This window comes from Mitsuokella apri, assembly GCF_051886055.1.
In the GTDB taxonomy this organism is placed as follows: Bacteria; Bacillota; Negativicutes; order Selenomonadales; family Selenomonadaceae; genus Mitsuokella.
In genome coordinates this window covers 44,499-102,169 of sequence record NZ_JBJEXT010000070.1, presented here as the reverse complement: position 1 = coordinate 102,169, position 57,671 = coordinate 44,499, and the positions used below count along the sequence as shown (strand labels likewise).

53 protein-coding genes are annotated in these 57,671 nt (G+C 53.1%); 47 read left to right on the top strand and 6 right to left on the bottom strand.

The features are described from left to right. The first annotated feature begins 9 nt into the window (after positions 1-9). The 15 genes from ACI4OH_RS10540 (at position 10) to ACI4OH_RS10470 (ending at position 16,453) form a co-directional block, all read left to right on the top strand. Positions 10-798, top strand: a complete 789-nt coding sequence (locus ACI4OH_RS10540; RefSeq protein WP_439784723.1) for a basic amino acid ABC transporter substrate-binding protein — start codon at positions 10-12, stop codon at positions 796-798. A 160-nt stretch (positions 799-958) separates the two neighbouring features. Then, positions 959-1,624, top strand: coding sequence for an amino acid ABC transporter permease (locus ACI4OH_RS10535; RefSeq protein ID WP_432646869.1), 666 nt, complete (start codon positions 959-961; stop codon positions 1,622-1,624). Further along, the gene (locus tag ACI4OH_RS10530) at positions 1,611-2,330 is read left to right on the top strand and encodes an amino acid ABC transporter ATP-binding protein (protein ID WP_432646868.1); all 720 of its coding nucleotides are present in this window, start codon (positions 1,611-1,613) and stop codon (positions 2,328-2,330) included. The genes ACI4OH_RS10535 and ACI4OH_RS10530 overlap by 14 nt, the downstream gene beginning before the upstream one ends. A gap of 150 nt (positions 2,331-2,480) precedes the next feature. Next, positions 2,481-2,681, top strand: a complete 201-nt coding sequence (locus ACI4OH_RS10525; protein WP_005841449.1) for a cold shock domain-containing protein — start codon at positions 2,481-2,483, stop codon at positions 2,679-2,681. A 266-nt stretch (positions 2,682-2,947) separates the two neighbouring features. After that, positions 2,948-3,493 carry a ribosome hibernation-promoting factor, HPF/YfiA family gene (gene hpf / locus ACI4OH_RS10520; protein ID WP_432646867.1) on the top strand — a complete coding sequence of 182 codons (546 nt, stop codon included), beginning with the start codon at positions 2,948-2,950 and terminating at the stop codon, positions 3,491-3,493. Positions 3,494-3,671: 178 nt separating this feature from the next. Beyond that, the gene (locus ACI4OH_RS10515) at positions 3,672-4,523 is read left to right on the top strand and encodes a ChbG/HpnK family deacetylase (protein WP_439784722.1); all 852 of its coding nucleotides are present in this window, start codon (positions 3,672-3,674) and stop codon (positions 4,521-4,523) included. Positions 4,524-4,704: 181 nt separating this feature from the next. Next, the gene (gene secA, locus ACI4OH_RS10510; protein ID WP_435720893.1) at positions 4,705-7,344 is read left to right on the top strand and encodes a preprotein translocase subunit SecA; all 2,640 of its coding nucleotides are present in this window, start codon (positions 4,705-4,707) and stop codon (positions 7,342-7,344) included. Between the two features lie 85 nt (positions 7,345-7,429). Further along, on the top strand, positions 7,430-8,536 hold the full coding sequence (gene prfB / locus ACI4OH_RS10505; RefSeq protein ID WP_432646864.1) for a peptide chain release factor 2: 1,107 nt from the start codon (positions 7,430-7,432) through the stop codon (positions 8,534-8,536). Positions 8,537-8,601: 65 nt separating this feature from the next. After that, positions 8,602-9,285, top strand: coding sequence for an LmeA family phospholipid-binding protein (locus ACI4OH_RS10500; protein ID WP_439784721.1), 684 nt, complete (start codon positions 8,602-8,604; stop codon positions 9,283-9,285). 26 nt (positions 9,286-9,311) lie between these two features. Next, positions 9,312-11,375 carry a DUF5693 family protein gene (locus ACI4OH_RS10495; RefSeq protein WP_439784720.1) on the top strand — a complete coding sequence of 688 codons (2,064 nt, stop codon included), beginning with the start codon at positions 9,312-9,314 and terminating at the stop codon, positions 11,373-11,375. Next, positions 11,375-12,469 (top strand): polysaccharide pyruvyl transferase CsaB, encoded by a 1,095-nt coding sequence (gene csaB / locus ACI4OH_RS10490; RefSeq protein WP_435720892.1) that lies wholly within the window; start codon positions 11,375-11,377, stop codon positions 12,467-12,469. Before ACI4OH_RS10495 ends, csaB begins: the two co-directional genes overlap by 1 nt. Before the next feature lie 120 nt (positions 12,470-12,589). Continuing rightward, positions 12,590-13,276 (top strand): cell division ATP-binding protein FtsE, encoded by a 687-nt coding sequence (ftsE, locus tag ACI4OH_RS10485; RefSeq protein WP_435720891.1) that lies wholly within the window; start codon positions 12,590-12,592, stop codon positions 13,274-13,276. Next, positions 13,266-14,153 (top strand): permease-like cell division protein FtsX, encoded by an 888-nt coding sequence (gene ftsX, locus ACI4OH_RS10480; protein ID WP_435720890.1) that lies wholly within the window; start codon positions 13,266-13,268, stop codon positions 14,151-14,153. The genes ftsE and ftsX overlap by 11 nt, the downstream gene beginning before the upstream one ends. A gap of 16 nt (positions 14,154-14,169) precedes the next feature. Further along, positions 14,170-15,291, top strand: a complete 1,122-nt coding sequence (locus tag ACI4OH_RS10475) for a murein hydrolase activator EnvC family protein (RefSeq protein WP_435720889.1) — start codon at positions 14,170-14,172, stop codon at positions 15,289-15,291. A gap of 16 nt (positions 15,292-15,307) precedes the next feature. Next, complete coding sequence (locus ACI4OH_RS10470; RefSeq protein WP_439784719.1) at positions 15,308-16,453, top strand: S41 family peptidase; 1,146 nt, start codon at positions 15,308-15,310, stop codon at positions 16,451-16,453. Between the two features lie 79 nt (positions 16,454-16,532). Here ACI4OH_RS10470 and recQ read toward each other — a convergent pair whose 3' ends face one another. Further along, a complete protein-coding gene (gene recQ / locus ACI4OH_RS10465) occupies positions 16,533-18,311 on the bottom strand; it encodes a DNA helicase RecQ (protein WP_435720888.1) in 1,779 nt (592 codons plus the stop codon). Positions 18,312-18,467: 156 nt separating this feature from the next. On the opposite strand from recQ, the gene ACI4OH_RS10460 reads away from it, so the two are divergent. From ACI4OH_RS10460 to ACI4OH_RS10445, 4 genes are read left to right on the top strand one after another with little or no spacing between them, the layout of a single operon-like run. Then, positions 18,468-20,000 (top strand): TolC family protein, encoded by a 1,533-nt coding sequence (locus ACI4OH_RS10460; RefSeq protein WP_435720887.1) that lies wholly within the window; start codon positions 18,468-18,470, stop codon positions 19,998-20,000. Next, complete coding sequence (locus tag ACI4OH_RS10455; RefSeq protein WP_439784718.1) at positions 19,997-21,148, top strand: efflux RND transporter periplasmic adaptor subunit; 1,152 nt, start codon at positions 19,997-19,999, stop codon at positions 21,146-21,148. The genes ACI4OH_RS10460 and ACI4OH_RS10455 overlap by 4 nt, the downstream gene beginning before the upstream one ends. Before the next feature lie 19 nt (positions 21,149-21,167). Further along, positions 21,168-21,887 (top strand): ABC transporter ATP-binding protein, encoded by a 720-nt coding sequence (locus tag ACI4OH_RS10450; protein ID WP_432646824.1) that lies wholly within the window; start codon positions 21,168-21,170, stop codon positions 21,885-21,887. Continuing rightward, on the top strand, positions 21,877-23,097 hold the full coding sequence (locus ACI4OH_RS10445) for an ABC transporter permease (protein WP_439784717.1): 1,221 nt from the start codon (positions 21,877-21,879) through the stop codon (positions 23,095-23,097). The genes ACI4OH_RS10450 and ACI4OH_RS10445 overlap by 11 nt, the downstream gene beginning before the upstream one ends. Before the next feature lie 80 nt (positions 23,098-23,177). Here the strand turns inward: ACI4OH_RS10445 and ACI4OH_RS10440 are convergent, their stop codons facing one another. Then, entirely contained in the window at positions 23,178-26,603 is a 3,426-nt protein-coding gene (locus ACI4OH_RS10440) for a pyruvate carboxylase (RefSeq protein WP_435720883.1), read from the bottom strand. Between the two features lie 361 nt (positions 26,604-26,964). On the opposite strand from ACI4OH_RS10440, the gene ACI4OH_RS10435 reads away from it, so the two are divergent. From ACI4OH_RS10435 to ACI4OH_RS10405, 7 genes are all read left to right on the top strand, one after another. Next, entirely contained in the window at positions 26,965-27,771 is an 807-nt protein-coding gene (locus ACI4OH_RS10435) for an amino acid ABC transporter substrate-binding protein (RefSeq protein WP_439784716.1), read from the top strand. 141 nt (positions 27,772-27,912) lie between these two features. Next, positions 27,913-28,557 (top strand): amino acid ABC transporter permease, encoded by a 645-nt coding sequence (locus ACI4OH_RS10430; RefSeq protein ID WP_295630997.1) that lies wholly within the window; start codon positions 27,913-27,915, stop codon positions 28,555-28,557. Next, complete coding sequence (locus ACI4OH_RS10425; RefSeq protein ID WP_295713241.1) at positions 28,538-29,323, top strand: amino acid ABC transporter ATP-binding protein; 786 nt, start codon at positions 28,538-28,540, stop codon at positions 29,321-29,323. The genes ACI4OH_RS10430 and ACI4OH_RS10425 overlap by 20 nt, the downstream gene beginning before the upstream one ends. Positions 29,324-29,500: 177 nt before the next feature. Then, entirely contained in the window at positions 29,501-30,874 is a 1,374-nt protein-coding gene (locus ACI4OH_RS10420; RefSeq protein WP_439784715.1) for an N-acetylmuramoyl-L-alanine amidase, read from the top strand. 160 nt (positions 30,875-31,034) lie between these two features. Further along, positions 31,035-32,219, top strand: a complete 1,185-nt coding sequence (locus ACI4OH_RS10415; protein ID WP_432646818.1) for an SEC-C metal-binding domain-containing protein — start codon at positions 31,035-31,037, stop codon at positions 32,217-32,219. A 3-nt stretch (positions 32,220-32,222) separates the two neighbouring features. Then, the gene (locus ACI4OH_RS10410) at positions 32,223-33,575 is read left to right on the top strand and encodes an MATE family efflux transporter (RefSeq protein WP_439784714.1); all 1,353 of its coding nucleotides are present in this window, start codon (positions 32,223-32,225) and stop codon (positions 33,573-33,575) included. 145 nt (positions 33,576-33,720) lie between these two features. Continuing rightward, positions 33,721-34,596 (top strand): hypothetical protein, encoded by an 876-nt coding sequence (locus tag ACI4OH_RS10405; protein ID WP_432646816.1) that lies wholly within the window; start codon positions 33,721-33,723, stop codon positions 34,594-34,596. A 98-nt stretch (positions 34,597-34,694) separates the two neighbouring features. On the opposite strand, the gene iadA is transcribed toward ACI4OH_RS10405, so the two are convergent. From iadA to ACI4OH_RS10390, 3 genes are read right to left on the bottom strand one after another with little or no spacing between them, the layout of a single operon-like run. After that, positions 34,695-35,885 (bottom strand): beta-aspartyl-peptidase, encoded by a 1,191-nt coding sequence (gene iadA, locus ACI4OH_RS10400; RefSeq protein ID WP_439784713.1) that lies wholly within the window; start codon positions 35,883-35,885, stop codon positions 34,695-34,697. Between the two features lie 58 nt (positions 35,886-35,943). Beyond that, positions 35,944-36,432, bottom strand: coding sequence for a YjiG family protein (locus ACI4OH_RS10395; protein WP_295631013.1), 489 nt, complete (start codon positions 36,430-36,432; stop codon positions 35,944-35,946). Further along, positions 36,419-37,093: a nucleoside recognition domain-containing protein gene (locus ACI4OH_RS10390; RefSeq protein WP_295631015.1), complete on the bottom strand. Its 675-nt coding sequence runs from the start codon at positions 37,091-37,093 to the stop codon at positions 36,419-36,421. Before ACI4OH_RS10390 ends, ACI4OH_RS10395 begins: the two co-directional genes overlap by 14 nt. A 291-nt stretch (positions 37,094-37,384) precedes the next feature. Here ACI4OH_RS10390 and ACI4OH_RS10385 point away from each other — a divergent pair, with 291 nt between their 5' ends. Both ACI4OH_RS10385 and trhA read left to right on the top strand, forming a co-directional pair. After that, a complete protein-coding gene (locus ACI4OH_RS10385) occupies positions 37,385-39,118 on the top strand; it encodes a sigma-54 interaction domain-containing protein (protein ID WP_432646813.1) in 1,734 nt (577 codons plus the stop codon). 47 nt (positions 39,119-39,165) lie between these two features. Then, positions 39,166-39,849, top strand: coding sequence for a PAQR family membrane homeostasis protein TrhA (gene trhA / locus ACI4OH_RS10380; protein ID WP_432646812.1), 684 nt, complete (start codon positions 39,166-39,168; stop codon positions 39,847-39,849). Positions 39,850-39,912: 63 nt separating this feature from the next. On the opposite strand, the gene rpsT is transcribed toward trhA, so the two are convergent. Continuing rightward, positions 39,913-40,179, bottom strand: a complete 267-nt coding sequence (gene rpsT, locus ACI4OH_RS10375; RefSeq protein WP_036374005.1) for a 30S ribosomal protein S20 — start codon at positions 40,177-40,179, stop codon at positions 39,913-39,915. A 153-nt stretch (positions 40,180-40,332) separates the two neighbouring features. Between rpsT and lepA the strand changes: the two genes are divergently transcribed. From lepA to tatA, 19 genes are all read left to right on the top strand, one after another. Continuing rightward, positions 40,333-42,129 (top strand): translation elongation factor 4, encoded by a 1,797-nt coding sequence (gene lepA, locus ACI4OH_RS10370; RefSeq protein ID WP_432646811.1) that lies wholly within the window; start codon positions 40,333-40,335, stop codon positions 42,127-42,129. Between the two features lie 9 nt (positions 42,130-42,138). Next, positions 42,139-43,308, top strand: coding sequence for a radical SAM family heme chaperone HemW (hemW, locus tag ACI4OH_RS10365; protein WP_435720879.1), 1,170 nt, complete (start codon positions 42,139-42,141; stop codon positions 43,306-43,308). Between the two features lie 80 nt (positions 43,309-43,388). Further along, positions 43,389-43,772, top strand: coding sequence for a DUF488 domain-containing protein (locus tag ACI4OH_RS10360; RefSeq protein WP_295713268.1), 384 nt, complete (start codon positions 43,389-43,391; stop codon positions 43,770-43,772). 33 nt (positions 43,773-43,805) lie between these two features. Next, positions 43,806-44,087 (top strand): glutaredoxin domain-containing protein, encoded by a 282-nt coding sequence (locus ACI4OH_RS10355; RefSeq protein ID WP_295713270.1) that lies wholly within the window; start codon positions 43,806-43,808, stop codon positions 44,085-44,087. Positions 44,088-44,302: 215 nt separating this feature from the next. Continuing rightward, complete coding sequence (gene hrcA, locus ACI4OH_RS10350; protein ID WP_439784712.1) at positions 44,303-45,337, top strand: heat-inducible transcriptional repressor HrcA; 1,035 nt, start codon at positions 44,303-44,305, stop codon at positions 45,335-45,337. A gap of 65 nt (positions 45,338-45,402) precedes the next feature. Further along, positions 45,403-46,005, top strand: coding sequence for a nucleotide exchange factor GrpE (gene grpE, locus ACI4OH_RS10345; RefSeq protein ID WP_439784745.1), 603 nt, complete (start codon positions 45,403-45,405; stop codon positions 46,003-46,005). An 83-nt stretch (positions 46,006-46,088) separates the two neighbouring features. After that, entirely contained in the window at positions 46,089-47,951 is a 1,863-nt protein-coding gene (gene dnaK, locus ACI4OH_RS10340) for a molecular chaperone DnaK (protein ID WP_295713280.1), read from the top strand. A gap of 86 nt (positions 47,952-48,037) precedes the next feature. Beyond that, positions 48,038-49,216 (top strand): molecular chaperone DnaJ, encoded by a 1,179-nt coding sequence (gene dnaJ, locus ACI4OH_RS10335; RefSeq protein ID WP_439784711.1) that lies wholly within the window; start codon positions 48,038-48,040, stop codon positions 49,214-49,216. A 184-nt stretch (positions 49,217-49,400) separates the two neighbouring features. Continuing rightward, entirely contained in the window at positions 49,401-50,345 is a 945-nt protein-coding gene (gene prmA / locus ACI4OH_RS10330; RefSeq protein WP_439784710.1) for a 50S ribosomal protein L11 methyltransferase, read from the top strand. After that, complete coding sequence (locus ACI4OH_RS10325) at positions 50,342-51,088, top strand: 16S rRNA (uracil(1498)-N(3))-methyltransferase (RefSeq protein ID WP_435720873.1); 747 nt, start codon at positions 50,342-50,344, stop codon at positions 51,086-51,088. The genes prmA and ACI4OH_RS10325 overlap by 4 nt, the downstream gene beginning before the upstream one ends. After that, positions 51,085-52,377: a tRNA (N(6)-L-threonylcarbamoyladenosine(37)-C(2))-methylthiotransferase MtaB gene (mtaB, locus tag ACI4OH_RS10320; RefSeq protein ID WP_439784709.1), complete on the top strand. Its 1,293-nt coding sequence runs from the start codon at positions 51,085-51,087 to the stop codon at positions 52,375-52,377. Before ACI4OH_RS10325 ends, mtaB begins: the two co-directional genes overlap by 4 nt. A gap of 155 nt (positions 52,378-52,532) precedes the next feature. Then, the gene (locus ACI4OH_RS10315; protein ID WP_432648429.1) at positions 52,533-52,880 is read left to right on the top strand and encodes a histidine triad nucleotide-binding protein; all 348 of its coding nucleotides are present in this window, start codon (positions 52,533-52,535) and stop codon (positions 52,878-52,880) included. A gap of 131 nt (positions 52,881-53,011) precedes the next feature. After that, positions 53,012-53,194 (top strand): 30S ribosomal protein S21, encoded by a 183-nt coding sequence (gene rpsU, locus ACI4OH_RS10310; protein ID WP_005841552.1) that lies wholly within the window; start codon positions 53,012-53,014, stop codon positions 53,192-53,194. A 92-nt stretch (positions 53,195-53,286) separates the two neighbouring features. After that, positions 53,287-53,736, top strand: coding sequence for a GatB/YqeY domain-containing protein (locus ACI4OH_RS10305; RefSeq protein WP_435720871.1), 450 nt, complete (start codon positions 53,287-53,289; stop codon positions 53,734-53,736). Between the two features lie 173 nt (positions 53,737-53,909). Continuing rightward, on the top strand, positions 53,910-54,563 hold the full coding sequence (locus ACI4OH_RS10300) for an NfeD family protein (protein WP_435720870.1): 654 nt from the start codon (positions 53,910-53,912) through the stop codon (positions 54,561-54,563). A 50-nt stretch (positions 54,564-54,613) separates the two neighbouring features. Then, positions 54,614-55,612 carry a flotillin-like protein FloA gene (gene floA, locus ACI4OH_RS10295; protein ID WP_295632631.1) on the top strand — a complete coding sequence of 333 codons (999 nt, stop codon included), beginning with the start codon at positions 54,614-54,616 and terminating at the stop codon, positions 55,610-55,612. Positions 55,613-55,640: 28 nt separating this feature from the next. After that, positions 55,641-56,228 (top strand): hypothetical protein, encoded by a 588-nt coding sequence (locus ACI4OH_RS10290; RefSeq protein WP_432647750.1) that lies wholly within the window; start codon positions 55,641-55,643, stop codon positions 56,226-56,228. 169 nt (positions 56,229-56,397) lie between these two features. Continuing rightward, positions 56,398-57,357: a polyprenyl synthetase family protein gene (locus ACI4OH_RS10285; RefSeq protein WP_439784744.1), complete on the top strand. Its 960-nt coding sequence runs from the start codon at positions 56,398-56,400 to the stop codon at positions 57,355-57,357. Between the two features lie 73 nt (positions 57,358-57,430). Beyond that, on the top strand, positions 57,431-57,671 hold a 241-nt coding region (gene tatA / locus ACI4OH_RS10280; protein ID WP_439784708.1), incomplete at its 3' end, for a twin-arginine translocase TatA/TatE family subunit.

The window sequence follows — 57,671 nt, the reverse complement described above, 5'->3', positions numbered from 1 at the left end:
GGATTTTGTATGAAACTCAAGAAATTACTGGTCCTCCTGGCAGCCTGCGTCTTTGCGACGCTGGCACTGGCTGGCTGCGGCGGCAGCAGCTCGTCCTCGTCGGGCAGCAGCTCGAGCGCGAAAGTGCTCAAGGTTGGTTCGTCCATCGACTTTGCGCCGTTCGAATTCCAGGATGAAGGACAGAAAGAATATCAGGGCTTTGATATGGACCTGATTCGTGCCATCGGCAAAGAGATGGGCTACGATGTCGAAATTCAGAACATCGGCTTTGATGGCCTGATTCCGGCTCTGCAGGCTAAGAACATCGATGTCATCATCTCGGGCATGACGATCAATGATGAGCGTAAAGAGAATGTCCTGTTCTCGGATCCGTATTATCAGTCCGGCCTGACGATGGTTGTCCGTGCAGACGAACAGGGCATCAAGACGTTCCAGGACCTCAAGGGCAAGAAAGTCGCGGTTCAGATCGGCACGACGAGTGCTGAGGCTGTCAAGAAGCTCGGCGGCGTTGAAGTCAAAGAGCTCAACACGCCGGCTGACTGCTTCATGGAACTCAAGGGTCACGGTGTAGATGCCGTTGTCAACGACCGTCCGGTCAACGACTATTACATCCAGAAGAGCGGCGAGACGGGTGTCAAAGCTCTCGACGAGAAGCTGACGGCTGAAGACTACGGTATCGCTATGGCTAAGGACAACACGGAGCTGCAGTCCAAGGTCAATGAAGCGCTGAAGAAACTCAAGGAAAATGGCGAATACGACAAGATTTTCCAGAAATGGTTCGGCAGCAGCAGCAAATAATCGCGTAATCACGATTCCTGCATAAAGAAGCATCACGTCCCCGCGGCGTGATGCTTTTTTCTTTTTCCTCGTTGACAGGAGTCAAGGCAGGAAATATAATAAGAATCAGGTTTTTCTATGCAATGAATATTTATAAATCCGAATGGTAAGGTGAAAGCAAATGCATTTTAACTTCGATTTGGTTGTGAATTCCTTCCCGCTGCTCTTAGTCGGTGCAGGCGTCACGATCAAAATCACGGCCCTTTCTGTGGCACTCGGTGTTGTCATCGGTCTTTTTGTCGGCATTGCGCGCATTTCGAGCATCCGCATCCTGCGCATCTTCGCGGCAATTTACGTTGATTTCTTCCGCGGCACGCCGCTGCTCGTGCAGATCTTCCTCGTTTACTTTGCTCTGCCGGTCATTACGGGGCAGCGCGTTGACCCGTTTGTGGCTGCTATCGGCTCCTGCGGCATCAACTCCGGTGCTTATGTCGCTGAGATTTTCCGCGCAGGCATTCAGTCCATCGATAAGGGGCAGATGGAAGCCGGACGTTCTCTTGGCATGACCTGGGGACAGACGATGCGCTACATCATTGTGCCGCAGGCTTTCAAGCGCGTCATACCGCCACTCGGCAATGAGTTCATCGCTTTGCTGAAGGATTCTTCCCTTGTTTCCGTCATCGGTTTTGAAGAACTCACGCGCCGCGGCCAGCTGATCATTGCCAAGACGTATGGTTCTTTGGAAATCTGGCTCAGCGTTGCTGTCATTTACCTGGCCATGACCCTGACGATTTCGCAGTTTGTGGCCTATCTGGAGAGGAGGTACAAGACGGATGATCGACATTGAGAATCTTAAAAAATCGTTCGGTGACGTGGAGGTCCTCAAGGGGATCACGCTGACCATTAAGGAAAAAGAAGTCGTCGTCATCATCGGACCATCCGGTTCCGGCAAGAGCACGCTTTTGCGCTGCATGAATTATCTTGAGCAGCCGACTTCCGGTACCGTCAGCGTCGATGGGATTGTACTCGACGGGGAAGCGAATATCAATAAGGTGCGCGAGGAAGTCGGCATGGTCTTCCAGCGCTTCAATCTGTTCCCGCATATGACCGTGCTGCAGAATATCATGCTTGCCCCTATCAAGGTCCGCCATATATCGAAACAGGAAGCAGAGGATACGGCACGCAAACTTTTGGCACGTGTCGGCCTCGCCGACAAGGCCGAGTCTTATCCGAGTCAGCTGTCAGGCGGCCAGCAGCAGCGCGTGGCCATTGCCCGTGCACTGGCTATGAAGCCGAAAGTCATGCTCTTTGATGAGCCGACGTCGGCCCTTGACCCGGAAATGGTCGGCGAAGTCCTCGACGTCATGCGCAAACTTGCTGAAGAGGGCATGACGATGGTCATTGTCACGCATGAGATGGGCTTTGCCCGCGAAGTCGGCGACCGCCTGCTCTTTGTCGACGATGGCCGCATCATCGAGCAGGGCGACCCGAAGGAAGTTTTCGAGCATCCGCAGGAAGAGCGCACGCGTCTGTTCCTGTCGAAAGTCCTCTGATAGGGAAAAGCCGGAGTTTTGTTCAATTGTATACATGACGCCTGTGTCAAGTATTTCATTGACAATGCAGGGCCTGCTCGGTATAATCAGATTTGAGTCGGGATGTGTCGATATCCTGACGGTTCGCTGTTTGGTTTAGGAGGAATCATTATGGTTGGCAAAGTAAAATGGTTCAGCCCTGAGAAAGGCTATGGCTTCATCGCACGCGAGGGTGGAGACGATGTTTTCGTTCACTTCTCCGCAATCCAGGATGAAGGTTTCAAGACGCTCAATGAAGGTCAGGACGTAGAGTTCGAGATTGTAGAAGGAGCGCGCGGCCCGCAGGCTGCCAACGTCATCAAGACGGCATAAAAGTCAATTGCGAAAGCCAGGTTCTGTAAAGGACCTGGCTTTTCTTGATGTTTGGGGAAATATGGCGCGCGGGCAAGTTTCTGATTTTTTATAAAATAATCGCATGACAAAGAAGGGATTCGCGCGGCTATGGCGAATACTACAAATATAAAACAGAAGCGGTCAGAATACAGTGCATCTGATGTCAAAGTGTAAAGTCTGACGTTCTGCTTTACTCGATAAATTGTGCCGTTCGTCGGCATAGAATAAGAAAGGGGATGTGTCTTATGGCAACATTCACTGTAAGAGGCAAGAATATCGAGATTACTCCGTCCCTGCGCGAATACGTAGAGAAACGCGTCGGCAAAGTCACGAAATACTTTGATACGGTAGGGGATATCAAGGTGCTGCTGACGGTATCGAAGGGACGCCACATCGTAGAGGTAACCGTACCAATCCCAGGCGGTATCCTGCTGCGCGGTGAAGAATCGACGATGGATATGTACACGTCCATTGACCTTGTCGTCGAGAAACTCGAGCGCCAGATTCACAAACAGAAGACGAAACTCGCCCGCCGTCTGCGTTCGGGTCAGTTTAAGACAGAGGAACTCAAAGCAAGTCCGATGCCGGATGCAAAAGATGAGAGCGATACGTATAAAGTCGTCAAGACGAAGAAATTCATCGTAAAACCGATGGATGTTCAGGAAGCCATCATGGAGATGAATCTCCTGAATCATAATTTCTTTGTATTCCGTGATGCTCAGACGGAAGATGTCAATGTCGTTTATCGCCGCAACGATGGCAACTATGGCCTCATTGAATCGGGCAATTGACAGGTGAATGAATAAGACACAAGGGAGCCTCCTGCAGGCTCCTTTTTTATGCGCAATTTGCGCTGTACATTTTCGCAAGGGCACTCTTTTGCAGAGAGATTGTCATACGGCGGTTCCTGCGCTATAATGTGCGCTGTAGCTGTTATGACTTTCCTGCAGTAAAAACGAGGTGCGTAGTTTGAAATACATCATTATCAATGCTGATGATTTTGGCCGTCATGAAGACATCAACGCGGCCGTGGCAAAAGGTCTTGTGGAAGGATGCCTGCGTTCGGCGACCGTTATGCCGGGGGGCAGGGCTTTTGCGGGAGCTGTAGAACTGGCGCGCCATCATAAAGAGCTTGGACTTGGGGTCCATTTTACGCTGGTGGACGGCCGGCCCATCCTGCCGCCCGCAGAGATTCCCTCTCTGGTGACGGAATACGGCCTCTTTTATCCGGACCATAATGCGTTTCTCAAACATTATCTGCAGGGAAAAGTCAATTTTGAGGAAGTTCGGCAGGAACTTGCCGCTCAACTCAGCAAGGTCGAAGGTACGGGGGTACCCATTTCGCATGTCGACAGCCACCAGCACATGCATACACTGCCGGGCATCATCGACATTGTTCTCGATTTGACGAAAGCAGCCGGCATTCGGGCGATGCGCACGCCCTGCACGCCTGTTTTTGCAGGCCATTTTGGCGGTCTTGGGCAGCTGGTCGGCCGGCTCGGACTCAGCACACTGGCACGTCTTTCGGCATATAAGGCAAAAAAGCGCGGCATCCTGACGCCCAATCATTTTGCCGGCATTGTCGCCGGAGAAGCCGTGAGCGAAAAAGAACTCCTGCAGGTGGTAGAACATCTGCAGCCTGGTACGACTGAGGTCATGATGCATCCGGGCATCCATAATGAAATTCTGCAGCAGGACAGCGGCTGGCAGCATGACTTTGAGGAAGAACTGCGCGCGATTACTTCAAAAGAGGTTCGTCAGGCCATGGAAAAGAGAAAAATCTGCCCCGTGAATTTCCGCCATCTCTACGGCGGTGTCTGAACGGTGCGGCATAATATAGAAGCAAAGAGAATTAAGGAAAGCATAACAAAGGGGAAATTGACTTATAAAGGTCAGTCTGATAATATTGTAAGGTAGGCTAACTATAGGGAACATGGCACGTGACTCGTTTTATCGGAAGCATGTTCCCGTCATAAGCATAGAAATAGAAGGAGTGATTTGGTTGCTGGGATTCATCAAGAGATTCTTAGGTGACAATAACGATAAAGAGATTGCCCGTTACCGCAAAGTGGTCGATAAGATCAATGCGCTCGAGCCGCAGATGCAGGCTCTTACGGACGACAAGCTGACGGGTTATACGAATAAATTCCGTGAGCGTCTCGCAAATGGGGAAACGCTTGAAGATATCCTGCCTGAGGCATTTGCTGTCGTGCGCGAAGGTTCGCGCCGCGTACTGGGCATGCGTCATTTTGATGTACAGCTCATCGGCGGCATGTGCCTGCATGAAGGCAAGATTGCCGAGATGCGTACCGGTGAAGGTAAAACCCTCGTGGCGACGCTGCCTGTGTACCTCAATGCGCTGACCGGCGAAGGCGTGCATATGGTCACGGTCAATGACTATCTGGCCAAGCGCGACAGCGAGGATATGGGACGTCTGTATCGCTTCCTCGGCCTGACTGTCGGCCTTGTCGTGCACGATATGGACTTCCCGGAACGAAAATTTGCATACAGCCGCGATGTCACGTTCGGTACGAATAACGAATTCGGTTTTGACTATCTGCGTGACAACATGGTTATCTATCCGGAGCAGATGGTCCAGCGCAAGCTCCACTATGCCATCGTCGATGAGGTGGACTCCATCCTCATCGATGAAGCGCGTACGCCGCTTATTATTTCGGGCCCGGGCTCCAAGTCGACGGATATGTACGCCGTCATGGCCAAGGCGGTTGCCGGACTTAAGGAAGGCGCTGACTATACGGTCGATGAGAAGCAGAAAACGGTAGCTCCTGCCGACAGCACGATTCCGAAGGTCGAAAAGATTCTCGGCATCAACAACCTTTATGCACCGGAAAATATCGAGCTTTCCCACTGCTTTACGGCTGCCCTGCGCGCCAAGGCCCTGATGAAACGCGACCGCGATTACGTCGTGCGCAACGGCGAAATCATCATCGTCGATGAGTTCACGGGCCGCCTGATGGAGGGACGCCGTTATTCGGACGGCCTGCATCAGGCTATCGAGGCCAAGGAGGGTGTCAAAATCCAGCGCGAGAGCCAGACGCTGGCCACCATCACGTTCCAGAATTATTTCCGCATGTACGATAAACTGGCCGGCATGACTGGTACGGCCAAGACGGAGGAGGACGAGTTCCTCAAGATTTACAATCTGCCGGTCATCGTCGTGCCGACGAATAAACCGGTCATCCGCAAGGATTATCCGGACCTCATCTTTAAGACGAAACGCGCGAAGTACAAAGCCGTTGGCAAGGCCGTTACGGAGCTTCATGCTAAAGGACAGCCGGTGCTCATCGGTACGACTTCGATCACGCAGTCGGAAGAACTCAGTGCCATCCTGCGGAAACACGGCATTCCCCACAACGTACTCAATGCGAAGTTCCACGAAAAGGAAGCCGAGATCATCGCCGGTGCCGGTCAGAAGGGCGCCGTGACAATTGCGACGAACATGGCCGGCCGCGGTACGGATATCAAGCTCGGCGAGGGTGTGCCGGAACTCGGCGGCCTCTTCATCATCGGTACGGAGCGTCACGAATCCCGCCGCATCGACAACCAGCTGCGCGGCCGTGCCGGCCGTCAGGGCGATCCGGGTGCTTCGCGTTTCTATCTGTCCCTCGAAGATGACCTGCTGCGCCTCTTTGCCTCGGACCGCATTTCGGGCATCATGGATAAGCTCGGCATGGAAGAGGATGAGCCGATTGAACACAAGCTCATCACGAACTCCATCGAGCATGCGCAGAAGAAAGTCGAGGCCCGCAACTTCGATATCCGCAAACACGTCCTTGAATACGATGACGTCATGAATCAGCAGCGTGAAGTCATGTACGGCGAACGCCGCAAGATTCTCTTTGGTGAGAACCTGCGCGAGAACATCATGGGCATGGTCAAGCACATCATCCGTGCGGAGATGGACCAGTACGCCAATGCTGACCTCTATCCTGAGGAATGGCAGCTCGACGGCCTCATTGAAGATGCTGAGAAGATTTATGCACCGCAGGGACGCCTTAAGAAGGAAGAGCTCGCTGCGATGAGCCGCGATGAACTGCAGGAAACGCTCGAAAAACTCGCGGAAGAGGGCTATCACAACCGTGAACTGCTCTTTGGCGAAGAGAATATGCGCGAACTCGAAAAAGTCGTCATGCTGCGCGTGGTCGACAAGAAGTGGATGGAACACCTCGACCATATGGATATGCTGCGCGACGGCATCAACCTGCGCGCCTATGGCCAGCGCAATCCGCTCGTTGAGTACAAGATTGAGGCTCTCGACATGTTCGAGGAGATGGAAGCAGCCATTCAGGACCAGATTGCTTCGCTCATGTATCATGTCAGCATCATTACGCCGGAGCAGCAGGCCGCACAGCAGGCTGCTGCCGCTCAGGCGAATGCCAATCAGCCTGCAGAGGCTTCGGCACAGGACAAGGCCAAGATGGAAGAGATCATCAAGAATCAGAAATCGCAGCTTGAAGATCACCTGCAGAATGCACAGGCATCGCATGGCGACGAGGTCAGTGCGGCTGAAGCCAAGAAGAAGCCTGTGACAAAGGATGGCAAAAAAATTGGCCGCAACGATCCCTGCCCATGCGGCAGCGGCAAAAAGTACAAGAATTGCTGCGGCAGAAATGAAGTCTGATCAAAGCGCCAAGGCGCTGACAGCAGCGAATCATACATTAAAACGATAAACATAAGAACCATAGAAGATAGAAGGAAAGGGTAATATGCTCGAAGATATCAAACCCCAGCTTAGTGAACTCAAGACGAAGCTGGACCAGATGGGGGAATCTCTCGAGGTTCCGGCCAAGGAAGAGAAGATTGCCGAACTCGAATACAAGATGGGAGAGCCGTCTTTCTGGGATGATGCAGAAAAAGCTCAGAAAATCAATCAGGAACTCAATGATGTCAAAATCAGTGTCGATAAATACAAGCATCTTGTCTCGAAATTCGAAGATGCCCAGACTCTCTGGGAGATGGGCATGGAAGAACAGGACGAGAGCATGGAAGAGGATGTAAAGACAGAACTGGCAGCTGTGTCCGAGGGACTCGAGAGCCTGCAGCTTGAGGTCCTGCTTTCCGGACCTTATGATGCCAACAATGCCATCCTGACGCTGCACGCTGGTGCGGGCGGAACGGAAGCGCAGGACTGGACGCAGATGCTCCTGCGCATGTACGGCCGCTGGGCAGAACGCCATGGCTTTACGGTGGAGACAGCAGACCTGCTGCCCGGTGATGAAGCCGGCGTCAAGAGCGCAACGCTCTTCATTAAAGGTCATAATGCCTACGGTTTTCTGCGTTCCGAGAAGGGCATTCACCGTCTCGTGCGCATTTCCCCATTTGATGCACAGGCACGCCGCCATACGTCGTTTGCAGCCTGTGATATCATGCCGGAGATCGACGATAATGTCGAGGTCAACATCAATATGTCGGATGTCCGCGTCGATACGTACCGTGCATCTGGTGCCGGCGGTCAGCACATCAACAAGACGTCTTCGGCTGTGCGCATGACGCACATCCCGACGGGTATCGTCGTGCAGTGTCAGAATGAACGTTCCCAGCTGCAGAATCGTGAGCAGTGCCTCAAGATGCTGCGCGCAAAACTCTTTGAACTCGAGATGGAGAAAAAAGAGGCCGAGCTTGCCAAGCTCGAGGGCGATCAGCAGAAAATCGAGTGGGGCAGTCAGATCCGTTCGTATGTCTTCCAGCCTTATACGATGGTTAAGGATCACCGTACCAATGTCGAAACGGGCAATGTGCAGGCTGTCATGGACGGCGATATCGACATGTTCATCCGTGCATTCCTCGCGGCGAAAGCAAATCATGAAATCTGAGTCGTGTTTTCAGAGGAGTCAGGAGCAGCGCTTCTGGCTCCTTGTTCCGTTGGCAGGTGATGAAATTGCGAAAAAACTTGACTATTACGGGCTTGTTCTTCATAATATTAATCGTGCTCGGCGAGCTCTTGCTGCCGCCTGTTGTGGAAACAGCCCTCGAAGGGCGTCTGTCTCAGAAATTCTCGACGCCGGACGTCAGTGTGGAACTCACAGCTTCGCCGCGCCTCGCGCTGCTTTTGGGCCATACGGATACACTGGCCGTTACGGTGAAGGACGGACAGGTCGGGCAGCTGCGCGTAAGGGAAATGTCCCTGTATGGACGCAGGGCAGACCTTGACATGAGCTCATTTTTTAAGGGCAGGCTGGCTCTTGAAGATGCAGAAGCACTTTCTCTCACGGCCATGTTTGATGAAAATGGCCTGCGTGAAGCATTGGCCCGCAAAATAAGCAAGGCCGATAATGTCGAAGTGCATATCACCGATGAGAATGTACTGGTGACGGCAGATACCAATCTTCTGGGGCGCAGGGCACAGGTCGCTCTGGTTGGCCATATTGTAGCGGATGATGGTACGCTCTATTTTGATACGGAGCAGTTTGACATCCAGAATTCGCCGTTTGGCACGGCGCGTCTTGGCGATACGCTGGGCCGCATTCCTCTGGTAAAACCGGAACAGCTTCCTCTTGCGATGCGCGTGATTTCGGTAACGCAGCAGGAAGGCAGTGTGCTGGTGCGTGCCGGCGAAGAATAAGGGATTTTTAGGATAAGGTGGATTAGATGAAAGGATTCAAGTATAACCGCTTTCTGGTGCTGGTTATTATCGTAGGCCTGCTGGCAGCAGTTGCCATCGGTTTTCAGCGCCATGCGGTAGAACGGGCCAACCGTCAGGTCGACCTTGCCATTGATTATGAGGGACTGCAGGAACTTGCTGAGCGCGAAGGCCTGCCGGAAAGCGTCGTGCTTGAGAAAGCCAAAGCGGCGGGAATTTCGTCACTGGCTGTCTATGAGACGACGTTCAAGAAACTCAATGACAACGGCAAGGCGACGGCTGTTGCAGGCAGTACGATTCTCGCACATTATCATGACGGCACGCTGAGTGACCCGCTTTGGCGGCAGCTCGTTGCTTCGGGCAAGATTGATGGCAGGGAAGTCTATGTTGTCGGCCACGATGCTCAGACGTACCGCGAAGTCAAGGAAGACCTCATTCGCCGCCTTGGCAGCGACCGTGTGACGGCCATGCAGGTGGGAAATGAGGAAGTGCTGGCGGTCAAGGCACATTACGAATCTTTCCTCAAGATGAATCTCGGCATGCCGACGGATGAGATGAAGGCTGTCAACGATGCTGGTTTCCATGTGCTCGCACGCCCGAGCAATTACGCGGACTGCACGCCTGATGATGTCAAGGCTGTCTTTGCGCGTCTCGATGGCTTTGATGTCTCAGAAATCGTCTTCTCGGGGCAGCAGTCTCTTGGTGCGCCAAAGGCCCTGCAGACCACGATTGATGAGATGAAGGACCGTCATATCAACCTCGGTCTCATTGAAGCCGTCACGCAGCTGCAGTTCTATAAGCAGGATGGCATGCAGGAGATAGCTAAGGGGCTTGGCTACGACCATGTCGCACGTCTCTATTCCATCCCGAAGGACGAGCAGCCGAAACTCAAGATTGATACAGCAGTCGAGCGCTGGTCCAATACGGATGAAGAACGCAATATCCGCATTGACCTCCTGCGCATCTACGACAAGCCGTCGCCGAATATGAGTCTCATGGAGACAAATATGAATTATTTCAAGGCGACCCATGACAAACTCATCGCACATGGTTATACTATTGACAAGGCCGGTACATTTGAGCTCTACAATGCCTCAAAATATCTGCGCGCTCTTGTCATGCTCGGCGTAGCAGCGGCTGGTGTGCTCTACCTTTCACTGGTCATTCCGAAGCTCAATGCGCGTACGCGTTATCAGTACATCCTGTTTGTTGTTTGCGGACTCCTCGCGGCAGTGCCGGTGCTCATGGGCAATGGCTCCAAGATTCGCGTGGTGGCAGCTCTGGCAAGTGCGAATGTGTTTCCTGCCATCGCTGTCATCTTCCAGCTTGACCGCGTGCGTGCCTACAAGAACAAAGCGCGCATCGCCCTGCCGCGCCTGATTGTGACGGCAGCCATTGCGCTCTTTGTCACAGGTGCTCTTTCGTATATCGGTGCAGCGTACCTTTCGGCTTCGCTGGCAGATACGCAGTATTTCCTCGAGTTCAATATCTTCCGCGGCATTAAGCTGACCTTTGTCCTGCCGCTCGTGCTCGTCGGCATTGCCTTCCTGCAGCGCTTCGATATTTTCGATGGCCGCATGGACGATACGGAAGGCGTCAAGGAACAGCTCAAACGCATTCTCAACATGCCGGTCAAGATCAAGACGCTGCTTGTTCTGCTCGTCGTTTTAGCTGCCGGTATTGTCTTTGTCGCACGCAGCGGCCATACCTCCGGCATGCCTGTCTCGCAGACGGAACTGCGCTTCCGTGCTTTCCTTGAACAGGCCTTCTATGCCCGTCCGCGCACGAAGGAACTTTTGATTGGCCATCCGGCCTTCATGCTCGCAGCTATGGCTGTCCTGCGCAAATGGCCGACGATGGTATTCTTTGCCCTGGTGCTCATCGCTACGATTGGTCAGGGGTCTATGGTTGAAACCTTTGCACATATGCGTACGCCAATTTACATGTCGTTCATGCGCGGCATTGGCGGTATTGTACTGGGCGCCGGCGTCGGTGCGGTTGCAATGATTTTGGTAGAAATTTGGCAGGCTGTCATGGCCAGAGCCGGGAAAAAGGAGAGTAAAGCAGACTGATGGAGAGAAGGATTGTCGTATCGGGATACTACGGCTCCAAGAATGCTGGTGATGAAGCGATGCTGGCGGCGATGCTCGAAGTACTCGGTGATCTCGACCCAAAACTTCATATCACGGTAATCTCGGCAAGCCCTGCCGATACGAGTAAACGCCATGGCGTGGAATCCATCTCCTGGTTGGGATTTCCTTCCATTATAAAGGCCCTTTGGCATGCTGATCTGCTCATCAGCGGCGGCGGGAGTCTCCTGCAGAATGTCACAAGCCGGCGCAGCCTTTATTACTATCTGGCCATCATCTTTCTGGCCTTGGTCATGCGCAAAAAAGTCATGCTTTATGCACAGGGCATCGGCCCGATTATCGGCAGTGTCGCCGAGTTTGCGATGCGCGTGATTGGCAACCGCGTCAATTTGATCACGGTGCGGGATCAGGGCTCATTAACGGAGCTGGCGAGGCTGGGGATTACGAAGCCACAGATTGAATGCACAGCAGATCCTGTGCTTGCTATTCATCCTGTCGATAAGGAAGCGGGCAGAGCGATTTTCCATGCTTATCATGCCGATGGTGCAGAACCTGTCGTAGGCATTTCCGTACGCGACTGGCAGCATGAAACGCATTTTAAGAAGGTCATGGCAGAGGTGTCGGACCGCATTGTACGGGAATTATCCGCGCGTGTCGTCTTTCTGCCGATGCAGTTCCCGGAAGATGTACGGGCGGCAGAATCCATTGCCGAACTGACGCATGAGCCGTGTACGGTTCTCAAGGACGAATACACAACGAGCGAATTCCTTTCCCTCGTCGGCAACATGGACCTCATGCTTGGCATCCGCCTGCATGCGCTGATTTTTGCGGGAGTCATGGGCGTGCCGATGATCGGCATTTCATATGACCCCAAGATTGACCGCTTCCTGTCTTCCATCGGAGAAAAGCCGGTTGGCAGTCTCGATGATGTCACGGCAGATGAGCTCATGGCGGAAATCCGCCGCAAGTGGAACGACAAGGCCGTCTTCCGCAAGCGCAATGCGGAACTCCTCGCGAAGCTGCGGAATCTTGCGGCACGCAATGCGGAGCTGGCGCTGCAGCTCATAGGAAAATAATAGAAGAGAGGACTCTTGGGGGTCCTCTTTTTTGAATAAGACTCTTTGGGCTGCGATAAATTTCAGGAAGAATGTATAAGATAGTATTATCTGTATGTATAGGAGGAACGGGAGGCTTTCATGATCCGGATGCGCGATGTCTCCAAAATTTACGAGAATGGTGCCGTGGCTCTCGACCACGTGAACATCGATATCGAAGCGGGGGACTTTGTCTTTATCGTCGGGGCCAGCGGCGCCGGCAAATCTACATTCATCAAGATGCTGTTTCGCGAGGAACTGCCTTCAAGCGGCAGTCTCTTTGTCAATGGCCATGATGTCGTTCATATGAAACGCAGCGAGGTTCCGTACCTCAGGCGCGGACTCGGTGTTATTTTTCAGGATTACCGCTTGCTGCCGGACAAAACGGTCTTTGAAAATGTCGCGTTTGCCATGCAGGTCATTGAGGCACCGCGCCGGCTCATGCAGCGCAATGTCAACGCTGTGCTCGATGTCGTGGGCCTGCGCGATAAATACCGCTGCTTCCCTTCCCAGCTTTCAGGCGGTGAGCAGCAGCGCGTGGCCATTGCGAGGGCGATTGTCAATGACCCTGCCCTTGTCATTGCCGACGAGCCCACGGGCAATCTTGACCCTGAGACGAGCTGGGATATCATGGATATTTTCAATCGCATCAATCTGGCCGGCACGACCATCGTGATGGCCACGCATGACAAGACCATCGTCGATACGATGCAGCGCCGCGTCGTGGCCATCGAAAATGGTCATATTGTGCGTGATGTGGCGCGGGGAGGCTATGGCTATGAAGCTTAGGACAGGAGAGTATTTCATTCAGGAGGTATTCCATTCCCTGCGGCGCAATAATTGGATGACGTTTGCCTCCATCGGCACGGTGACGGTTTCGCTCTTTGTGCTCGGCGTCTTTTTGATTCTCGTGCTCAATATGAACCGCTTGGCCGGCATGCTCGAATCACAGGTGCAAATCAGCGTGTATCTTGAAGATCATCTGACGGACCGCGAAAAACGGCAGCTTGAGTATGACATTGAATCCCTGCAGGGCATTGACACCGTGACATACGTGGACCGTGAGGAAGCGAAAGAACGCCTGAAGGAACGATTAGGCGACCAGAAGTATCTGCTTGACGCCCTGTCTGAGGACAATCCGCTGCCCGACGCATTTGAAGTGACGGTTACAACACCTGCTGTAGTGGAATCCGCGGCCGGCGCGATTTCTTCCATGGCGGGTGTCGAAGAAGCGAAATATGGGCAGGATGTCATCGAACATCTCTTTGATATCACGAGGCTCATGCGCATTTTCGGCCTTGTGCTCATGGTTCTTTTGGGTGCGGCGACGCTGTTCATCATCTCGAATACGATTCGCCTGACGGTTTTTGCACGGCGCAGGGAAATTGCCATCATGAAATACGTCGGTGCGACGGACTGGTTTATCCGCTGGCCGTTCCTTCTGGAAGGAGTCGTGCTCGGCTGCATTGGCGGTATTATCGCCGCCGTGGCCCTGCGCAGCTTTTATGCAGCCATGGCAGCCAAGATTTACAGCACACTGGCCTTTTTTCCTTTGCTGCCGCAGTATCCGTTTATGAATTATATAACGCTGGCTATTGTGGGCTCGGGCATTTTCATTGGTGCCATCGGCTCCCTGATTTCGCTCAAGCGTTTCCTGAAGGTTTGAACAGGAGGCGGGATTGATGCGAGATTGGCAAAAAACGATGTCATGCCTGACGGCGGCAGTACTGCTTTTCCAGATGCCCTGTCTGGCTGCGGCTCTGTCGGATGACCGCGGTACTTCTGAAAGCTACGAGAGTCAGGCTGCGGCTAAACTCCAGCAGAGCAATGAACTGCAGACTAAGATTGACAATATATCGGAGGAAAAACGCACTTTAGATGAAGCTGCTGACGCGGCCATAGAAAAGCATAAAGAGCGCAGGGCAGAACTCGATGAAACGGAAGCACGCATCAAGGAAAATGAAACAGAGCTTGCTGCCCTGCAGAAGGATTATGAGGCAAAGCAGGCGCGCCTTGGCAGGCGTGTGCGCGATATTTACATCAACGGCCAGATTTCGTATCTCGATGTGCTGTTTGGGGCGAAAGATTTTCAGGATTTTTTGACGCGCATGGACCTTTTGAAACGCATCATCCGCGAGGATTATGAACTCGTGAAGGATGTGCAGGAAGTAAAAGACAGCATGGAACTTCGGCAGGCCGGCCTTGAGCAGGACCGTGCAACGCAGGCCGAGCAGGAGGAAGAAGCTCATCTGGCCCGCGCGGACATGGAAGAAAAAGTAAAGCGGCGCGAAGCCCTCATTGAGCGGCTCAAGACGGATAAAAATCTCATTGACCAGCAGTATGACGAGCTCATGCGCGCCTCGCGACAGATTGGTGAAATGCTGCGCGGCGATGGCATGGGAAATATGCCTGCCTTAGGCAGCGGCGCGATGATCTGGCCGATATCAGGTCCTGTCACCAGCGAATTTGGCTGGCGCGTCCATCCCATCACGGGGACGCGGAAGTTTCACAGCGGCATTGACATCGGCGGCGATTACGGCCTGCCGGTGCATGCCGCGCAGAGCGGTACGGTCGAATATGCCGGCTGGATTTCAGGCTACGGCAATACCGTCATCATCAACCACGGCGGCGGCATTACAAGCCTCTACGGCCACAATCAGTCGCTCTCGGTAAGTGCCGGGCAGCAGGTCAGTCAGGGTGAAGTCATCTCGTACTGCGGTTCGACGGGCAATTCCACGGGCCCGCACTGCCATTTTGAAGTGCGGCAAAACGGCGAACCCGTCAGCCCGTATTCCTATCTCTAAGAAGAGGATGTAAATTATGAGCAAGAAAAAATTTATTATCGGCGTCGTGGCAACAGCACTGATTTCATCGGGCCTGACGATTGCCGGCCTCTGCTTTGCCTTTGGCATTCATGCCAATGAAGTAGAGGATATTGTGCGCTTTCTCGGAGTCAAGCGCTTCATCGAAACGCGCTACGTGACGGATGTCGATGAGACAAAACTCATGGATGGCGCTATTTCGGGCATGGTGCAGTCCTTAGGGGACCCGCATTCCATTTATATGAATGCAGATATGTTCGAGCAGCTCAAGGAACACACCGAGGGTGAATTTGGCGGCATCGGCGTGACAATGGGCTTCAAAGATAATAAAGTCACCATTATTTCCGTGCTTGAAGATACGCCGGGCGAAAAGGCCGGCCTGCAGGCCGGTGATGAAATCACGGCTGTTGACGGCACGCCGGTTACGGAGATGCAGCCGGAGGAAGTGGCCATGCATATCCGCGGCGAGGTCGGTACAGAAGTCACACTTTCCATCAGCCGCAATGGTGAGGTACAGGATTACAAAATCACGCGCGCAACCATCAAGCTCGATACGGCCAAGGGCGTCATGCTCGGTGACGGCATGGGCTATATCCGCATTTCCTCGTTCTCGGAGAATACGGGCAAAGAGTTCAAATCTGCTTATGAATCGCTTGAGCAGCAGGGCATGAAAGGCCTCATCATCGATTTGCGTGAGAATCCGGGCGGCCTTGTCACGAGCTGTGTCGACATTGCGAACATGGTTGTGCCGAAGGGGCCGATTGTTTCGGTAGTCGAACGCGACGGCTCGAAAGAAGTTCATGAGTCGAAACTGGAGGAGAGCAAATACCCCATTGTCGTCCTGATTGACGGCAACAGCGCGAGTGCTTCCGAGATTCTCGCAGGTGCCCTGCAGGATACGGGCGCTGCCACACTCGTCGGCACGAAGTCGTATGGCAAAGGCTCCGTGCAGGTCGTTGTGCCGATGCTGCACAATGACGGTCTCAAGCTGACGATTGCCAAGTACTATACGCCAAATGGCCGCTGCATCGACGGCACGGGCATTGAACCGGATGTCGAAGTGCCGATGCCGGAAGATGCCACGACGGATGTACAGCTTGATAAAGCCAAAGAAGTGCTGCAGGAAAAACTGCAGCAGCAGTAAAACCTGACAAAGCATAGAAAAACGGGGCGTTCCATGATATGAGCTATGATATCGTGGAACGTCCCGTTTTTGGCTGGAATTAAGCGTGTTTCTGGATGCATTCGAGGAAGGCCGTGCCGTATTTTTTCAGCTTGTGTTCGCCGACACCTTTGACGAGCAGCATTTCGTCACGCGTATGCGGTTTTACGGCGCACATATCCTTGAGCGTGGCATCGGAAAAGACGACATAAGGCGGGATATGGTCGCGCAGGGCAATTTCCCTGCGCAGGGCACGCAGGTATTCAAAGAGCTCCGGTGCTGCTTCTTTGCGGGTGATTTCTTTTGGCACAGCCTGAAAGACTTTTTTTTGGCCGCGCAGCACGGGGTAAGCAGTTTTCTGCAGGGTCAGCACGGGATATTTGCTCTCGGTCAGCGCGAGGTAGTCCGTGGCGACAAAGCGCTGGATGAGGAGCTTGATGTCAGCGAGACTGCGTTCTTTCATGAGGCCGTAAGTGGAAAGCTGGTCAAAATGAAGCTCCTTGACGCGTTTATCCGAGGAGCCCTTGAGCACCTGTGCGACGAGATTCAGGCCGAAGCGTTCGTGCATGCGGTAGACGCAGGAAAAGACTTTTTGTGCATCAATCGTCACGTCCTGCTCTTCAAGGCCCGCCCTGCAGTTGCCGCAGTTATCACAGGTCAGCGGCACATTTTCTTCGCCAAAGTAATGAATGATGAAATGGCGCAGGCATTCGGGCGTGTGGCAGTAGTCGACCATCTTCTGCAGGCGTCCGAGATTATGGCGCTTGCGCTCTTCATCTTCGGTCGAGATATCGATGAGGTATTTCTGCGTCATCGTGTCCTGCGGCGAAAAGAGCAGAATGCATTCGCCGGGCTCACCGTCGCGCCCGGCGCGGCCGGCTTCCTGATAATAGGCTTCGATATTTTTGGGCATATTATAGTGGATGACAAAACGCACATTGCTCTTGTCGATGCCCATGCCAAAGGCGTTGGTCGCGACAATGACCTGCAGATTATCGTAGAGAAAATCATCCTGCGCGGCGGCGCGTTCTTCGTCACTTAATCCTGCATGGTAGCGTCCGACGGCAAAATGCTTTTTCTGCAGCAGATGATAGAGGGCATCGACTTCTTTGCGTGTGGAGGCATAGATGATGCCGGCTTCATCTTCGTGACTTTTGAGATAGCGTTCGATGAATTTCTTTTTATCCTCGCCGCGACGCACTTCAAAATAGAGATTCGGGCGGTCAAAGCCTGTGACGTGCACAGCGGGACTATTCAGGCCAAGCAGGCGTACGATATCCTCGCGGACTTCAGGCGTGGCCGTGGCGGTAAAGGCCGAGACGAGTGGACGGCGCGGCAGGGCCTGCAGGAAGGGGGCAATCTGCCGGTAGCTTGGCCTAAAATCGTGACCCCATTGGGAGAGGCAGTGGGCCTCGTCTACAGCGACCATGGAGATGGGCTGTTTTTCGAGAACATATTGGAAGTAATTTGTGTCAAGGCGCTCCGGAGCGATGTAAATGAGCTTGAACTGCCCGCTGGCAGTGGCCCGCAGGCGTGCATCGGCCTCATCGAAGGAGAGCGAGCTGTTGATATAGGTGGCAGGCACGCCCTGCTCGGCGAGGGCATCGACCTGATCTTTCATCAGGGAAATCAATGGCGAAATCACGAGGGTGAGGCCGGGGAAAATCAATGCCGGAATCTGGAAGCAGATGGACTTACCGGCACCCGTCGGCATGATGGCGACCGTGTCGCGGCCCGTGAGCAGGCTCTCGATGACGGGTTTCTGAGCAGGCCGGAAATCATCGTAGCCGTAATACTGCTTGAGCAGGAGACGTGCCTGCTCAAAATAAGGACTGTGCATAATCTTCTCCTTTCTTTAATATATATTTAATTGTCCTGTAAATCGATAGCAACATCCTTATTCTATCATATAATAGTTGCAAAAAATATGATAAGATAATAACCATGGACTGAGAACAGAATAGAATCACTTGTCGATTGATCGGGAGGATAATACATGAAGAAAAGACGTCACGGGAAGGAGACCGTCATGCTTTTAGGAGCGATGCTCCTTGGCATGCCGGCTGCATCCTGCGCGGACCTTTCCCTGCAGGATGCCATTGATATGGCGCTGGAGCAAAACACAGCCCTGCGCATCACGCAGAAGAACGAGGATACGGCTCAGGCCGAACTTGACCAGACAAAAATCGAAAATGGCCTGCAGATCAAGGGTTCAGAATCCCTGAGTGCAGAGACGCACAGTTCTTCTGAGACAGATACAAGCAAGAGTTCTCTTGGGGTGACAGCATCGTATCCCGTTTATACGAGCGGCAAGGCAGAAGCGAATATCGACAGCAGTAAGCTGGGTCTTGAGGCAGCGAAGCTTTCGACCGAACGCAGCCGCGAAGACCTTAAACTCAGTGTCATCAAGGCCTATTATGATGCGCTGGAAGCGCGCCGCACGGTCGATGTACGTCAGGAAACGGTTGATAAATATCAGGACCATTATACGAATGTCCAGCAGCTCTATGCTGCCGGTTCCAAGGCCCGCATCGATGTCATCCGCTCTTCGGTCGAGCTCAGCAACGCCGCGCAGAACCTCATCAAAGCGCAGAACAGCTACGAGGTGGATTTGGCAGCTTTGCGCAATTATATCAATATGGACCGCAGTGAGCCCTTGAACCTGACATCTGATTTTTCGTATGATCATTTTGATATCGATATGAATGACTGTATCGATTATGCTTACCGCAATCGCAAGGACCTGCTGGTCGATACGTATAAATATCAGCAGCAGGAGGATGCCCTGAAAGCGGCCAAAGCCGAATTCGGCCCGAGTGTTACCGTCAGTGCAGGGCCGGATTGGGCGCACACGTTCAAGCCTTCCCGTAATTCAGGGACGGATTACGATTTTTCAGCAGGGGCAACCCTCTCCTGGGATTTTTGGGATAACGGTCTGACACGTGCCAAGGTCCGCAAGGCGGAAGTCAGCCGTGATATCGCGAAGCTCAATCTGACGAAAGACAAAGAGGATATCGACCTTTCGGTGCGTCAGGCCTATTATAACATGCGCGAGGCTGAGAAGCGCCTGAATTCGACCGGCGATGCCGTGCGTCAGGCAGAGGAAGATTATTTCATCGCCAAGGAGAAATACCGTGCCGGCGAAGGCTTGATGCTCGATATCATTGATGCGCAGGAAGCTCTGTCAACGGCCCGCCTCAACTACATCAGCGCCGAATACGATTATGCGCGCTATAAGGCAACGGTCGAGAATGCCATGGGCATTGAACTCACGGACCATGAAAAGGAAGCTGCGGCCAAAATGCTCTTAACGCCTGCCGATACGGCGCAGGCTGCTGTGGCGGCGGAGTCTGAAGCGGTACTGCAGAAACCGGTTGCACCGGCGAATGCAAAACCTGACAAAGATACCAAGAATCTGGCTTCGGCCGTGCAGAAAGCGAAGGAAGCCAAGGCGAACAAGCCAGCATCCGGCGATGTGTCATCCGATCAGGTCGCAAATGATTTAGCCGAAGGGGAGGCAGCTCAGTGAACATACCGAAATTACCGAAAATACCGGGGAAAGTCAAAGCCGTCATTGCTGTCCTGATTATTGCGGGCGGTGCTTTTTATGGCTATAAGTATTATGAAGGGCAGCAGGCCGCAAAACAGACTGCTGCTGTCGAGACAACTAAGGTTGTCCGCATGGATATGAAATCGACGGTTTCGGCCACGGGCACAATCCAGCCAGTCGATTCGGTCGAGGTCAGCTCTAAAATCACGGCCAGACTCAAGAGCGTGCTCGTCAAGGAAAATGATCAGGTCAAGGCAGGGCAGACCGTGGCAACGCTCGACGCCAAGGATTATGAAGCCAAAAGGGATCAGGCGCAGTACAAAGTCACGAATACAAAGGCCGAATACGACCGCATCAGTTATCTTTACAGCATCGGCGCCGATACGCAGAAACAGCTTGAGGATGCCCAGATGAATTACGATACGGCTGTGTCGGCTCTCGCACAGGCCGAGTCGGACGCAGCGGAGACGAGCATCACGGCCCCAATTGACGGCACGGTTGTCGGAGAACCGAAGACAGTTGGTACGATGGCCGTATCGACGTCGGACAATCCGACTGTCATCATGCGCATTGCGGATCTTTCAAGCAAACAGATCAAGGCCAAGGTCGATGAGACGGATATCGGCAATGTCAAAGTTGGACAGGAAGCGACGTTTACGGTTGATACGTATACGGATAAGACCTTTACGGCCCGCGTCTCGAAAATTTCGCAGACCGATACGAGCAACAGCTGGGATACGAGTTCCAGCTCGTCTTCGGGCTCTTCGGCTTCTTCTTCAGCCAGCGTCATTTACTATTATGTCACGCTCGATGTCGATGACCCTGACAGCCTGCTGCTGCCGGCCATGACGGCCCGCGTCGAGATCAATACGGCCGATAAAGCCAATGTACTCGCCGTGCCGATTTCCGTTCTGAAGACGGATTCGAATGGCTCCTACGTCATCGTGCGCAATGCCGATGGTTCGCAGGAAAATCGCTATGTGACGACGGGCATTTACAGCGACGAATATGTTGAAATTCTGTCGGGCCTTGAGGAAGGCGAAGATGTCGTCTCGACGTATACCGCGAAGAAGACGAGTTCCAGCTCTTCGAAGAGGGGCGGCGGCATGGGCGGTCCGCCGATGTAAGCGCAGAGAGGAAAACATCATGGCAGAAACAGAAAAAGTCAATACCATTGAGCTGCGCGGCATCAAAAAAATCTATAAGATTGGCGGCGAGGAGCTGGCGGCACTCGCCGGCATTGACCTTGACATTCATAAGGGCGAATTTGCCGCCCTCATGGGGCCGTCGGGGTCGGGCAAGTCAACGCTCATGAACATCTTAGGCTGCCTCGACCGTCCAACCTGCGGCTCGTATAAGCTTGACGGCGAGGAAGTGGCAGGACTCAGCGACGACCAGCTGGCTGTCACGCGCAACCGTAAAATCGGCTTCGTCTTTCAGAATTTCAATCTGCTCTCGCGCATCTCGGCACTAGAGAATGTGGCCCTGCCGCTTGTCTACGCCGGCGTTGGCCGTCACGAGCGCATGAAGCGCGCACAGCATTTTTTAGAAGCTGTCGGTCTTGGCGACCGCGGCGACCATCAGCCAAATGAGCTTTCGGGCGGCCAGCGCCAGCGCGTGGCCATTGCAAGGGCTCTCGTCAATGACCCGCACATCATCATGGCCGATGAGCCCACGGGCAACCTCGATACGAAGTCGACGAAAGAAATCATGGAAATCTTCGAGAATATGCACGAAATGGGCAGGACCATCATCCTCGTCACACATGAGCCGGAGATTGCGGCCTGTGCCAGCCGTCAGCTGCTCGTGCGCGATGGCCGCATCACGCGCGACGAAGGGAAGGGAGTGGTTATGGATGTTGTTTAGTGAGAGCTTCATCATGGCCCTTACTTCGCTGTATGCCAATAAGATGCGCAGTCTCCTGACGATGCTCGGCATTATCATCGGTGTCGGCGCCGTTATCGCGCTCGTATCCGTCGGCATGGGCGTGCGCTCAAATGTCACGAACTCCATTGCGAGTCTTGGCTCGAATATGCTGATCATCTCGCCGGGCGCCTCGAATAAAGGCGGCGTGCGCGGTGCGGCAGGTTCGCGTCAGACGCTCAAATACGACGATGCGACGGCCATCAAAAGCAAAATCAAGGATATCGATTACGTTTCGCCGACTGTCCAGTCCTCGTATCAGATTGTCTACGGCAATCAGAACTGGAATACAACCGTGCAGGGCGTGACGCCGGAATTCATGTCCATTCGTTCGCTCTCTGTTTCGAATGGTTCGTTTATTTCTACGAATGATATGGATAAACGCAGCCGTGTGGCCGTCATCGGTACGACCGTAGCAGCAAATCTTTTTGAAGAGAAAAATCCGGTCGGCCAGAACATCCGCATCAACAATCAGCCGTATAAAGTCATCGGACTTCTTGCAAGCAAAGGCCAGTCCTCGATGGGGCAGGACCAGGATGATATGATTTACGTGCCCATCACGACGGCGATGGAGCGCATGCTCGGCATTACGTATGTGCAGTCCATCAATGTACAGGTATCGGATGCGACGAAAATGGACCAGGTACAGGAAAATATCGAGACGCTTTTGCGCCAGCGCCATCATCTGACCGCCGGCAACAAGGAAGATGATTTTACCGTACGCAATCTGACGAGTCTGATGGAAACGGTCAGTCAGTCGACTTCGATGCTGACGCTGCTCTTGGGTGCGATTGCCGGCATTTCGCTGCTCGTCGGCGGCATCGGCATCATGAACATCATGATGGTCTCCGTCACGGAGCGAACGCGTGAAATCGGCATAAGGAAGGCCTTAGGGGCGACGTTCATGAATATCATGACACAGTTTCTCATCGAATCCATGGTCATCGGCGTCATCGGCGGCCTCATCGGCATTCTTGTCGGCATTGGCGCTTCGCAGCTGATTTCGAAATTCGGCAATTTCACAACGGTTATTACAGCGACGCCAATCATTGTCTCGTTTGTGTTTTCTGTCGGCATTGGTTTGTTCTTCGGCATTTATCCAGCGCGCAAGGCAGCGAAGCTCGACCCGATTGAAGCCCTGCGTTATGAATAAGCTGTATCTTTATAGAATAGGGCAATAAAAAAGGACTCATAGGAGTCCTTTTTTGTATGTCTTTATGTGCTGCAGAGGATTTACTGAATCGTAGCAAGCAGGTCGCCGGAGCTGATGCGGCTGCCGGCCTTGACGTAGATTTCTTCGACCACGCCATCGATTGGCGCCGTGATCGTCGTTTCCATCTTCATGGCTTCCGTGACCATCAGAGGATCGCCCTTCTTGACGACATCGCCTTTGGCAGCGATGAGGCGCAGGACAGAGCCCGAAAGCGTTGCACCGACTTCGCCCGGTACAGTCGGGTCTGCCTGACGGATCACTGTTGTCTCCTCCGAAGCAGCCTTATCGCGGACGCGGATTTCACGCGGCATGCCGTTGACCTCGAACTGGATTTCGCGGAACCCGTCGTCGGACGGCGAAGTGATGTAGTTCATGCGAATGAGGACCATCTTGCCATTGAGGCGGACCCAGATTTCTTCGCCCGGCTTCATGCCGAAGAAGTAAGTCGGCGTATCGAGGATGGAGAGGTCGCCGTATTTATGGAAGCGCTGGATATAATCCTTGTAAACTTTTGGATAGATGCAGTAGCTTGAAACGGATTCCTCGCTGTCCGGCATGCGCAGGGCCAGCATATCCGCGCCAATCTTGACTTCGTCGATTGGCTCTGGCGGCGTTTCGAGATGAGGCTGTGCACCTCTCAGAATGATTTTCTGCAGTTTTTCCGGGAAACCGCCGTACGGGATGCCGAGTTTGCCATCGAAGAAGTCGACTACGGATTTCGGGAAGTCGAGTGTCTCACCGTGTTCAAAGATATCCTTCTCGGTCAGGTTGTTCTGAACCATGAAGAGCGTCATATCGCCGACGACCTTCGAGGACGGCGTGACCTTGATGACATCGCCAAACATCTGGTTGACCTTAGCGTACATGCGGCAGACCTCAGGCCATCTGTCGCCGAGGCCGACGCCCTTGGCCTGCTGGCGCAGATTCGTGTACTGGCCGCCCGGCATTTCGTGCTGGAAGACCGTCGTGTTCGGGCTCGTCATCTTGCCGTCGACACCAGCGTAGTAGCTGCGGACAACCTGCCAGTAGCGGTCAATTTTCTCGAGTTCTTCGATATTCATCTGCGGCTGGCGCGGATTATTCGAAAGAGCCTGAATGAGGGCGGTCATGGACGGCTGGCTCGTGCCGCCGGAGAGTGCACTTGTTGCGACATCGACGATATCGACTCCGGCTTCGATGGCTTTTGCGTAGCTGTAGAGCGTGCAGCCGCCGCCTTCGTGACTGTGCAGGTGAATCGGCAGGTCTACGGCATCTTTGAGGGCCGAAACGAGAGCGTAAGCCGCTTCCGGCTTCAAAAGGCCTGCCATATCCTTGATGGCGATGATATTTGCGCCGGCATTGGCCATTTCCTTCGCGAGATTCGTGTAATACTGCAGGGAGTATTTCTGGCGGCTGCCGTCGAGAATATCACCCGTATAGCAGATGGCCGTTTCGGCAAGTTTGCCCTGCTTGCGGACTTCATCAATCGACAAGGTCATATGGTCGAGCTGGTTGAGGCAGTCGAAAATGCGGAACACATCGACGCCGTTCTCGGCTGCAAGGCGCAGGAACTGGCGGATGACTTCAGGCGGATAGTTCGTGTAGCCGACTACGTTGGCACCGCGCGTCAGCATCTGGAACAGGATGTTTGGCGCAGCCGCGCGCATCTTGCGCAGGCGCTCCCACGGGTCTTCATCGAGGAAGCGGTAAGCGACATCGAAAGTAGCGCCGCCCCAGTCTTCGAAGGCATAAATCTGCGGAACCTTGCAGGCCGTGTAATGGATGGCATTCATGATATCCTTGGTGCGGATACGCGTGGCGAGCAGGGACTGATGGGCATCGCGGTAGGTCGTATCCATTAAGAGGACCTGTTTCTGTTCCTGAATCCACTTGGAGAATTTCTCTGGTCCGAGCTTCTGCAGGAGCTGACGCGTGCCGGCTGGGCATTCTTCATTGCTGGCATCGAGTTTTTCCGGCGTAGCAAATCTAGGCTTCGGGTTCGCGCCGTTGCCGTGGAAGCCATTGACCGTGACATCGCCGATGTAAGACAGGAGGCTCGTGCCCGGTTCATCGACGACATGGGGATCCAGGAGGAGCTCCGGATTGTGGTCAATGTAATTGACGTTGCAGGTGCCTGCCTGGAAATGCTTGTCCATGAGCATATTCTTAAGGAAGTAAATATTCGTCTTAACGCCGCCAATGCGGAATTCATCAAGGCAGCGCAGCATGCGCTGGATGGTCTCAATGGCCGTGCTCGCATGGGCCGTGACTTTTACGAGCAGTGAGTCGTAATACGGCGTGATGACGGCACCGGTATAAGCCGTGCCGGCATCGAGGCGGATGCCGGGGCCGCCGCCGCTGCGGTAGTCGTTGATCTTGCCCGTATCCGGCATGAAATTGTTCTGTGGATCTTCGGTCGTGATGCGGCACTGGATGGCCACGCCGTTGCAGGGGACATCTTCCTGACTCTTGATGCCGATTTCCGGATCCGAGAGGGCATAGCCTTCTGCCACGCGAATCTGCGTTTTGACGATATCGATATCCGTGATGGCCTCGGTGACCGTATGCTCGACCTGGACACGCGGATTGACTTCAATAAAATAGAAGTGTTCTTCATCCTGGTCGGCGAGGAATTCGACCGTGCCGGCATTGACATAATGAACATTTCTCATAATTTTCAAGGCTGCATCGCAGATTTTCTTGCGGAATGCCTTTGGCAGGGACCAGGCCGGCGCCATCTCAATGACTTTTTGATGACGGCGCTGGATGGAGCAGTCGCGTTCATTGAGGTGGATGACATTGCCGTGGGTATCGCCCATGATCTGAACTTCGATGTGTTTCGGGTTCAGAATGCATTTTTCGACGTAAACATCCTCATCGCCAAAGGCGCGTTTTGCCTCGGAGCGGGCTTCGTTGAAGGCTTCTTCGAGGTCTTCCATGCGGTCAACACGGCGCATGCCGCGGCCGCCGCCGCCATTGATGGCCTTGATCATGACCGGCAGTCCGACTTTCTCGGCAAAGGCCTTGACTTCGGCGAAGTCCTTGACGGCGCCGTTCGTGCCCGGAATCATTGGAATCTGAGCTTTTTCAGCCTGAATTCTCGCATTGACTTTATCGCCGAACATCTGCAGATGTTCGACTTTCGGGCCGATGAAGGTAATGCCCTCTTCTTCGCAGCGTTTGGCGAGCTGGGCGTTCTCGGAGAGAAAGCCATAGCCCGGATGGATGGCATCGACATCGTGTGCCTTGCAGATGCGGATAATGTCTTCGATATCAAGGTAAGCGTCGACCGGTTTTTTGCCTTTGCCTACCAGATATGCTTCATCGGCGCGGCTGCGGTGCAGGGACAGGACATCTTCCTTGGAATAGACAGCAACGGTGCGGATGCCCAGCTCATGGCAGGCACGGAAAATACGGATGGCGATCTCTCCGCGGTTTGGTACCAATATCTTATGAATTGGCTTCATAGAACTCTCCTCCTCAGCGAATAAAGTTAATAATTTCACATACGTGATTGAAATAAAACCGCAGCTGTGTTACTGCTTGTACTCAGCATTGAGCTGCGGTTATTTCTTTGTTCAGCCCCTATCATAAGGCAAGTGCAGAATTTAGTCAATAGATAAAATTGATTTTGTAATAAAAATAAAGTATTGTGTATACAATTTGACGCAAATTGCAAATTCAGATACAAATGACCATGGGAAACGGATAAACGGGAAAAATTATAACGATTCTTTGACATTGACTTGACATCGCTGTAGAGATTCCGTATAATAACATCATGTTAATCCTTTAATTGAGTAAAGAAATAAATAGGGAGAGGTTACTATGAAGTGGAAGAAGATTCTCGCACTGGGGCTCGCTGCCGTTATGACGGCTGCTTTTGTCACGGGCTGCGGCGGCCAGAAAGCTGCCAATAATGGTTCTGGCTCAGGTGATAAGGGCAAAATCATTGTCGGTCTTGACGATAATTTCCCGCCGATGGGCTTTAAGGATGAAAACAATGAGATCACGGGCTTCGATGTTGACCTCGCCAAAGAGGCTTCGAAACGCCTTGGCCGTGAAGTAGAATTCAAGGCTATTGACTGGTCGAGTAAAGAAGCGGAACTCAAGAGCGGCCGCGTCAATGTTCTCTGGAATGGTCTTGACATCACGGAGAAGCGCAAAGAGAACATGCTCTTCTCGGATCCTTACATGGACAACCGTCAGATTATCTTTGTCAAGAAGGGCCGCACGGATATTACGGACGAAAAGAGCCTTGCCGGCAAGTCGGTCGGCACGCAGAGTGCTTCGACTGCCGAGGAATACATGGATAAGACGGACTTTTTCAAGAAAGATGTCAAGGAAGTCAAGAAGTACTCTGACTTCGTCACGGCCTTTATGGACCTCGAGAACGGCCGTATCGATGCGGTTGTCGGTGATGAAATCGTCGGACGTTACTATATGAGCAAACATCCGGATTCCATCGATGCCGTCGATGTGGCAGTCGGTCCTGTCAGCCAGTTCGGCATTGCCTTTGCCAAGGACAACACGGCTCTGCGCGATGATGTCCAGAAGGTCCTCAATGAGATGAAGGCCGATGGCACGATGGCCAAGATTTCGGAAAAGTGGTTTGGCAAGGACATCACGAAGTAACGAACGCTCCTTATTATTAAGGAATATAATTAAGGAATATAAATAAGAAAAGGCTTGATTCGTCAAGCCTTTTTTTGTACAATGGATGGTATGTTAATACTTTGCTAGACTAAAGGAATCCGCAGAGGAGAAGAAAAAACGATGGATAATCTGCTTGATACGATATTACAGATGCTGGAAGGCTCCGAGATTACACTCGAAATCTTCTTCATCACATTGATTATAGCCCTGCCGCTCGGCATGCTCGCCGCGCTGGGCAGACTCTCAAAATGGCGGCCGCTCAGTGCGTTCATGGAATTTTACATCTGGCTCATGCGCGGCACGCCGCTGATGCTGCAGCTGCTGTTTGTCTACTTTGCCCTGCCGATGGTCGGTGTCATGCTGCCGGACATCGCTGCAGCGCTGCTGGCCTTCACGCTCAACTATGCGGCGTATTTTGCGGAGATTTTCCGTGCCGGCATTCAGTCGGTGCCGAAGGGACAGTATGAAGCTGCTAAGACGCTGGGTCTGAGCTATCCGCAGACGATGCGCCGCATCATCCTGCCGCAGGTCATCCGCATCGTGCTGCCGCCGGTTTCGAACGAGACCATCAACCTCGTCAAGGATACGTCTCTTATCTATATCCTTGCCATGAACGACCTGCTGCGCGTTGCACGCACGATTGTCCAGCGCGAGTTCGATATGACGCCGTTCCTGATTGCCGGCATCTTCTATCTGGCCATGACATTCGTCCTGACCTGGATGTTCAAGAAACTGGAGGCCCATTATGGCAAATACGACAAATAATGATGCAGAAGTCATGCTGCGCATGCATGATATCCATAAATCGTTCGGCGACCTTTCCGTGCTCAAGGGCATCGATATCGAAGTCAAGCGCGGTGAAGTGCTCGCCATCATCGGCCCGTCCGGTTCGGGCAAGAGCACGCTTCTGCGCTGCATCAATAAGCTTGAGACGATTGACTCAGGCTCGATTGAGATTGAAGGCGAATTCCTCGCCGATACGGATGAACACGGTGTGGCCGAATATGCCGATGCGAAGAAGAGCCGCGAAATTCTCTCGCACACGGGCATGGTGTTCCAGCAGTTCAATCTGTTCCCACATATGACGGTCATGGAGAATCTCATCGAGGCACCGATGCTGGTCAAGGGCATGAAGAAGGCGGAAATCCTGCCGTATGCCAAAGAACTTTTGGAAAAAGTCGGCCTTGCTGACCGCGCGGAGTATTATCCGTCGCAGCTGTCAGGCGGCCAGCAGCAGCGTGTGGCCATTGCCCGCGCGCTCTGCATGAAGCCGGACATCATGCTGTTCGATGAGCCGACGTCTGCACTTGACCCGGAACTCACGGGCGAAGTACTCAAGACCATGCGCGAACTGGCGGAAGAGCGCATGACGATGGTCGTCGTCACGCACGAAATGACGTTTGCACGTGAGGTCGCGAGCCATGTCATCTTCATGGCCGACGGCACGATTGTTGAACAGGGAGAACCAGAGCCGTTCTTCAGCAATCCGCAGGAAGAGCGCACAAAGGCATTTCTGCAGAACATGCTTTGATTTTGTGATGAAAGGGAGCGAGCGATCGCTCTTTTTTTGTGCGCAAAGGAAAATTCTGCGCTTCTCAGGTAACTTTTCTTGATTTTTTCAGGAAGAAAGGGGATAATAAAACGTAGAATGTCTTCGTGACAGCGCCGTTGGCAGCTGCCGCGAGCGAATTAATGTTGGAGGGGTCATATGAAGCGCGTACTGTTCCTGTTATCTGTCATCGCAGTCATGCTGCTGCCGATGGCGGGCGTGTCAGCTGCGGATTCTGATTTCAGCGAGCGCGTGAGCGGCATGGCTGAGATTACGGCTGTGCGCGTCAACAGCGGTGCCGACAAAATCCGCATCGTCGTCGATGCGAGCAAGCCGGTTCGTTATACGATAATGACACTGAAGAACCCGGACCGTGTCATCGTTGATATTCAGGGAGCATGGCTCGCGGCCAAAGTCAAACGGCAAATTTCCGTGGACAGCCGCTTTGTCAACGATATCCGCATCGGTCAGTTCAATAAGAATACCGTGCGCGTCGTGGTCGAAAATAAAGTCGGCAGCAACAACTACAAGGTATTCCCCTTAGCGGGCGGCCCGGTACCGGGACGTGTTGTACTCGACTTTGGCAATCTCAATGACAGCTCCAAGACCGTCATTGCCACGCCGGATGTGAAGAAGCCTGCTGCTACGAAGCCGAATACGTCTTCTTCATCGTCCGTGCAGAAGAATCCGTCAGAGACGAAGCCAACATCCCAGACAGGGAAACCGTCCTCTGCGGCGCAGACCCAGCCTGTCACGCCGACAAAGCCTGCTGCCACGACACCTGTCTCAAAGAGTGAGGATATCGATGGCCCGGCAAAGGATGCTGCCGGTACAGGCAGTCAGACGGCGGGAAACACCAGCGGGGATAAGGGCCAAACAAATTCTAACACCAATACCGGCAATGACGGTGCCATTATCTCGGATGATACGGATGCGGATATTGCAGCCCTCAATGGCGTCAAAGGCAAGAAAATCACGATTGACGCCGGTCATGGCGGCAACGACTCGGGGGCTATCGGGCCGACGGGCGTGATGGAAAAGACCGTGACGCTGCGCATTGCCAATGAACTGCGCCGCCTGCTTGTGGCTGAGGGAGCGACCGTCTATATGACGCGTACGACGGATACCGAGGTATCGCCAAAAGGCGCCAATGCCTCGGATATCGAGGAACTGCAGGCCCGCTGCGACGTGGCGAACAACACGAAATCGGATATCTTCCTCTCGATTCATATGGATTCGTTCTCGAGCGGTGCGGCCAAGGGCACGACGGGCTATTATTACTCGCTGGGCTCCAAGCGTTCGCGCGACCTTGCCGACAAGGTACGCCAGGGCGTCATCGACCAGATTGGCACGCAGAGCCGCGGTACGCAGAGCTGCAATTTCTACGTGGTCAAGCACACGGATATGCCGGCAACTCTCGTTGAGGTAGCGTTCATCTCGAACCCGCAGGAAGAACAGCTCTTAAACAGTGAAGACGGCATCAAGAAGGCGGCACAAGGCATCGCCGATGGCATTGCCGATTACTTTGGCTGATAAAAGCTCCGCTGCTTCGTTCATTTGTTAATTTAGTTATTTCTTTATAGCCCTGCCGAAGTAGGCGGGGCCATTTTACTGATAGGAATCATGAGCATATTGTGAGATATGGATGTTTAGGAAAGGACAGGGAAATTTTTTGGAACAGGATCAGAAGTTCATGGCAATGGACACAGAAGAGAGTCTCGAAGCAATGATGGCCGAGGGTCGGGAAGAGCGCAGGAAACAGCTTTACCGCCACAAACTGCCGGAGAAGCGCACACTGGCCGGCATGATGGCCGCTATGACGAAGGCGGAGCTTGACGATATCCGCTTCAATCTCAACGTGACGGGAGCAAGCTCCCTTAAAAAGGCCGAGCTCATCGAACGCCTCGTGCCGGCTGTAGAAGAATTTGCCGCCCGCTGGCTGCCATCGCTTTTGGAAGAAGAGTACGTCTGTTTCAAAGACTTTGTCGAGCATGACGGCCTTTCGCGAAAGCTGGGCGAGGACGATGAACGCCTTGACTATCTGCGCGGCCTCGGCTTCTTGTCCTGCGGCAAAGAAGGGGACGGCCTGGTCTGGTATATGCCGGAAGAGGTACTGGCGGTTTTCTCGCGTATGAATGATGAGACATATCCGGCACTCGTGGCCCGCAACACGGAGATGGCGCGCCTGGCGGCCGGGCTGCTCTATCACTATGGCTATATGAACTTTGAGCAGCTCTACGAAGCCGTGCTCTCTTATCTTGACGAAAAACAGCGTGCTGAAATCAGCTTTATGGATTTTGCCGGTGTCATGCTCAATGTCTCGTGCTGGAAAAATATCGTGACGGCGCTGCCGCAGGGGGTCAAATACTATACGCTCATTGATGAGGAAAAGCTTGAGAATGAACAGCTGCGCCGCAGCGACCTTGATTTTGCCAAGCTCACGTACGAGGAAGTTCATGCTGCCGGTGCGGATACGTATACGCCGGACACACCGTCGTACCGTGCGCTCATTGCCTTCTTTATGAAAGAACATGGCTATGATGTTCTGAAAGCGGCTGATGTGGCCGGAGAAATCCTCATCCTGCTGCAGAATGGCGGCTCCCTGCAGGAAGCTGTCGAATATCTGGAAGAACTCGGGCTCATGAAGGATGAGGATAAAGCTGAGGCCATCGTGCCCGTCCTCGCTGCTTTCAATAATGAGACACACCTTTGGCAGCTTAAGGGCCATACGCCGGCGGAGCTCATGGAAAAGAGCGGTCAGGGCCGCATCATCCCGTTTGATCAGGTGCGCAAGCCCAAAGTCGGACGCAACGACCCCTGTCCGTGCGGCAGCGGCAAGAAGTATAAGAACTGCTGCCTGCGCAAGGATGAACAGTGAGGCATGATCTATCAGCCACAATATAAGAAAAAAGCAAAGAAATTCTTTGCGGTGCTGCTGCCCATCTTCATCACGCAGATTGCCCTGACATCGACGGGATTTTTTGATACCGTCATGTCCGGCCACGTTAGTGAGCAGGACCTGGCGGGCGTGGCCGTTGGTTCGAACCTCTTCATGCCGTTCTTTGGCTCGTTTCTCGGTGTCATTTCGGTACTGACGCCGGTCATCTCGCAGCATTATGGGGCAGGGGAGAAAAAGGAAATCGCCTTTGTCGTGCGTCAGGGTTTTTACTGGTCCTTGGGCCTGGCTTTTCTCTTTCTGCTGCTTGGCATCCTCTTTGTGCCGTTCATTCTTGACTATCTTCGTCTTGAACCCAAGGTTGCTCATGTGGCGGCCGGCTATCTCATCGCAATTGCCTTTGGCATCGTGCCGATTTTCCTGTCGGGCGTCTTGCGCAATCTCATCGATGCTCACGGCTACACGCGTTTGACGATGATGGTGACGCTGCTGACCGTGCCGGTCAATGTAGCGGCGAATTATGTCTTTATGTACGGGGCATTGGGCGTGCCGGCCTTTGGCGGTATCGGCGCGGGCATCGGTTCGGCCATTGCCTTTGTGCTGAATTTTCTCTGCAATATCCTCGTGGTCAGCTGCATCGAGCCTTTTCGCAACTACCATGTCTTTCGCGGGCTGCCGCATCCCCATCCTGCGGAATGGAAAAAGGCCCTGTCCCTTGGCATTCCGATTGGCAGCACGATGTTCTGTGAGATGAGCATCTTCAGCGCCGTCGGCCTGTTCATGACGATTTACGGCACGACGGTCGTCGCGGCGCATCAGGCGGCTATGAGCTTTACGACGCTCATCTACATGATTCCGCTTTCCGCCAGCATGGCCTTGACGATTCTCGTCGGTTTTGAGATTGGTGCGGGCAGAAGTGAGGACGCGGCGGCGTTCATCCGTCTCGGGCGGCTGCTGACGTTTTTGTTTGAGGGCAGCCTTGCCCTGCTGCTCGTGCAGTTTCGCGATGTCATTGCAAGTCTTTATACATCGAGTCCGGATGTACAGGAGCTTCTGGTCGTCTTTCTCGTCTTTGCGGTATTTCTGCAGCTGGCCGACAGCATCGACGCGCCTTTGCAGGGGGCACTGCGCGGCTATAAGGATGTGCACGTGACCTTTGTACTCGCCGTCGTTTCTTACTGGGTCATCGGACTGCCTGTTGGCTGGGCCTTGGCGGCGTTTACGCAGCTCGGCCCGTATGGCTACTGGTGCGGCCTGATTCTTGGCATTGCCGTTGGCGCGGTGTTCCTTTCTCTGCGCCTGCATACGATACAGAAACGCTTTGCTGAAACTTTATAATGAAGGAATAAGAAAAAGTCAGCCTGGATTTTGGCTGACTTTTTCGATTTTCATATAGTTTTCAGAAGCAATCAGTTGTTTTCAAGTTTCGCTTGCTATGATATACCTGTAAGAAAGATAACAACGTCGTCTGGAGGGAATGCAAATGAAGGCAGGACAAGAGCTGACGGAAATCCATAATAAGAAGACGGGACGCGGCGTCACGCGCTCGTTCCGTAAATTTAAGCCGGCGCGCTTTTCGCGTAAGGTGACAGGGGCCGGCGCGTTTATGCGCAGCCTGACGGCCGCCGTCATCATGGTGATGGCCGTACTTTCACCAATCCACATACTGCCCGGCTACGCAGCGCCAAGCCCCAACAAGGCCCTGGCTGCGGTCATGGTGGACAATGAGGCTGTCGATACGAGACAGCTCGGCAAAGGCGGCGACCGCCTGACCAGGAAGCAGCGCAGCCGCCTCTTGGCTGAAGCTCTGCTGAGCAAGGCTGAGACGGCTGAGCCTGAGGTTACTGCCGATATGCGCACGCTGGAAAAATCCTCTGCACACCTGCAGGGGCTCGAGTACCGCCTCAAGAGCATGGACAGCCTGGCCCGCAAGATTGAAAGCGATGCGGAAGAAGACCAGGTCAGCCTGATGGCCGCTGCTGCCGGCGTCAGCGATGTCCTTCGCTATACGCTGACCTGCTCGGCTGAAGATTACAGCGAGATGGTGCCAAAGGCATTGGCGGTACTTACGGAAAAAGGCTACCGTGTCGAGAAATTCCACAACGCTTGGGGAGGCAAGTTCTATCAGGGCGTCAACGTCCATCTGCTGAGCCCTTTCGGTACGCGCGTCGAGCTGCAGTTCCACACGCCGCAGTCCTTTGCCATCAAACAGGCTTCTCATGAAGTCTACGAAATCCGCCGCAACCCGGCCTCGACCGCTGAGGAAATCGAAGAAGCAACGCGTCTTAGCATTGCTTATAATGCAGAAGTCGTCGAGCCGAAGGGGGCTAGAGATATCAGCTGGCCGCTGGCAGCTTAAATAAACACCGCAGGCAAAATTCATTATGTAAAAAATGGAGCAGAAAAATCTGCTCCATTTTTGTTGTAATTATATGTATTGTAGTTTGTCCAGTGACATTAATCTTCGAACGTACCTTTGACAATTGCCTGTCCGTCAGCGACCATTTGCTGTCCTCTTGCCCAGACATGCTCAAGCTCGAAATCATCAGAGATAACGATGAAGTCAGCATCACTCTGCGGTGCCAGCAAGCCTTTTTTCGGGTAAATCTTGAGGGCCTTGGCGACATTGGTGCTGAGAATCTGAATAGCCTCATTGATGGGGATATTTTCTTTTTGGACCATATCACGGAATTCCGTGAACATCGAATGCTGGTCGCCGACGCCCACACCGATTGGATTGCCGGCCTCATCAAAGACCGGCATACTGCCGTTGCCATCAGAACTCATAGTGATGTGGGAGAGGGGAACACCTGCATCGAGTGCTCTTTTGGCAGCTTCACTTGGCTTTACAGCGTTCTCAGACCCCGGATGGCTGGGGTCAATGCCTGAAGTGATATCCATATAGCCGCCTTCTTTAGCCCATTTGATGCCTTCAGCAAAAAGCTTCTTATTGCGGTTGATATGAGTGGGCAGGAACTGCGTTTTAGGAATCTCACCATCTTCAGTAATCTCAAAGAGATATTTGAGGCCGTTTTTGCCATCGCCCATATGCATGTTGATAATACCGCATTTGCCGCTGATCATGCCGCCAACGCGTGTCTCGGCTGCAAGACGGCGGTAATCCCAGGCTTGAGGCTGACCGGAACGATGGTCGCTCATGGCAATTTCGCCAGCGCCGATGATTTTGTCAATCATGACGATATCCTTGCGCACACTGCCAGTGATAGTTGGGGTAGGAAGTTCGTAGGCTCCTGTGTAGATGTAGGTAGAAAGACCTTCGTTTTCAAGGCCTCTGGCCTTAGCGAGCAGACTTTCAACGTGACGCGTCGTGCCGTCGGTACCAAGAAGACCGCAGACGGTCGTGACACCGGACAGCGTGACCTTCGAGAGTACGAGTTCCGGCGTGCGCGTATGGAAGCCGCCTTCACCGCCGCCGCCAATCATATGGACATGGCCATCAATGAATCCCGGCAGTACCCGTGCATTTTTGAGGTCGATTTCACGGCATTCAATGCCCTGTGGCGGTTCAATTCCTTTGCCGATGCCGGCAATTTTTTCGCCGGCCAGAAGTATATCCTGAATGCCAAGATCTTCGGGAGCGTAGATATGGGCATTGCGAATCATTGTGAAGAATGGTTTATCTGACATAGTACTCATCCTTTCAAAGAAATAAAATACAAACTAAGATATATTGTTATTTAAGAGCTTAGAAGAACAACAGCAGGAAGCGCATAACCCAAATGGAAAGCAGTGCATTAATGAAGCAGATGCTGATGATAGCGACGTAATGCTTCGTATTGACGCCGGAAATACCAAGGCAGCGTCCGACATTCTGTACAGGATTGCCGATAAGGTAAATAGCAGGTACAAGAGAAGTCAGGGCAGCGGGGTCAAGGATGCCGGAAGTATAGAGGCTCATGGCCACGCCGATGCCGCCGCCCATGCTCATGATGGCCGTGACGAGTACCGTAGCAGCTTCACCGGGGAGGCCCCATAACGCCATGATTGGCGCGCAGACAATACCGATGAGATGAAGAAGGCCCGTGACATCGAGAATGCGGATGATGACAAATGCCATGATGACATTCGGCAGCAGGCTCGTCGTGCCAATGGTAAAGCCGTTGCGGGCACCGTCAATGAAGAGGTCGAGAATATTTTTCTTCTTTTCTGTTTTTGCAGTATCAGGCGTTGCCATTTTCATTCCCTCCATTTGCATTTTCCTTATAGAACATCTTCAGATAAATACGCATGAGATTGCCGCCGATAATCTTGAAGACGAACATGACGATGAGTGGGATGATGATTGGTGTCAGAATAAAGCTGAAGACTGCGGCTCCTGAGGAAAAATAGTTGGTGATGAAAGCAGAAGCACTGGTCTGATAAGCGATGAGGATAGAACGCTCCTTATCTGTAATCTCACCTTGGTCATAGAGTTCCTTGACCATGCCGGCTGCGGCATCGGTGCTCTGCATATTGGCGATACTTGCCAGCGCTGTGATGCCTGGAATACCAAGCAGAGGCTTCAGAATTGGTGTCATGAGCTTTTGCGCAGCACGCAGACCGCCGAGTCCGTCAATGACATTGACGATGCCGAGGGCGAGAATGACGGCAGGGATGAGTTCAATGGCGAAAAGGAAACCATCACGTGCACCGGTACCGCCGGCACCGCGGAAGTCCAAGGCTTTTTCGGCTCCTGGCGGAATGGTACCGAATTTACCGTTGAGAACGTTGAAGTCGAATACCCTGAGCCAGGTGTCCGAAGATGAAAAAATTCCGGAGAACAAGATGATAGCAAAAATAAAAGCGGCATAGCCAACCCAGCCGACTTTAATCTTGGGGGCATCCTTCTTTTCCATATGAAATTCCTCCTTGTGTTACGAATCTGAATGAAGATATCATGTCGACACTAAATAAAGATGCAAGAATGATGCCAACTTTTTCTTTCCCATAAAAATAAAATAATTTTTCCGCAGATGATTACCACAGAAGCATTGTATATTCACAGGTCACAAGCCAATAATAAAGTTGTAAAGAATACAGTATACATAAAGAAAGATACAGTAAAGTGTAATATTTATGGTATCAATGGGAATATCATATGATATAATAGGGAAGAATCCCGTTTTATCCCATTAGGAGGAAGACCAGTGAAACACATCGCATTGATTGCTATGGGACGCAAGACGTCGTACAGCTGCCGTGAGCAGCTGCACGACCTGCTGGGCAGCCGCGTCAATATCAGTGATTATTATATTGAAGGCAATCTGCCAGAAAAAATTGATGCAGACTTTGCTGTCTTTTCCAGTCAGTTGTCATATGCACGAGCCAGAAAGCATGTAACAGATAATACACCGTTCATGATAGCACGCCGCTCTATCAATTATCATGCAGTCAACAAATTATTCGAGATACCGACAGGGACCAATGTACTGCTGGTCAATGATGCAAAATCATCGGCCGATGATACGATATCACTTTTGCAGACGCTGGGAATTGACCATTTGAATTATTATGCCTATTATCCTGGCATGAAGGATCCGCATGTAGCAAAAGTTGCCGTGACGCCGGGAGAAGCTCAGCTGGTGCCATCTTCCATTGAAAAGATTGTGGATATCCATACACGCCTTATCGATATAACCTCACTTGTGGAGCTTTTATCCCGATTGGGCATCCTGCCGTATTATGCAGATTTTCTTTCAGCAAAATATGTACGTGATATGGTCGGCTTTATTGCTGCAGGGCATCATTATGAAAAAGAAAGTGCGCATTTGCGTCAGGAAGTCAGTCGGCTGGAAGATGTGGTCACGCGTAAACATCAGGAAGAGCATACGGCGGCAGTGTATCATTTTGAAGATATTCTTGGCAGTTCTTTTGCATTGCAGAAGGCAGTGCGAATCGCCAAACGATTTGCAGCATCGGAATCGACTGTCCTGATTCAGGCAGAAAGCGGGACGGGCAAAGAGCTGTTTGCCCAAAGTATCCATAATGCGTCACCGAGGTCTTCCGGGCCCTTCGTTGCTGTAAATTTTGCAGCAATTACAGAATCACTGCTGGATTCGGAACTCTTCGGCTATGTAGAAGGTGCTTTCACTGGTGCTTCACGCCATGGGGCAATGGGGCTTTTTGAGCGTGCCAACAAGGGAACGATTTTTCTCGATGAAATAGGTGATGCGCCGCTGTCTTTCCAAATCAAACTCTTGCGTGTCCTGCAGGAACGAGAAATCCGCAGAGTCGGCAGCACGACGTCGGTTCATATCGATGTGCGCATCATTGCAGCGACAAATCAGAACCTTGTTGAGCTGATACAGCAGGGGAAATTCCGCAAAGACCTCTATTACAGGCTTAACATCCTGCCTTTGTCTTTGCCGTCTCTTCATGAGCGAAAAGAAGATATCCCCCTGTTGGCGGCATCATTTTTACGTCAATTTAAACCATCATTGTCAGTACAGGAGGCAGAAGATTATTTTCAGGATATTTTGCCTGTGCTGCAAACATACACATGGCCGGGCAATATCCGTGAACTTCAGAATCTCGTGGAGTATTTGCTGAATATATGTGATACTGGCAGACCGCAGGTGGGGGACTTGCTGCCGCCGATGCGTAATATATACAATAGTGGTGCAGAACTGACGCAGCTCTGCCAGAAAGCGGGTAATCTGCGTGAAAAAGTCTTACTATTATTGGCAGAATCTGCACAGGAAGGCCGTCATTTAGGCCGGCGGACATTGGCTTCAAGTCTGCACGTTCCTGAAAGTCAGATTCGCACAGTCTGCCATGAAATGGTGGACAGCGGGGATATTGCTCTGACGCATGGCCGCGGCGGTATACGCCTGCTGAGACCCTTGTCGGATATTTTACAACGGACGCAAAATGAAGGATAATGAAATAGCCTAATCATAGTATCCTCGTCAAGAGGGGAGGTTTTTTTATGAAACATACAGTTGCTTTAAAGGCACCTGTTACACTTGAGGAAGTCCTCAATGCCGTGACGCATGGCGTTGGCGCGGCTTTGGCTGTGGCGGCTCTCGTCGGCATGCTGATTTATTATGCGGGGGATGGCGTCTGGCATACGACGAGCTGTCTTGTCTATGGCATCTCGTTGATTCTTCTGTATCTTGCCTCGACGCTTTATCACAGCTTTACGAATCTTAAGGTCAAGTCGGTCTTCAAGGTCATTGACCATGCGGCCATCTTTGTGCTGATTGCGGGCAATTACACGCCGTTTGCGCTGATTCCGCTGCATGGCAGTTTTGGCTGGGCCGTGTTTGGCTTTGTCTGGGCCATGGCGGTCATCGGCATCGTCTTCCAGTGCTTCGCGGCCAAGCGTTTCCGCATTGTGCGCACGCTCTGCTATCTCGGCATGGGCTGGTTTGCTGTTTTTATGGTCAAGCCGCTCTTACAGACGCTGCCAATGGAAGCCATCTGGTGGCTCGTGGCCGGCGGCCTCTGCTATACGGTCGGTGCCATCTTCTACCTGGCGCGGAAAATGCCGTACAGCCACGTCATCTGGCATCTCTTTGTCATGGCGGGCAGTGCCGTTCATTTCTACACGGTATTCCATTATGTGCTGCCGCTGCCGGAATTTGTCCGCTCGGCCGTGGCGATGCTTTAAAAAACTGCATACAGAAAAAGACCCGCTCAAAAGAGCGGGCCTTTTCTATCTTATCTGCAAAGATTATTTAGCCAGTGCGTTGACTTTGCGAGCCAGACGGGACTTTTTGCGGGCAGCAGCGTTCTTGTGATAAACCTTGTTTGCAGCGGCCTGGTCGATCGTCTTGCATGCAACCGTAAGGAGGGATTTCGCTTCATCAGCGTTTCCAGCCTCAACAGCATCGAGGACACGGCGGGAAGCAGTGCGGACACGAGACTTCTCGGCAGCGTTCTTTGCATGGCGCTTAGCGTCGGATTTCACACTCAGGATAGATGCTTTGATATTCGGCAAGTAGTTCACCCCCTTAAATAATTCGTTACCTAAGTATAATATCATGGGTCAAGTGAAAAAGCAACCATTTCTTTGCTTTTCTTGCAGGAGAAGCCTTGAGAATGGTATAATATTTTCGACTGGCACGACGTATAGATTGAAAGGAAAATGAACATGCAGAACAAGAACATCCGCAACTTTTCCATCATTGCGCATATTGACCATGGAAAATCGACGATTGCGGACCGTCTGATTGAATATACGGGCACGCTTTCAAAGCGTGAGATGGAAGCACAGGTCCTCGACAATATGGATATTGAGCGTGAGCGCGGCATCACCATTAAGTCGCAGACCGTACGCCTGAATTATAAGGGCAAGGACGGCGAGGAATACGAGCTCAACCTCATCGACACACCGGGCCATGTCGACTTTACCTATGAGGTTTCGCGCAGCCTTGCAGCCTGCGAGGGCGCGCTGCTCGTCGTCGATGCGGCACAGGGCGTCGAGGCGCAGACTCTTGCGAATGTCTACATGGCGCTCGAGCACGACCTCGAAATCATTCCCGTCATCAACAAGATTGACCTGCCGAGTGCCGACCCGGAGCGCGTGAAAAAGGAAATTGAGGACGTCATCGGCCTCGATACGTCAAACGCCGTGCTGGCCTCGGCGAAAACGGGCGTCGGCATCGAAGAAATCCTCGATGCCATCGTCGATTATGTGCCGGCACCGGAGGGCGATGAGAACGCGCCGCTGCAGGCCCTGATTTTTGACTCGTTCTTTGATTCATACAAGGGCGTTATCGCTCATATCCGCGTCAAGCAGGGCCATATCGAAAAGGGCATGAAGCTCAAGCTCATGAATTCGGGCAAGGTCTTTGAGGTCACGGATGTCGGCTGCTTTAAGCCGCAGCCTGTCGATATCGGCCATCTCGACGTCGGTGAAGTCGGCTTCGTCGCGGGCTCTTTAAAGGATGTGCGCGATGTGCGCGTCGGCGATACGATCACCTATGCCGACAATCCGGCCAAAGAGCCGCTGCCGGGCTACCGCGGCGTCAATCCGATGGTCTACTGCGGCCTTTATCCGGTTGAGAGTTCCGACTATGACAATCTCAAGGACGCCCTCGAGAAAATGCAGATCAACGATGCGGCACTCGTCTTCGAACCCGAGACGTCCATTGCCCTCGGCTTTGGCTTTCGCTGCGGCTTCCTCGGCCTGCTGCACATGGATGTCATTCAGGAGCGTCTGGAGCGCGAGTACAACCTGAAGCTCATCACGACGGCACCTTCCGTTATCTACCACGTTTACAAGACCGACGGCACGATGCTTAAAGTCAGCAATCCGGCCGAACTGCCGCCGCAGACGGAAATCGACCATATCGAAGAGCCGTATGTCAAGGCTACGGTCATTGTGCCGAACGACTTTGTCGGTGCGGTCATGGAAATCTCGCAGGACAAGCGCGGCGAATTCAAGGGCATGGACTACCTCGATACGAACCGCGTCATGATAACCTATCATATCCCGCTTAACGAAATCATCTTCGACTACTTCGACCGCCTGAAGTCGGCGACGCGCGGCTATGCTTCGCTTGACTATGAACTGGCCGACTACAAGGAGTCGAAGCTCGTCAAGGTCGATATCCTGCTGAATGGCGAGCCTGTCGATGCTCTGTCGACCATCGTTCATAAGGACCGTGCAGCTTCGCGCGGCCGTCAGCTCGCGGCGAAGCTCAAGGAAATCATCCCGCAGCAGATGTTTGAGATTCCGATTCAGGCCGCGATTGGCTCGAAAGTCATCGCGCGCGAGAATGTGCGTGCCCGCCGCAAGGATGTCCTTGCCAAGTGCTACGGCGGCGATATCTCGCGTAAACGCAAACTGCTCGAAAAGCAGAAGGAAGGCAAGAAGCGCATGAAAGCCGTTGGCAGTGTCGAAATCCCGCAGGAGGCCTTCATGGCCATCCTCAAGATTGACTGAGGCAAAGCGATGAAAAGACAATGGGGTGTATATATCCATATCCCCTTTTGCCGCCAGAAGTGCTTTTACTGTGACTTTCCGTCCTTTGCGGGACGCGAGCGCTATAAAAGTGACTACATTGACGCCCTGTGCCGTGAAATCGCGGTGCAGGGCGCTCTTTATCGCGGCAGATGGGGCAGGCCTGCGACCGTCTATATGGGCGGCGGCACGCCGAGTGTCCTGCCGGCAGAGCTCATGGAAAAACTTCTCGTTAGGCTGCAGAACGTCTTTGGCACTGCCGAAGACTGCGGACAGGGGCAGGAAATGCCATGGGAATTCACCGTGGAATGCAATCCGGGGACGATTGCCCCCGCGTATCTCAAGATGCTGCGCCGCTATGGCGTCAATCGACTGTCCTTTGGCGTTCAGACCTTTGACGATGTCCTGCTGAAACGCATCGGCCGCATCCATACGGGGGCGCAGGCCAGAGAAGCCATGGAGCTTGCGCGGGCGGCGGGGTTCCGCAATGTCAGCATGGACCTCATCTACGGCCTGCCGGATGAGACCATAGAGATGCTGCAGCATGACCTTGAGACGATGATTTCCCTGCAGCCCGAGCATATCTCGATTTACGGGCTGCAGCTTGAGAAAGGCACGGCCTTTGCCAAAATGCAGGAAATGGGGAAGCTGCAGCTTCCTGATGAGGATACGGTCGAGGAGATGTACGACACGATGACTTTGTTTTTGCCGCAGCATGGCTACGCGCGCTACGAAATCTCGAATTTTGCCAAGCCGGGCTTTGAGAGCCGTCATAATCTTTCTTATTGGCAGGATGTTCCGTATCTCGGTCTCGGCGCGGCAGCGCATTCGTATCTTGAAGGACAGCGCTATGAAAATGTCCATGAGATTCCTTTATATATAGAAGGAATCCGTTCGGGCAAGGGTGTGCGCCGGGAAGAAGAGCCCGCGACGCGCGCAATTGCCATGGAAGAATTCGCCTTTCTCGCCCTGCGTACGGCTAAAGGCATCGACAAAAGACGTTTTGCGGAAAAATTTGGCGTGACGCTGGCAGAAGTCTATGCTGAGCCCATAGCCAAACTCAGGCAGCAGGGGCTTTTGGCAGAAGAGGGAGATTTTGTCCATCTGACCGAGCTCGGCATGAAGTACGGCAATGCCGCGTTTGAGGAATTCCTGCTCTGACTTTTGTGACGTGAGTCACGGAATCCTAAAGAGTCAGATGGTAAGCTGAACATGATAAGGAAAGAAAGGAAGCATGTTATATGCATGAAATCCGCCTGAAACGCGTTTATGAAGCAGCTTCGCCTGACGATGGTGTGCGCGTGCTTGCCGACCGCCTCTGGCCGCGCGGCATTCGCAAGGAGAATCTTCCCTACGATGTCTGGGCAAAGGAAATCACGCCGTCCTCTGAGCTGCGGACGCTTTATCATCGCGGCGAGATGCCCTTTGCAGGGTTCCGCGAGGGCTATGTCGAAGAATTGGAACACAGCGAAGGAGCTGCGGCCTTTGCAAAAAAATGCAGGGAATGGCTCCAGACGCAGAATGTGACTTTGCTGTTTGCGGCGAAGAACCAGCAGGAAAATCATGCGCTTGTGCTCGCGGCCTGGCTGCGGAAGAAGACGGCAGAGCCTGATACAACGGCATGACAAGGATAAAAGGCAATGGAAAGGATGAACGATATGAAAAAAGTTACCATGATTAAGATGCAGGGCTGCCCGTACTGCGCCAAAGCAGCACAGGCCATCGAAGAGCTGCGCGCAGAGCAGCCGGCTTACCAGTCGGTCGAGGTCGAAGTCATCGACGAGAACGAGCAGCAGGATAAGGCCAAGGCCTATGCCAAAGACTATTACTACGTACCGAGCCTGTTTGTCGAGGGCAAAAAGGTCTTCGAGGCTCATCCGGGCGATGACTACGATACCATCAAGGCAGCGGTCAAGGAAGCTTTTGACGCGGCAAAATAAAATATTTATGCGCAGTATGCATGCAGAAACTGAAGAAGGACCTGTTATCAAGGCCCTTCTTTTTCATTTCTGAAAAAAGTCGAAAATAATTTTGACTTTTTGACATTTTAGGTGTTGACTTTTTGTTTTTTTCGGTGTATATTCTTTATAGATTCAAAGTTAGCACTCAGGTAATCAGAGTGCTAACAGGAGAGATCAAGGAAGGGGGCAGGCAGATGAAGGATGAACTTGATGAACGCAAGAAGCGCGTGCTGCAGGCAATTGTCGATGATTACATCGAGTCGGCAGAGCCGGTCGGCTCGCGGACACTGGCGCGCAAGTATGACCTCGGCGTCAGTCCTGCGACCATCCGCAACGAGATGGCAGACCTCGAGATGCTCGGGTATCTCGAGCAGCTGCATACCTCTTCCGGCAGGATTCCGTCCTCGAAAGGATATCGCTTCTATGTGGACGGCCTGATTCCCCCGAAGCCCGTGAGTGATGAGGAGAAAGTCCTCATCGACCGCTGGTACAAGGCAAGGGTCAAGCGCATCGACGAGGTCTTTCAGGAGACGGCGCGCATCATCTCGCAGGTGACGAAGAATGTTTCTTTGGTGCTTGCCCCGCAGATGACACAGGCTGCGTTCCGCTGTCTGCAGTTCCTGCCGCTCGATGATCGCCGCGTCATCACGGTACTCATGACGGATGCAGGCTTCATCGAGAACAAGATTCTCGAGATGCCGGACGGTGCCACGTTTGCGGACTTCCAGCGCATGGCCAAGGTCATCAACAAGAATCTTGCCGGTCAGACGCTGCGGTCGATTGACCATCCGGCCATGGCGCAGATCCGCGATGAGATTCAGGATGAGCCGCTTTACGAATCAGCGGTCGAAATCATTCATCGGGCCCTTGATTCCGGCAAGCGCGAGCGCCTGTACCTCGGCGGTACGACGCAGATGCTCGAACAGCCGGAATTCCACGATGTGGAAAAAGTCAAGGAAACCCTGCTCGTGCTCGAGAAGGAAGAGCTCATGAAGGATGTGCTGCACGCCCATATGGGCGACGGCCTGGAAGTCACGATTGGCCAGGAAAACGAGGACAGTCACTTCAAGGACAGCAGCATCATCACGGCGACGTACCATCTCGACGGACAGCTTTTAGGGACTATCGCAGTGCTCGGCCCGACGCGCATGGAATACGCGAAGGCCATGAGCCTGCTTGAATATATGAATGCCAATCTTACAGAAGTCATTAAGCGGTTTCACTGGTAGAGCCGCAGGGATAACAGGGATTACGTGAAGAGGTGAGTGTTTTGCCATCATTTATCAAAGATGAAATGAAGAAAAAAGATGAGCAGAAGATGGAAGAAATGAAGCAGGAAATCAACGAAGCCGAAGCTGCAGCAGAAGATGCCGCGGAAGGTTCCGAAGAAGAACCTGCTGATGAGGCAGAAGCTGAGGATACGGCAGCACAGGAAGAGATCGAGGCCCTCAAGAGCCAGGTCGAAAAACTGACGTCGGATCTTCAGGAGAAGAAAGACCGTCTGCTGCGCCTGCAGGCTGATTTTGACAACTTCCGCCGCCGTTCGGCAAAGGAACGCGAGGAAATCGCCTCCGTGGTCACGCAGAACTTCTGCAAGGATATGCTGCCGCTGCTCGACAACTTCGAACGCGCGATGGCAGCCGAGACAAAAGATGCCGCGGCTTTCCAGAAGGGCGTTGAGATGATCTTCACGCAGTTCCAGGAAATCCTGAAGAAAAACGGCCTTGAGCACATTGAGGTCGAGGGCAAAAAATTCGACCCGAACTTCCATCAGGCAGTCATGCGGGTCGAAGATCCCGACAAAGAAGATGATACGGTCGCTCAGGAGCTCCAGAAGGGCTACATGGTCAAGGGCCGCGTCATTCGTCCAAGCATGGTCCAGGTTGTTTCGAACTGATTTCTTTGAATTCGTTTCGGAAGCACCTGTTTCATAAATATAGATGATTCAAGTTTTTACATAAAGTTTAGGAGGATGTTACCATGTCTAAAGTAATTGGTATCGATTTAGGTACGACGAACTCCGTTGTATCTGTCATGGAAGGCGGCGAACCGACCGTCATCACGAACCCTGAGGGCAGCCGTATCACGCCGTCTGTCGTCGGTTTCACGAAAGATGGTCAGCGCCTTGTCGGTCAGCTGGCAAAACGTCAGGCTGTATCGAATCCGGACCGCACGATTTCGTCCATCAAACGTCATATGGGCGATCCGAACTACAAAGTAACGATTGATGGCAAGGATTACACGCCGCAGGAAATCTCGGCTATGATCCTGCAGAAACTCAAGGGCGATGCAGAAGCTTACCTTGGTGAGACGGTCACGCAGGCTGTCATCACGGTCCCGGCTTACTTCAACGACAGCCAGCGTCAGGCAACGAAGGACGCCGGCAAAATTGCAGGCCTCGATGTCCTGCGTATCGTCAACGAGCCGACGGCTGCAGCCCTTGCTTATGGCCTGGATAAAGATAAAGATGAGACTATCCTCGTCTTCGACCTCGGCGGCGGCACGTTCGATGTCTCCATCCTCGAGCTCTCCGAAGGCACGTTCGAAGTACAGGCTACGAACGGTGATACGCACCTCGGCGGCGATGACTTCGACCAGAAGATCATCGACTGGATGGTCAGCGAATTCAAACAGGAGAACGGCATCGACCTTTCTCAGGACAAGATGGCTGCTCAGCGTCTGAAGGAAGCTGCTGAAAAAGCAAAGATTGAACTCTCGAGCATGACGCAGACGAACATCAACCTGCCGTTCATCACGGCCGATGCTTCGGGCCCGAAACACCTCGACCTCACGCTGACGCGTGCAAAATTCAATGAACTCACGAGCGACCTCGTTGAGCGCACGATGGGCCCGACGCGCAAAGCTATGGCTGATGCAGGCCTTTCGGCTGACGATATCGATAAGATCATCCTCGTCGGCGGTTCTTCCCGTATTCCGGCTGTGCAGGATGCTATCCGCAATATCCTGCACAAAGAGCCTTCGAAGGGTGTCAACCCGGATGAATGCGTATCCGTCGGTGCTGCTATTCAGGGCGGTGTCCTCGTCGGTGAAGTCAAGGATGTCCTCCTGCTCGATGTCACGCCGCTTTCCCTCGGTATTGAGACGCTCGGCGGTGTCTGCACGAAGATCATCGAGCGCAACACGACGATTCCGACGCATAAGAGCCAGATTTTCTCGACGGCCGCAGATAACCAGCCGTCCGTTGATATCCACGTCCTGCAGGGCGAGCGTGAGATGGCTGCCGGCAACAAGACGCTCGGCCGCTTCGAACTCACGGATATCCCGCCAGCTCCGCGCGGAGTACCTAAGATTGAAGTTTCCTTCGATATCGATGCCAACGGTATCGTCCATGTATCCGCTAAGGATCTTGGCACGGGCAAAGAGCAGAAGATCACGATTCAGTCCGACAGCGGCATGAGCAAGGAAGATATTGACCGCATGGTCAACGAAGCCAAGGCTCATGAGGCTGAGGATAAGAAGCAGAAGGAAGCCATCGACGCTAAGAACAATGCCGATAACATGGTTTATCAGGCAGAGAAGACCATCAAGGAGCTCGGCGACAAGGCTGACGCTTCTAAGGTCTCTGAAGTCAAGGCTGCCTGCGAGAAGGTCAAAGAGGCCATCAAGAGCAACGATACGGAAGCCATCAAGAAGGCTACGGAAGAGCTGCAGAAGCCGCTGTATGAACTCAGTGCCGCTGCTTACCAGCAGGCTGGTGCTCAGCAGGGTGCCCAGGGGGCTCAGGCCGGTGCAGAAAATGCCCAGAATGCCCAGCAGCAGAAGAAAGACGATGATGATGTCGTCGATGCCGACTACACGGAAGTCAAAGACGACAAGAAATAATCAGATGATTGGTTGAAGGTTGGGAGCTAAGGGGGAGCCGCAGGGCTTTCCCTGGACTCCCAATTTTTCTATAAGGATGGTGCAACGTGAGCGAAAAACGCGATTATTATGAAGTGCTGGGCGTTGACAAGAGCGCGGATGAAAAGGAGATAAAGAGGGCCTATAAGAAACTGGCCCGCAAATATCATCCAGACCTCAATCCGGACAATCCGAAAGAGGCAGAAGAAAAATTCAAGGAAATCAATGAGGCCTATGATGTCCTCAAAGACCCGAAGAAACGCGCGCAGTACGACCAGTTTGGAGCCGGTGCCTTTGACGGCACAGGCGGCTTTAACGGCGCTGGTGCCGGCGGCTTCGGCGGTTTTGGAGACTTTGGCGGTTTCGGCGCTGGTGCCGGCGCTGAAGGCTTCGGCGATATCTTTGATATGTTCTTTGGCGGTCATGGCGGCGCAGGCCACGCGCGCCGTCCGGGACCGGAGCGCGGCAATGACCTGCGCTACGATTTGGAGATCACCTTTGAAGAGGCTGCTTTCGGCAAAGAAGTGGAACTCACCATTCCGCGTACGGTCGAATGTTCGACGTGCCATGGCACAGGTGCAGCCCCAGGGACGCAGCCTGAGACCTGCCCCGTCTGCCATGGTTCCGGCCAGCAGCAGGTGGTCCGCAACACGGCCTTTGGCCGCATGATGAGCAGCCAGACCTGCTCGCACTGCCACGGCACAGGCAAGGTCATCAAGACCCCGTGCAAGGACTGCCATGGTACGGGCCGCAAACGCGAGACGAAGACGGTCAAGGTCGGCATCCCAAAGGGCGTAGCCCAAGGGTCGCGCGTCCGCGTGTCCGGTGCAGGCGAGGCCGGCCGCAATGGCGGCGGCTACGGCGACCTCTACGTTTACATCTTTGTCAAGCCGCATAAACTCTACACGCGTCATGGCAATGATGTTATCGTGGAAGTGCCGATTACCTTTGTACAGGCAGCCCTCGGCGGCTCTGTACAGGTGCCGACGCTCGATGGTCCAGTCGACCTCAAGATTCCGGCGGGCATCCAGTCGGGCAAGGTCCTGCGCATCCGCAACCACGGCATTCCGTTCCTGCGCGGTTCGGGACGCGGCGATGAGCTCGTCCACATCAAGGTCCTGACGCCGCAGAATCTGTCTGCACGTCAGAAGGAGCTCCTGCGCGAGTTTGGCGAAATCAGCGGTGATAAAGTCAATCCGGAGCAGAAGAGTTTCCTCGATGACCTCAAGCGCTTCTTTAAAAAATAAGCAGTGAAAAAGAGAGTGCGGCAAATGCGGAAGCATTTGCTGCGCCCTCTTTTTTTATATAGTTGTTATCGCGTATGGGGGAAACAGCAGAAGACTCAGTAATTTCTTTGTGAGCAAATTCCTTGTTTTTTACAGCCACATCACATATAATAGAAAGACTTAGAAAAAGAAAGGACGATGCGCTTTGAAATGGGCCGAAGTCAGTATCCGCACGACACATGAGGAAACCGAACTTATCGCCGAAATCTTTCACGATGTGGGGGCTTCCGGTGTTGTCATTGAAGATCCAGAAGAACTCAACAGTTATATCGACAGCGGACTTTTTGATTATTCCGACCTGCCTAAAGCCGAACAGACGGATGGCGTGACCGTCAAGGCTTATCTGCCGGTCGATGAAGACCTCGATGGACGTCTGCGCACGTTTGAACGGCGTGTCGCAGAACTTGCAAAGATCGATGGTTTTGATGCGAAATCCTGCCCGATTGAATGGCATACGGTGCAGGATGAGGATTGGGCCGATAATTGGAAAGCGTATTTTCATACGACAAAAGTCGGCGGGCTTATTGTCATCAAGCCGGCCTGGGAAGATTATGAAGCGAGCCCTGATGATATTGTCATTGACCTTGACCCAAGTGCTGCCTTTGGCACAGGAACGCATCCGACGACAGCCATGTGCATCCGCGAACTCGAAGCCCTCGTCAAGGGCGGCATGCGCGTCTTTGATGTCGGCACGGGCTCGGGCGTACTCGCCGTGGCTGCCGCAAAACTCGGTGCCGGCGAGGTCACGGCGAAGGATTATGACCGCACGGCTGCCAAAGTGGCACAGGAAAATGTCGAGCGCAACCACGTCGAAGATAAAGTGACGACGGGGGTTTCCGACCTTTTGAAATCATTTGACGGCAAGGCGGACCTCATCATCGCCAATATCATTGCCGATATTGTCATCCGTCTGTTTGACGAGCTTGACGAACATCTGGCCGAAGGCGGAAAACTGCTGGCTTCGGGCATTATCGATGAACGCGTTGCCGATGTGACGGAAGCGGCGCTGGCGCATGGTTTTGCGATTGACAAAGTCATCGAGGAGAGCGGCTGGGCTGCCATGGTCATCAGCAGAGGGGAAAAGAAATGAGAAGACTCTTCTACAAGGGGATTCTGGCCGATCAAATCGAGATTGGCGGCCCGGATGCCCATCATCTCATGCATGTCATGCGCGCGAAGCCCGGTCAGGAAGTCATCGTCGTCGACGATGAGAATCAGGTCGCGCGCATGGAAATGACGGCTTTTTCCCCGGATACGGTGACACTGGAGCTTTTGGAACGCCTCGATGCCGATACGGAGTCGCCCATCGATTTGACGCTGGCGGCGTGCCTTTTAAAGGCCGACAAGATGGATTTTGTCGTGCAGAAGGCCGTGGAACTCGGTGTGACGCGTATCGTGCCGGTTGCCAGCCACAACTGCGTCGTGCGTTACGATGCAAAAAAGGCAAAACAGCGCTGCGAACGCTGGCAGAAAATTGCCAATGAGGCGGCCAAACAATGCGGCCGCACGGCCCTTGTCAAAGTATTGCCGATTGAAACGCTGCAGAAATTTCTCTGTCATGCTCCGTATGAGGATGACATGGACTCGGAATTCCTGTTTTGCTATGAAAATGAAGAAAAACTTTCGCTGCGGGAATGTCTGCAGCGCACGACGGCTGAGCGCTATCTGCTGCTCGTCGGCCCCGAGGGCGGCTTTACGCTTGAGGAAGCTGAAGCCATTGTCAAAGCCGGCGGGCAGAGCGTCACGCTTGGGCCGCGCATTCTGCGGGCCGAGACAGCGTGCGTTGCAGGGCTCAGCATCGTGCAGTATGAAAAAGGAGATTTGGGAAGTTGAAAGTTGCACTGACAACACTTGGCTGCAAGGTCAATCAGTTTGAGACGGAGACCATGGAAGGCCTCTTTAAGAAGCGCGGCTATGAGGTCGTGCCGTTTGAGGAATGCGCCGATGTTTATGTCATCAATACATGCTCGGTTACGAGTCTTGGCGACCGCAAGAGCCGTCAGATCATCCGCCGTGCCCATCGCGAGAACCCTCAGGCCATCATCGCAGTCTGCGGCTGCTATGCACAGGTGGCACCGGATGAAATCAAGGCTATCGAAGGCGTGCGCGTCGTGCTCGGCACGAAAGAACGCGTGCATATTGTCGACTACGTCGAAAAGGCCATGCACGAGGACGGCATCCAGGGCACGATCACGGATATCATGCAGGCTAAGACGTTTGAGGATATTCCGCTCTATGACAGTCCGGAGCGCACGCGTGCCTTCCTGAAGATAGAGGACGGCTGCCAGAATTTCTGCTCGTACTGCATCATTCCGTATGCGCGCGGCCCCGTTAAGTCGCGTCTGCCGGAGCACGTGCGCCGCGAGGCAGAGAAACTCGTCGCCATGGGCTTCAAGGAAATTGTCCTGACGGGCATCCATCTCGGGGCCTACGGCCGTGATTTGCCGGAAGATGTCACTTTGGCTGATGCCTGCCGCGAGGTCCTTTCGGTAAAAGGCCTCAAGCGCCTGCGCCTCGGGTCGCTTGAATCCATCGAGCTCTCACCAGAACTTTTCCAGCTGATTCGCGAAGATGAACGCTTCTGCGCGCATCTCCACCTGCCCCTGCAGGCAGGCTCTGATAAGGTCCTTCGTGATATGAACCGTCATTACGATACGGAGGAATTTGCACGACTCATCGAGCATGTGGAAAAAGAGGTGCCGGGCGTGGCCGTTTCGACGGATATCATCGTCGGGTTCCCCGGCGAGACGGAAGAGGATTTTCAGCAGGGACTTGATTTCGTCGAGAAGATGAATTTTGCGCGCATGCATGTCTTTCCATATTCGAGGCGTACGGGTACGCCGGCTGCGGCCCGCAAAGATCAGGTCGATGAGGCGGTCAAGAAGGAACGCGTGCACCGCATGCAGGCGCTTGCTGACCGCAAGTCTGAGGAATTCCATAAGAGCTTCATCGGCCGTGACATGCGCGTGCTGTTTGAGACGGCAAAAGACAGCATCACGGACGGCCTGACCGACAATTACATTCGCGTCTATACGGATGATGCCGTCAAATGCGGTGATATTTATACCGTTCATATCGACAAACTCTGGCGTGACGGTGTCTTTGCGCACTGCGTCCGCTGATGTTTCGGATGCGTTCATCTTGAAATCGTGGAGTTCTGAAAATCGTCTTTTTTATTTTTTCTTTTTGCTAAAAGAAGGTTTTTCAGAAAAGACGACGAATATGTACTTATAAATGGGCCTAAGCGGCCCGTTCGCAGCTGAAGGAGGTGAAGAAGATGGCAGATTGTATCTTTTGCAAGATTGCACAGAAAGAAATTCCGTCGAATCTGGTCTATGAAGACGATACGGTGGTGGCGTTCCGTGACCTTGAACCGCAGGCTCCGGAGCACGTGCTCATAATCCCGAAGAAACATGTCGAAAGTCTGCTGGCCCTCAAAGAAGAGGATAAGGCTCTCGTTTCGCATATTCTCGTCGATGTCATCCCGCAGCTTGCCAAAAAGCTTGGTGTGGACGAAAAAGGGTTCCGTGTCGTGGCCAATACCGGCGATGAGGGCGGACAGACCGTGAAGCATCTGCATTTCCACCTCCTTGGCGGCCGCTCTATGCAATGGCCTCCAGGCTGAGGAACTGCATGGAGTCAGTTCCCTAAAACTTTTGGAGAGTGTTGACAGTGGATTATGTCCTGCTGTATAATGGTGTGGTGTAATTCTAAAGACACAAACTCCCATGTTAAGTGGAGGGGGGGAAAAAATAGATGGCAAACGAAATCAAAGTTGGTAAAAACGAATCGATCGATAGTGCTCTCCGCCGCTTCAAGCGTATGTCCCAGAAGGCTGGTACGCTTGCTGAAGTGAGAAAACGTGAACATTATGAGAAACCGAGCGTTCGCCGCAAGAAGAAATCTGAGGCAGCTCGTAAACGCAAGTACAGAGGTTAATCCGTCATTTGCGACCGGCGCCTGCGAGCCCATGCTCCGCAGGTGCCTTTTTATTTTCTTTGCATCCTATAGAAAAGAGAGGAAGAACCTTTATGTCCATCAAGGAACAGCTTACGGCCGATATGAAAGAGGCAATGAAGAAACATGAGAAGGACCGCCTGTCCGTCATCCGCCTCGTGCGCGGTGCCATCCGTCAGGCAGAAATTGACGGCGGCCACAAAGAGCTCGGCGATGATGAAGTCATCGGTGTGATCAGCAAGGAAGTCAAGATGCGCAGGGATTCCATCGAGGAATTCAAGAAGGGCAATCGCGATGACCTCGTAGAAAAGACGCAGGCTGAAATCGATGTGCTCATGCCGTATCTGCCGGCACAGCTCTCGGAAGACGAAGTCCGTGCACTCGTCAAGGAAGCCGTCGAGAAGACGGGAGCCAAGACGCCAAAGGATATGGGCAAGGTCATGGGCATGCTGATGCCAAAAGTCAAGGGCCGTGCCGATGGCAAGATGGTCAATACGCTCGTTCGCAGCATGCTGCAGGGCTGAACAAGAAACTTTGTCCATCTCCAAGACATAAAAATGAATCAGAATAAAAAGAGGCTGCCATACGGCGGCTTCTTTTTTTAAAGGTATTTGCCTGTTTTTGTCGAATTAAAAAGATGATAGTAAGATACAAAGGTCTGATTAAGCAGACAGGCAGAAATGAAAGGAGGAGCAATATGGATATTGTCAGCATGCCAATTCTGCAGGTCCTGCTGCTGGCCATCATGTTTTTGGCCATTTTTGTGGAAGTCAAGACGGGCGGTACAGGTGCCGGCGTCATGCTCGGCATCGTGGCGGCCGGTGTATTCTGGGGGAGTCAGTATGTCAAAGGTACGGTTGACCTTTTCCAGATCGGTCTGTTTCTCGGCGGTATCCTCTGCATCATCATCGAAATGCTGCTGCCGACCATCGGACTTTTGGCTGGTGTCGGCGTGGCCGCGATGCTTTACAGTGTCGTGCTGGCCCTTGGCGGCAATCTGGCGGCCGTTTCGGTGCTGGTGATTTCCCTGATGGCAGCGATTGCCGTCTTTGCCCTGATTGTCAATCAGCTGCCATCGAGCCGGCTTTGGAAAAAGTTTGTGCTCAAGGACCAGTCGACGGCCAAGCGCGGCTATATCAGCGCCCATGAAGAGCGCCAGCTCGTCGGTCAGCAGGGAATTGTCCTTACCGAGCTGCGCCCTTCGGGCACGGCGATGCTGGCGGGCCATCCTGTCGATGTGGTCTCGGAAGGCGCTTTCATCCAGAAGGGCGAAAAGGTAAAAGTCGTTTCGGTCCATGGCAGCCGCGTCGTCGTGCGCCGGTTGGAAGCAGCAAAACAGCTTGAGCAGTAAGCAGGGAAGCTGAGTAAGTTTTATAGGTAAAAAAATCAGGAGGCGTTTTTATGGCATCTCTTATCACATCCGCATTCATTCTTGTGCTCATTGTCGCGGCCATCATGATTTTTCTTCATTTTGTGCCGCTGGGGCTCTGGATTTCGGCTTTGGCTGCCGATGTCCATGTCAGCATTGTCACCCTTGTCGGCATGCGCATGCGCCGCGTGCCGCCGGCTAAAATCATCCTGCCGCTCATCAAGGCCAATAAGGCAGGGTTAAATGTACAGGTCAATCAGCTTGAGGCCCATTATCTGGCGGGCGGCAACGTCGACAAGGTTGTCGATGCCTTGATTGCCGCGCACCGCGCGCAGATTCCTCTGCCGTTTGAGCGTTCTGCGGCCATTGACCTCGCCGGCCGTGATGTGCTTGAAGCCGTGCAGATGAGTGTCAATCCAAAAGTCATTGAAACCCCTGTGGTTTCGGCCGTCGCGCGTAACGGCATCGAACTCAAGATCAAGGCGCGCGTCACCGTGCGTGCCAATATCGACCGCCTCGTCGGCGGTGCCGGCGAACCGACGATCATCGCACGTGTCGGCGAGGGCATAGTCACGACGGTCGGTTCTTCGGAAAGTCACAATGACGTGCTGGCCAATCCGGATGACATCAGTAAAACGGTACTCGGCAAGGGCCTTGATGCCGGTACGGCCTTTGAGATTCTTTCCATCGATATCGCCGATGTCGATGTCGGCCGCAATATCGGCGCAGAACTCCAGACGGATCAGGCTGAAGCTGATAAGCGCATCGCGCAGGCTAAGGCCGAGGAGCGCCGTGCGATGGCCGTCGCCAAAGAGCAGGAAATGAAAGCGTATACGCAGGAGATGGAGGCAAAAGTCGTCGAAGCACAGGCCGAAGTCCCGCATGCGATGGCCGAAGCTTTGCGCGAAGGCCGCCTCGGTGTCATGGATTATTACAATCTCAACAATGTACAGGCTGACACGGATATGCGCAATGCCATCAGTACGGCTGGGGCAGATGATAAGATGCGTCCGACGCAGCCTGTTAAATGAGTGAAGGCAAAGAGAGGGGGCATGGCTGATGGATTCATCGATTCTGGCGATTATACTCTTCGCCGTCATGGCCATTCTCACGGATAAGCTGGGGGGCAAGAAAAAGCCGCCGGCTCAAAGGCCTCCGTTTCCCTTTCCGGAGATGCCGAGACGGGCGGGAGAACATTCTTCTCATGCGGATGAGCAGCTGCCGCCGCCCATGCCGCAGCCATGGGGGACAAAGGCGCAGCCGGAACCCGAAAAGAAGAGCTCACTGCCCTTTGAAATTCCCGATTTAAAAGGAGCGCCGCTGCCTTCCGGCCAGACGGATGAAGGCGTCTACCGCGAGCCCGGCACAAAGATGCAGGACATGCTGGAGGCCTATCGCGAGGAAATGGCGGATAAGGCCCGTGAAGCGGCCTATGAAGAGGAGCGCAGGGCCGAAGAAGAGGCTATCCGCGCCAGAGAAGAGGCCATTTACGAGCAGCAGGCCAAGCTTCCGGGACAGAAGACACGGAGAAAGGCACCGATTCTGCCTCAATTTACGCCTGCTTCCATCCAGCAGTCTATTGTCATGGCGGAGCTTTTGGGAAAACCGAAGGCCTATCGCCATAAGAATCCGTATTGGCGCAAATAATAGAGCAGGAATAAGAAAGAAGAACAAGTCTCTCCAATTTTTGGGGAGGCTTTCCTTTTGTTGTGAGTTTTTCCCATGACAAAACGATGATTCTGTAGTAAAATTATAGAATGTATTATGCGTCATAAATAAAAGTAAGGTTTTGTAGGTGATGAATTTGTCAAACCAGATGTTTGATGTAATAAAAAGCGACCTCGAAGTGCTGGAACAGGGGCTGCAGAAAGCTGTGACTTCCACGAATGAACTCGTGACCGAAGTCGGGCTGCATATCGTTACGTCGGGCGGCAAACGCATTCGTCCGGCTCTTTGTCTGCTCTCGGCTCACGGCGGCAAGTCGTTTGACCTCGCCCATGTTCTGCCGCTGGCGGAAGCACTCGAACTCATCCATACGGCATCCCTGGTTCACGACGATGTCATCGATGAAGCGGATACGCGCCGCGGTGCGGCCACGGCCAATGCCCGCTGGAACAACCAGGTCGCGATTCTTTCCGGTGATTATATTTTTGCAAGGGCCTTCACGCTGATTGCTGAGGAGGGCTACGATGCCCATGTCTCGAAGCGTCTGGCAGAACTTGTCTGCAATCTGAGTGTCGGTGAAATCATTCAGGACAATGCCATTTATCAGGCATCGCGCGGCATGGCTGATTATTATGAACGCATCCAAAAGAAGACGGCAGATTTTCTTGAGATCTGCTGTGAGCTCGGTTCTATGGTTGGCGGCATGACAAAAGAGGACGTGGCAGCGCTCGGCAAATACGGTCACTGCATCGGTATGGCTTTTCAGATCACCGATGATCTCCTGGACATCGAGCAGACGGCGGAGAAAATCGGCAAGCCGGCCGGCAATGACATTCGTCAGGGCATTGTCACCCTGCCTGTCATCCGGGCACTCGAAGTCAGCCCGGATGCCAAAGAGCTTGAAGCCATCGTTACGGATATGGACATGACGGATGAAATGGTCGAGCGTGCGCTCGCCATTGTCAAGGCGACGGATGGCGTTGATTTTGCCAAGGACAAGGCCGATGCCTATCTGGAACAGGCGAAAGCGTCTCTGCCGGATAGCCTGCCTTCAGAAATCCGTGAGGCCTATGAGATGGTAGCAGATTTTATCGGCGACCGTGACTTCTGACATTGATTTTGCGTGCAATAGGCACGAAAATAGAAGACAGAAGGTAATAGAGATTCATTGACGGAGGAACATTATGTTTGGAATTGGCGTACCGGAGCTCGTGCTCATCCTGATCATCGGGCTCATCGTATTTGGTCCCGGCAAGCTGCCGGAGATGGGCCGCACGCTCGGCAAGGGCATTCGTGAATTCCGTAAGGCGTCAAATGCCTTATCACAGGCTATCAACGCACCGGAGAATCAGCCGCAGCCGCCGCAGCGTCCTGCAGCGCAGCAGGCAGCAGCTCCTGCAGCGGCAAAACCAGCGGCCGCAGACA

Bases quoted from the DNA above. Each gene is read 5' to 3' on its own strand.
- trhA (WP_432646812.1), top strand. From the start codon at position 39,166: ATGAAACATACAGTTGCTTTAAAGGCACCTGTTACACTTGAGGAAGTC.
- grpE (WP_439784745.1), top strand. From the start codon at position 45,403: ATGAAGAAAAAAGATGAGCAGAAGATGGAAGAAATGAAGCAGGAAATC.
- ACI4OH_RS10540 (WP_439784723.1), top strand. From the start codon at position 10: ATGAAACTCAAGAAATTACTGGTCCTCCTGGCAGCCTGCGTCTTTGCG.
- ACI4OH_RS10430 (WP_295630997.1), top strand. From the start codon at position 27,913: ATGGATAATCTGCTTGATACGATATTACAGATGCTGGAAGGCTCCGAG.
- ACI4OH_RS10440 (WP_435720883.1), bottom strand. From the start codon at position 26,603: ATGAAGCCAATTCATAAGATATTGGTACCAAACCGCGGAGAGATCGCC.
- dnaK (WP_295713280.1), top strand. From the start codon at position 46,089: ATGTCTAAAGTAATTGGTATCGATTTAGGTACGACGAACTCCGTTGTA.
- ACI4OH_RS10420 (WP_439784715.1), top strand. From the start codon at position 29,501: ATGAAGCGCGTACTGTTCCTGTTATCTGTCATCGCAGTCATGCTGCTG.
- ACI4OH_RS10470 (WP_439784719.1), top strand. From the start codon at position 15,308: ATGAGCAAGAAAAAATTTATTATCGGCGTCGTGGCAACAGCACTGATT.
- ACI4OH_RS10290 (WP_432647750.1), top strand. From the start codon at position 55,641: ATGGATTCATCGATTCTGGCGATTATACTCTTCGCCGTCATGGCCATT.
- ACI4OH_RS10300 (WP_435720870.1), top strand. From the start codon at position 53,910: ATGGATATTGTCAGCATGCCAATTCTGCAGGTCCTGCTGCTGGCCATC.
- ACI4OH_RS10475 (WP_435720889.1), top strand. From the start codon at position 14,170: ATGCGAGATTGGCAAAAAACGATGTCATGCCTGACGGCGGCAGTACTG.
- ACI4OH_RS10325 (WP_435720873.1), top strand. From the start codon at position 50,342: ATGAGAAGACTCTTCTACAAGGGGATTCTGGCCGATCAAATCGAGATT.
- ACI4OH_RS10530 (WP_432646868.1), top strand. From the start codon at position 1,611: ATGATCGACATTGAGAATCTTAAAAAATCGTTCGGTGACGTGGAGGTC.
- ACI4OH_RS10525 (WP_005841449.1), top strand. From the start codon at position 2,481: ATGGTTGGCAAAGTAAAATGGTTCAGCCCTGAGAAAGGCTATGGCTTC.
- ACI4OH_RS10405 (WP_432646816.1), top strand. From the start codon at position 33,721: ATGAAGGCAGGACAAGAGCTGACGGAAATCCATAATAAGAAGACGGGA.
- ACI4OH_RS10445 (WP_439784717.1), top strand. From the start codon at position 21,877: ATGTTGTTTAGTGAGAGCTTCATCATGGCCCTTACTTCGCTGTATGCC.
- ACI4OH_RS10495 (WP_439784720.1), top strand. From the start codon at position 9,312: ATGAAAGGATTCAAGTATAACCGCTTTCTGGTGCTGGTTATTATCGTA.
- ACI4OH_RS10415 (WP_432646818.1), top strand. From the start codon at position 31,035: ATGGCAATGGACACAGAAGAGAGTCTCGAAGCAATGATGGCCGAGGGT.
- ACI4OH_RS10315 (WP_432648429.1), top strand. From the start codon at position 52,533: ATGGCAGATTGTATCTTTTGCAAGATTGCACAGAAAGAAATTCCGTCG.
- ACI4OH_RS10395 (WP_295631013.1), bottom strand. From the start codon at position 36,432: ATGGCAACGCCTGATACTGCAAAAACAGAAAAGAAGAAAAATATTCTC.
- ACI4OH_RS10360 (WP_295713268.1), top strand. From the start codon at position 43,389: ATGCATGAAATCCGCCTGAAACGCGTTTATGAAGCAGCTTCGCCTGAC.
- ftsX (WP_435720890.1), top strand. From the start codon at position 13,266: ATGAAGCTTAGGACAGGAGAGTATTTCATTCAGGAGGTATTCCATTCC.
- floA (WP_295632631.1), top strand. From the start codon at position 54,614: ATGGCATCTCTTATCACATCCGCATTCATTCTTGTGCTCATTGTCGCG.
- hrcA (WP_439784712.1), top strand. From the start codon at position 44,303: ATGAAGGATGAACTTGATGAACGCAAGAAGCGCGTGCTGCAGGCAATT.
- recQ (WP_435720888.1), bottom strand. From the start codon at position 18,311: ATGCACAGTCCTTATTTTGAGCAGGCACGTCTCCTGCTCAAGCAGTAT.
- iadA (WP_439784713.1), bottom strand. From the start codon at position 35,885: ATGTCAGATAAACCATTCTTCACAATGATTCGCAATGCCCATATCTAC.
- ACI4OH_RS10410 (WP_439784714.1), top strand. From the start codon at position 32,223: ATGATCTATCAGCCACAATATAAGAAAAAAGCAAAGAAATTCTTTGCG.
- rpsU (WP_005841552.1), top strand. From the start codon at position 53,012: ATGGCAAACGAAATCAAAGTTGGTAAAAACGAATCGATCGATAGTGCT.
- ACI4OH_RS10285 (WP_439784744.1), top strand. From the start codon at position 56,398: ATGTTTGATGTAATAAAAAGCGACCTCGAAGTGCTGGAACAGGGGCTG.
- ACI4OH_RS10425 (WP_295713241.1), top strand. From the start codon at position 28,538: ATGGCAAATACGACAAATAATGATGCAGAAGTCATGCTGCGCATGCAT.
- ACI4OH_RS10460 (WP_435720887.1), top strand. From the start codon at position 18,468: ATGAAGAAAAGACGTCACGGGAAGGAGACCGTCATGCTTTTAGGAGCG.
- lepA (WP_432646811.1), top strand. From the start codon at position 40,333: ATGCAGAACAAGAACATCCGCAACTTTTCCATCATTGCGCATATTGAC.
- hpf (WP_432646867.1), top strand. From the start codon at position 2,948: ATGGCAACATTCACTGTAAGAGGCAAGAATATCGAGATTACTCCGTCC.
- ACI4OH_RS10390 (WP_295631015.1), bottom strand. From the start codon at position 37,093: ATGGAAAAGAAGGATGCCCCCAAGATTAAAGTCGGCTGGGTTGGCTAT.
- csaB (WP_435720892.1), top strand. From the start codon at position 11,375: ATGGAGAGAAGGATTGTCGTATCGGGATACTACGGCTCCAAGAATGCT.
- ACI4OH_RS10435 (WP_439784716.1), top strand. From the start codon at position 26,965: ATGAAGTGGAAGAAGATTCTCGCACTGGGGCTCGCTGCCGTTATGACG.
- ftsE (WP_435720891.1), top strand. From the start codon at position 12,590: ATGATCCGGATGCGCGATGTCTCCAAAATTTACGAGAATGGTGCCGTG.
- prfB (WP_432646864.1), top strand. From the start codon at position 7,430: ATGCTCGAAGATATCAAACCCCAGCTTAGTGAACTCAAGACGAAGCTG.
- ACI4OH_RS10450 (WP_432646824.1), top strand. From the start codon at position 21,168: ATGGCAGAAACAGAAAAAGTCAATACCATTGAGCTGCGCGGCATCAAA.
- hemW (WP_435720879.1), top strand. From the start codon at position 42,139: ATGAAAAGACAATGGGGTGTATATATCCATATCCCCTTTTGCCGCCAG.
- ACI4OH_RS10305 (WP_435720871.1), top strand. From the start codon at position 53,287: ATGTCCATCAAGGAACAGCTTACGGCCGATATGAAAGAGGCAATGAAG.
- ACI4OH_RS10535 (WP_432646869.1), top strand. From the start codon at position 959: ATGCATTTTAACTTCGATTTGGTTGTGAATTCCTTCCCGCTGCTCTTA.
- ACI4OH_RS10355 (WP_295713270.1), top strand. From the start codon at position 43,806: ATGAAAAAAGTTACCATGATTAAGATGCAGGGCTGCCCGTACTGCGCC.